We start from the raw sequence: 55,850 nt of genomic DNA on the forward strand, positions 1-55,850 counted from the left end.
AAAAAGCTAAGACTTGTAGCAAAAGTATTTAAATGTGTCTTCCAGAATGTAAATATATCCCTGCGTATAAGTTAAGTGTCTGGTCTTGAATCCTATAATTCAAATTTGCATTTATCTTTTAAGTATAGCATTAAGCTCCATCAAGTCTGTAACCTCATAAGTTGGCTTTATTTCAGTGTTGTTTACAGCCTTTTTAGGATTAAACCAACATGTGTCTATACCTGAGTTTATACCACCCTTTATATCAGAAGTTAGGCTGTCACCTACTATGAGGACTTTACTCTTATCAGTGTGATTTATATTACTTAAGGCAAGTTCAAAAATTTCAGGGTTTGGCTTTGATACCCTTACTTCCTCGGATACCACTATATCCTCGAAATATTTAGCTATGGTAGATTTTCTTATTCTTTTATCTTGAACATTCTTAAGGCCATTAGTTACTATAGAAAGTCTATAATCTTTATACAAACTTTCCACAAGAGGTATACTGTAATCATATAAAAAGGATGCATTAGCTAAATGCTTCATATATGATTTTGCAAATTCTACCTCGTCAAACCTTATATTTAACTGATATGATAGTCTTTTAAATCTCTCCACCTTTAATTTTTCCTGGGTAATAAGTCCTTGCTCGAATTCTTTCCATATAGCGGTATTTATGTCTTGATATATTTTTAAATGGTGATTTTCGTCATATTCTATATCAAATTCAAGTATGGCATTTTTAAAAGCATCTCTTTCAGATTTTTTAAAATCAAATAAAGTTTCATCTGCATCAAATATTATTACTTCGTATTTCATAATAACCCTCCCAATAATTTATCTTTTTAATTGTAACATATTAAGCAATAGATTCCTCCTCTGCTTTACATTGCTTAATAGATAAGTTACCATATTGATATGGGTTACGGATATGACATATGTCGTGTTAAGGAGGATTTATGGAAAGAATTTCGAATAAAGACCTTTTAAAGCATTATTTTGTTAAGTATAACATAGAAAATATATTTGATAAGGATATAATAAGCTATGCACAGCTTCATTTTTATCGAAAAGGAGAGTTTATATTGAAAGCAGAGTTTGAGCTTGAATATTACTATTTACTTGTTAATGGAAAAATTAAAATCTCTTATCTTTTTGAAAATGGTAAATCAATGCTCTTAAAATTTTATAGAGAATTTAATGTTATAGGAGATTTGGAATTTTTAAAAGATAAGCCTGTACGCTGCAATGTTGAAGCGATAGAAGATACTTATTTTATTGCAATACCTTCAGATATATTAAGAAAAAAGTATATGAACAACGTCAATTTTTTACAACACCTAGTAACCTTTTTAAGTGAAAAACTTGAAGCTACTATTAATAATACTTCATACAATTTCATATACCCACTCACTAATAGATTAGCCAGCTATTTAGTTGAACATATTACAGATAAGAATTATATAATTTTAGATTCATCCTTTAAGGAAATAGCCCAATTTTTAGGAACTACCTATAGGCACTTAAATAGAACCTTTAACGAGCTTGAAGCCGAAGAAATTATAAAATGTGAGAATACAACAATATATATTCTAGATGAGGATAGACTTCGAGAACTTTCTAAAAATTTGTATATGACATCTATATAGACACGAACGTCCGACATTTAACTTATGCTCCGGGATATGTTTCCAAACTTCAGCACTATAAAAATTTTTATATGTGCTTTCATTTTTGGAAACACATCCCTGCGTATAAGTTAAATGTCTGGTTTGGGTATCTATATAGACACTTAACTTATACTATGAGAATCATTGGTAGTGTTTAGAAGATATAAATATATTTTTAGAGGACAATTGACAGTTTTCTTCCACTGTCCTCTAATACCAATAAATATTTTTTGTAAGTTAACCTTTGGTCTTATTATTTAAGTTTCAAAAGTCTATTTTTTAATTGTTCTTCAATATTTTGCAATTCTGCTTCGGCCTCTTTACGTTTTTGACGTCCTTCTGTTTGAATACGAAGCACTTCATCAAGCGTTGAAATTAATGATTCATTTGTTTGGCGAAGAGTATCAATATCAACAATTCCACGTTCAGATTCTTTGGCTACTTCTATAGTTGACATTTTAAGTGTTTCTGCATTTTTACGTAGAAGTTCATTTGTCATATTGGTTACTTCACTTTGAACTTTGGCTGCATTACTGGAATGAGCAACTCCGAGAGCTAATAAAATCTGACTTTTCCAGAGCGGAATTGTATTCACAATAGTAGATTGTATTTTTTCGGACATTAAAGAATCATTATTTTGAACTAAACGAATCTGAGGAGCCATCTGGAGAGAAATCATTCTAGTTAGCTCCAAATCATGAATTTTTTTCTCAAAGCGGTTACAAAGAGCCACAAAATCATTTGTTGCCTGTGCGTCTTCAGGAAGTCCACTGGTTCTTGCTCTGTCTACTAAAATAGGAAGTTCTTCTTTTTCTAACTTTGAAAGTTTCTTCTTTCCGGCTAAGATATACATAGAAAGTTCTTTAAAATATACCTTATTTATTTCATACATTTTATCAAGCATAGCAATATCCTTTAAAAGTTGTATCTGATGCTTTTCAAGGGTAGTGCAAATTTTATTTATATTTCCCTCAACCTTATCATATTTTGTTCTCATATGGTCAATCTTTTGTGAGGTTTTCTTAAAAAAACCCAGAAACCCTTTTTTCTCTTCTGCAGCATCAAAATTCTTTAGTTCAACTACTACATTAGAGAGCATGTCGCCTACTTCTCCTAGATCCTTTGTTTTTACATTATTTAAAGCGGTTTCGGAGAAATCTGCAATTTTCTTTTGGGCACCGACTCCATATTGAAGAATTGAATTTGTGTTAGTTATATCAATTTTATCTACAAATTCATCTACCATTTTTTTTTCTTCTTCAGTTAAATAGCTTTCATCGAGAACTTCTTGCTGCTTCTTTTCCTCTTTTATTTTTGCAATGGGAAGCTCATCTTGAAAAGGTTCAAAGCTTAAGCTTGGGACCACATCAATATTTTCTTTAAATTCGTTATCCAATTTTAACTTACCCCCTTTGTACTTTGGCTGTGTTACTTTTTAAAATCTTCTTTAGTCAGTCCTTCTTGTGTAAATAGTGTTTCAAGCACAGAAATATCTGTGGAAATATCTAAAGCTACTTCACCGAATAAATCATCTAACAGCTTCTCAAAGGCAGCATTTATCATATCTATACTTCTTTCAATTTCATTTTTGGCATTTTTTATGTTATCACCTTGAACTGGCTGTTCATTTAACTCTTTATAGGAGTTAACTAGCTTTAATGTAATTGGAAGATAGTGATTAGTAAATTTATTAACCTCAGAAAGCTTTTTGGGATTATTTTCTAAATGATTAAATATTTGACTTACAACATTTTGAAGTCTGCATAATTTTATTGAAATTTCTTCTTTATTAATAACAGCATTTGCAATTTTTATCTGTTCAATGTAGTCTTCTCCTAATTCAATCACAGCTCTTAATTCTCTTTTTTCTGGATCATTCAATTCTTCTTGTCTTTTTAATTCAGCTTCATTACGGCGTTTAAGAGATTCCTGTGAATCTAAGTAATTCTCGTAAACTTCGTCATTTAACATAAAATAAGTCTGTTTATCATCGATGTGTGCTTGTGGAAACATGCCTAAATCAATCATTTTTCTTAGATCTTTAACAACAAATTTATTATTTTTCCTAGCAGTGGTGGCTAATTCTTCTATGGAACAGTAATTGAGACCATTAATGGTATTTACATAGCCTTTAAAACGCTTTACCCTTTTTCTTAAATTTAAACCTCTTAAGGTTAAAGCTATACTTGCCATAAAAAAAGAAAATAAAAGTCCCAAAGTAATGAAATTAGCTGTTGAAAGTATACTTAAAAAAGAAGTGAATATAGAGTATGCAATTAGCATAGCCCCTAATATACTACTACCAATAAAGCCAAAGATTGTATAAAGCATTCCAGATACACTTCCAACTGGTCTTTTTGCAATATATTTTTGTGTCTTATTTATATATTTAGGAATCATATTTTCAAGTTTCCCAGGATTATAATATTTTTTGTTTTTTACTTTTTCGTTAAGATATTGTGATTTGTTTTTTAACTTTGCTTTAACTTCATTTAAAGCATTTTCAGTCCTATCGTCAATATCATTTTTTAATCTGGCGAAGTCTATAGCTTCGAATGTAGTTTTCAACGTATCTCTGATTTGATCTTCAAAATCGAAAAAATCCTTTCTTCTCATCTTAATAGCCTCCAAATTATTCTCATATAACTCAATTAACTACAATAATATTTTGGATATATTATATATCATTCTTGTATAAATTACAATTTGTAACAACTTCCTAGTATGGATTTATAAATAGGACAATTTACTTCTTGTACTGGTATTTTACTATGTGTATAATAATAATGGTAACTTACTTTTTAATACAAGTCTATATGAAGCAAATGGATATTTTAAAGAAATAATTTAATTTTAGTGTAGGTGAGTTTATGAAACTAGGAGAAAAAATTAGGAAATTACGTAAGGAACAAAAAATTAGTATTGAAAAGCTTGCGCAAATGTCAGGTTTAAGCACAGGTTTAATTAGTCAAATGGAAAGGGATATAACAATTCCTTCTGTAGGATCTCTTTGGGATGTAGCAAAGGCATTAAATGTTCATATAAATTATTTCTTTGATGAATATGAGGATAAGAATCCTATTGTTCGGAAAAATGAAAGGAAAAAAATAATTATACCTAATTCAAATATTACCTATGAACTTTTAAGTCCTAATTTAAATAATAAAATGGAATTTTTAATGGTTGAAATTGAACCTGGAATGTGCAGTTCAGATGAACAAATCTGTCATGAAGGTGAAGAGTGTGGATATATGATACAAGGAAGTATGAAAGTAAAGTGGGGAAGTAAGGAATACATATTAAATGAAGGAGATAGTATTTATTTTGATAGTACAGTACCACATCGATTTGTTAATATAGGTGACAAGGTAGCGATTTCAATTTGGACTATGACACCTCCAAGTTTTTAGTGTTTTACAATAAATAACAAGTAAAAATAATTTATATTTAACATCTTATAAGCATTATGAATTTATGTGAATTGAACTCTGTGTGTTACGGAATACAATTCATGTAAACTCATAATGCTTTTTTAAAGTCTAAAATTTTGAGTTTTTAAAAAAGCTTAGTTCTGGATAAAGCTGTATTTCTATTATAAATGGAGGATAAAAAATGTTAAAAAATCAATTATTTGAAAAAAAAATATTAAATTTAGAAGGAATTTTAAAATAAATGAAGAAAATAAGTAATAAAGATAATTTTTTTCAATATAATGAAAAAATATAAAAAATATATTTCACTATATTGAAATGTATTGCTTGTTGAATATAGTAGGGAGGTGTGGAGTTTTTAATTTTAGAAATAAGAATAACAAATAAAATTTAATTGATTAGGAGAGGAAGAAGATGAGTAATAATAAGAAAAAACTAACTTTGATGCCATTAGCATTAATGGTTGTAACATCAGTATTTATGTTTCCAAACGTACCTAGAGCATTTTTACTTATGGGGTATGCTGCAATTCCATGGTATATAATAGCTGCAGTAACCTACCTTATTCCATTTGCATTTATGGTTGGAGAGTATGGTGCTGCCTTTAAAAAAGAGAAAGGAGGAATCTATTCATGGCTTGAAAGAATTCTTGGAAGTAAATACGCATTCATTTCTATATTTATGTGGTATGTTGGATGGCTAGTATGGATAATTCTAACTTGTAATTCTATATGGGTTCATTTTTCAACAATATTATTCGGTACAGATACAACTTCAACTTGGTCATTATTTGGTATAGGTTCGACTCATACATTGGGAATAATGTCTATAATATTTGCTGCAGGTTTGACAATTATAGCAAGTAAAGGCTTAGATAAAGTAACAAAAATAACTTCTGTAGGAGGTATTTCCGTCGCATTTATTAACATAGCCGCGTATATTGGTGCAATAGTTGTATTTATATTAAACCATGGACACATAGCCCAGCCGATTAATGTTCAAGCTCTCTTACAATCTCCTAATCCTGACTACACTTCAGGTATATCAATAATATCATTTATATCTTTTGCAATACTTGCTTACGCTGGTATTGAGGTGGTTGCTGGAGTTACAGACAGTACGGAAAACTCTGAAAAAACATTTCCAAAGGGCGTTTTAATGGGATCTATATTTATTGGAATTGGATATTCCTTAGGTATATTTGCCTGCGGTACATTTACTAATTGGCAAAGTGTGCTGTCTGCAAAGAATGTAAATATGGTTAATGTAACGATTATTATGATGAACAATTTAGGATATCAAATTGGACAAGGCCTATCATTAAGTCAAGGTGCCTGTATATCATTAGGTAATTGGATAGCTAGATTTGTTGGTTTATCATTGTTTTTAACTTATTTGGGTGCATTAATTTCATATTCATATTCACCATTAAAACAATTAATAGAGGGGACTCCAAAAGAATTATGGCCTGGAAAATTATCAGAAATTAAAGATGGAGTACCTAAAAATGCTATTTGGGTTCAATTTGCTTTTATAGCTTTCTTCATACTAGTTTTAAGTTTAGGCGGACAGGAAGCTTCCAAATTTTTTGATAAACTAGTGTTAATGACTAATGTTGCAACTACATTACCTTACATATTTATGGCAGGTGCTTTTGCTAAATTTAAAAAAGATACGACTATTGAAAAACCATTCGTTATATTTAAGACCTATAATAGTTCATTAATATGGACAATAATAGTTACATTTACTGTTATACTTGCTAACGTTACTGTAATACTTAAGCCTGCAGTAAATAAGGGGGACATAGCATCATCAATGTGGATGATAGCTGGACCAGTAATATTCTCAATAATTGCAATTGTAATGTATGGAAGATATGAAAAGATAATTGGGGAAAAACAAGGTTTAAAATTATAACATATAATTTACTTTATGATGAGGAGATGCGTTCAATGAAAACTTTTGATTGCCATTCCGATATATTAGTTGATATTACTAACAAAAGAATGCAGGGAGAAAAAAACATATTAAAGAAATATCATATAGAAAGACTTAGAAAAGGAAATGTGCAAGGTATATTATTGGCAGTTTGGGTTGATCCTCCATACACTAATGAACCAACTCAAAGAATGTTGGAAATTTTAGGAGCAGCTTGCGATGAGTTTCAAGAGATAAAAGAATATGCTGACATCGCATATAATGTTTCAGATATAAGAAATATACAAAAATCAGATAGACTTGCTATTATTTTAGGAATGGAAGGACTTAGCGGACTAAAAGGAAATGTTAGTTTTTTAAGTGCACTTTATCGTTTTGGCGTTAGACATGCAATGCTTACATGGAATGAAGAAAATGAATTTGCCACTGGTGTTGGAAGTACTAATAAAGAAAGAGGTGTTACTGAATTAGGAGTTAGAGCATTAAATAAAATGGAGGATTTAGGGATACTAGTAGATGTATCTCATGGAAATGAAAAAACATTTTGGGATATTTATGAAAATACGACAAAGCCATTTATTGCTTCTCATTCTGATGTATACAATATTTGTCCAGCTGCACGTAATTTAAAAGATGAGCAAATTAAAGCTATCGCAGAACGTAGAGGAGTAATTGGTATGAATGCATGGCCAGAGTTTATTGACAACAAAAAGCCTAGTGCTGAAAAATTAGCAGATCATATTGATTATATTGCTAACCTTGTAGGCATTGATTATATTAATTTTGGTTTCGACTTCTGCGATTATTTGCAAGCAGAATCATTATCTTTTAGTGAAAGTGCTTTGACTACCACAATTGGCATAGAAGATGCGTCTAAAATACCTAACCTTTTGGAGATTTTAACTACAAGGGGATATAAAACTGAAGATATAGAAAAAATAGCTTACAGAAATATAATGCGTGTTTTTGAAGAAGTTCTAGGAAATTAAGTAGATACCTCCATAGACTTGTCCGAATTAAATCTATGGAGGTTATAAGACTTTTACAGTCCAAGTATCTTGAAAAATAGTTAGTATGCTTAAATATTAAAGAGGTAATTGTATGAAAAAAGTTCTAAAATTAAAATTGGGGATTAAAAATAAGTTAATTGCATATTTTGTCTCATTAACTGTAATCTCATTACTTTTAATGGGGATAATTATTTATATAAAAGTAGTTATACAAACAAAAAATGATTATATGAATGCAGTAAATAAAGAACTCGCGCAAGTAAATACTGGAATAGAAAATTACATTTTATTAATTAAAGAAAATAGCAGAATGTTGTCTAGAAGCCCTCTTATCCAAGGAGTGAATTCAAGAATAACTTCATACATTGATAAAAGTGACCCTTCTGGTGAAGTTAAAATGACGCCGCTTCAAAATAATCCTTTCGAAGCAGAAGTATATAATAATTTTGCATATTTTAAAGATTCACATCCTGAGATAGAAGATGTTGCACTGGGGGTTGCTGAAAATGGAGGATATGTACAATATCCATCAATATCTCTAAAAAATGGTTATGATGCAAGAACAAGGCAGTGGTATAAGCTTGCACTTACAAGCCCAGATAAACCTATCTTAAGTGATGCATATATTACTTCAAACGGTAGTGTAGCTCTTACTTCGCTTTCTGTAATAAAAGACTTAAATAAAGCTATCAAAGGCGTGTTAGCTGTAGATATTAATCTCGATGCACTTACAGATATGATTAAGAATGTAAAAATTGGAAAAAACGGTTATATTATTTTAGTAGATAAAAATGGAACTATTTTAGCAGACCCTAAAGATAAAAGTTTAGTTTCAAAAAATATAAAGAGTTTAAACATAAGTAAGTTAAATAATTCTTATAACAGCAATACTTCATTTGAAATGAAAATGTCAGATGGAAAAAACTATTCCATAAGTGTTTCTAAACCATCGGGTTCAAATTCAGGTTTAGATTGGAGTTATATATGCTTTGTAGAAACAAGTGAATTTATGAGTAGTGCAAATAGTATAGGTCATATTGCTTTTGCTTTTGTTCTAGTTTTCGCTTTACTAAGTATACTTATAACAATTTTTGTATCTAAAAAAATTGCTAATCCTATAAGTAATATTACTGAGCATATTCAGTCAATGGGAAAAGGGGATTTTTCAAAAGATTTGGATTTAAAATATATGCAGCTTAATGATGAAGTTGGTGATATTGCAGAATCAACTTATAAGATGCAATTATCTTTAAGAGAAATGTTTTTTAAAGTTAAGGAGCATTCACTAGCAATTGAAGAAAAGGCTGAAAGTTTATACAATTCTGCGGAAACCGTAGATAGCTCATCGGGAGAGATTTCAAATGCAGTTCAAGAAGTCGCAAAGGGGACAGGAGAGCAGTCACAGCAACTTGTAGATATAACAAATATACTTGTAGATTTTGGAGATTCAATTCAGAAAATTACAAAAACATTAATTGAAATTCGTGAAAAGTCTAAGTCTATTAACGACATGGCAAGCGCTAGTGATGATAATATGCGCGGATTAATCAAATTGGTAGAAAATGTAGGAGGGACCTTCGAAGAATTTGAGAATAAGCTCAGGGTATTGGGAGAAAATGTTAACAAAATAAATGACATTATTAATTTAATCAACAGTATTGCAGAACAAACCAATCTTTTGGCGTTAAATGCAGCAATTGAAGCAGCAAGAGCAGGGGAAGCAGGTAAAGGTTTTGCAGTAGTTGCAGATGAGATAAGGAATCTTTCAGAACAAAGTAAAAGTTCTGCAGACGATATTGCTCAACTGTTAAGTAATATTTCTAAAGATACTAGAATTATTCTAAAAGATAGTGATGCTATGAATTCCGAGTTGTCTAATCAATTAACTGCAATAAATGAGGCAGTAGGATGCTTTAAAGGTATTGTATCTGAAATAGAAAACATACTACCTGAAATAGATGGAGTAAGTTCCGATGCTGAAAAGATAAATATTCATAAGGATAAGATCTTAGCTAGTGTGGAGAACACTACTGCAATTGCAGAAGAAACATCAGCTTCTTCTGAGGAAATAGCGGCTTCTTCTGAAGAAATGGGTGAAGTTGCCAAAGGCTTGTTCTCCACTGTTGATAACCTAAGAAATCTATCAAAGGACATGACAGAACAAGTAAATAAATTTAATTTATAGACAATGATAAAATGTAATAATTAAAACTTCAAAATAGTAAAATATATTTATCTATAATAAAAGTAGGAACATAAATTTTATATTGTAGATAGTTGATCAGAGTAGTAAAATATATTTATCAACAATATATGGATAACTAGGGCATTTTTACACATTGGGAAATTTAAAGATTATAAAGGGAGGCAATAATTATGAATGAAACAATTAACACTTTATTAAACAGGAGAAGTATACGAAAGTATAAACCTGAACAGATCAAAGATGAAGAATTGAATGTAGTTCTAGAAGCAGGTAAATATGCACCAAGTGGGGGAAATCAGCAGTCTGCATTATTTATAGTAGTTCAAAATAAGAAAGCTATTGAGAAGATATCAAAAATGAATGCAGCTGTTATTGGTAAGGATGATGTAGACCCTTATTACGGAGCACCAACCATAATTCTTGTACTTGCAGACAAAAGTAAAGCAACACCTGTTGAAGATGCAAGCATAGCTTTAGGTAATATGTATAATGCAGCATATTCAATTGGCCTTGGCTCATGTTGGATTCATCGAACAAAACAAATGTTTGAAAGTGAGGAAGGAAAAGCACTGCTTAAAGAATGGGGAGTTGAAGGTGACTATGTAGGAGTAGGTTCATGTATTTTAGGATATCCAGATTGTGAGCAGCCTAAAGCAGCACCAAGAAAAGATAACTTTGTAGTAATGGTAAAATAAATCTTACTTAGACGTTGTGATATGAAAAGATTATAGATGAGTTATAGAAAATCAATAATTTTAAGAGTCAGTAATTTATTTTGTTGACTCTTATTATATTTTATCTATTGCAGCTCAAAAGAAAAGCATTAATAGCAAATATTGATTACAATGTATTTTAATGATTAAGTATTAGAAAAATTCATAGTATCGTACAGGATACTATCTATCAATAAAGTGCATTCTTGTATATTAGTATAAAACTCACTATACTATAAATGGTGATTCTAATAAAAACACTAGTTACATAAAACAAATGTAACTTATAAGTAAATTGACCTTAAGAAAGCAGGTGGGATTAAACATGGAAAAATCAAAGGTATACTTTACTAATATGCATGCAACAGCAAAAGAAAATTTACTGCAGAAGCTCCATCGTCTCATTAAAACAGCAGGAATTGATCAAATTAATTTTGATAAAAAATATACAGCTATTAAAATTCATTTTGGTGAGCCAGGTAATTTAGCTTTTTTGCGTCCTAATTTCGCAAAAGTTACAGCGGATATTGTAAAAGAGCTAGGTGGAAATCCTTTTCTTACAGATTGTAATACTTTATATGTAGGGAACAGAAAGGATGCTCTTGAACATCTAAATTCTGCCTATCTTAATGGATTTTCTCCTTTTTCTACTGGTTGTCATGTACTTATTGCTGATGGTTTAAAGGGTACAGATGATATATTAGTTCCAGTTGAAGGCGGCGAATATGTAAAAGAAGCAAAGATTGGAAGAGCTATTATGGATGCAGATGTATTCATTACTTTAAGTCATTTTAAAGGTCATGAGTTAACTGGATTTGGAGGCGCACTAAAAAATATAGGTATGGGCTGCGGTTCCCGAGCAGGCAAGATGGAAATGCATAGTAGTGGAAAACCTAGAGTTTCTACTGAGGATTGTATTGGTTGTGGTATGTGTGCCAAAAATTGTGCTCATGGAGCAATTACATTGACAGAACACAAAGCTTCCATTAATCATAACATATGTGTTGGATGTGGAAGGTGTATTGGTGTTTGTGCAGTTGATGCTGTTCAACCTGCTTCGGATGAATCAAATGATATTTTAAATAAAAAAATTGCGGAATATTCTTTAGCGGTATTGAAAGGACGTCCAAACTTTCATATTAGTCTGGTTATTGATGTTTCTCCTTACTGTGACTGCCATGCAGAGAATGATATAGCTATTGTTCCGGATGTAGGTATGTTTGCTTCCTTTGACCCTGTTGCACTTGATGTTGCTTGTGCAGATGCAGTAAATCATCAGCCAGTTATGAAAGGAAGTCTTCTTGAAAAACATGGCTCAAAACATCATGATCATTTCACTGACGTTAGTCCAGAAACCAACTGGAAGGTATTAATTGATCATGCAGAAAAGTTAGGACTTGGAAGTAGAGAATATGAGTTAATAACAATTTAAAGGATAAACTTAAAAACCATGCATAAAGGAAAGTAAATTTCTTTTGCATGGTTTTTTTATTCATAATATACAGAAATTTCTTAAAATTCGACAAAAATGTTAGCTTTTTTAACAATGTTCGTTTTTTATACGTAATTATTTTTAAGACTCATATTTACATAAAATACATAATTATTATAAAATTTTTATTGAAACCATAATTTATTAGATATGGCTTCTTATGTTTTAAAGAAGTATATAGTGATTTCAAAGGAATTCTATGACTATATTGCTGAAGGCTTTAGCAATGCAGAGCTTAAAAAAGAAGTATTTGAAAAAATGAAGGCAAGAGGAGGCGAATAAATGTTAGAACCAATAGAGTTAACTAATTCCTCAGAAGAGGTGAAAATAAAATTAAAAAATAATAAAAAAAAATTAGAACAAAGAAAAGCATCATATTCTATGGCTATCATTGCAATTTTACCCATATTAGCTATTTTGATTTCTTTAGTTTTAGGGAGATATTCGATATCCTTACCAGAATTTTTTGATGCTATATTGTCAAAAGTTTTCGGGTTAAACACAGGAGTGCCTAATACTATTGAGACAGTTCTTTTTAATGTTAGAATTCCTAGAATTTTGTCAGCTTTAATGGTTGGAGCAGCTTTGGCCGTGGCTGGAGCAACATATCAGGGTTTATTTAAGAATCCAATGGTATCGCCAGATATACTTGGAGCTTCTGCTGGTGCGGGATTTGGTGCAGCCTTTGGAATTCTTTTATCCTTTAATGCTTTTGGCATACAGATTTCAGCATTTCTATTTGGACTCGCAGCTGTTACTGTAACTTATTTAATAAGCATGATTATAGGTAGAGGTAACAATGCCACATTAGTACTTGTGCTTACAGGAATGGTTGTTGCAGCTTTATTCTCATCCTTCATTTCGATAACAAAATATGTAGCTGATCCATATGAAAAGTTGCCGGCTATAACTTTTTATCTTATGGGGGGGCTGGATTCTGTTAGTATGAAAGATATTAAAATATTAATAATACCATTGATTGTAGGCGTTATACCGTTAATTTTATTACGATGGCAGCTTAATGTACTTTCCTTTGGTGATGAAGAATCAAAGTCTCTAGGTATTGATACATCAAAGCTAAGAGTAATTATTATACTTTGCTCAACTCTAATTACAGCCGGAGCCGTATCCGTTAGCGGTATGATTGGATGGATAGGACTTATTATACCTCACATAGCTAGAATGGTTGTAGGACCTAATTTTAAAGTACTATTGCCAGCTTCATTATTCATTGGCAGCACTTTTCTTCTGTTAGTTGATGATATAGCTCGTTGTGCCTTTTCAATAGAAATTCCTCTAGGAATTCTCACATCATTAATTGGAGCACCTTTTTTTATTTATCTTTTGATTAAAGGAAGGAGAGGATGGGTATGAGATTAGAGGTTAAAAATGCTGTTTGTGGTTATGGTACAAGAACTATAGTAAAAGATATATCTATGAGTGTAAGTTCGGGAGAAATACTCTGTTTATTAGGACCTAATGGTGTAGGAAAAACAACTTTTTTTAAGACCATATTGGGCTTTTTAAAGTTAAGAGGTGGAGAAATACTTTTAGATGGAGAAAATATACATAATTGGTCTAGAAAGCGATTGGCTAAGACCATTGGTTATGTACCTCAGGCACATACACCTCCATTTCCTTTTAAAGTCTTTGATGTGATATTGATGGGAAGGACTGCTCATCTCTCAATGTTTTCTTCTCCTACAAAAGAGGATGTAAGAATTGCAGAAGAGGCTGTAAACACGTTAAAAATATCATATTTAAAGGATAAGATATATACAGAAATAAGTGGTGGGGAAAGGCAAATGGTTTTAATTGCTAGAGCTCTTGCCCAGCAGCCTAAAATATTGATAATGGATGAACCAACTTCTAATTTGGATTTTGGAAATCAGATTAGAGTATTAGAACAGATAAATGAACTCTCTAAAAAAGGATTAGCAGTTATTATGACATCACATGTTCCAAATCATGCTTTCTTATGTTCAACGAAAGTGGCTTTTATGCAGAAAAACAATATGTTCACAGTGGGTAATGTAGATGAAGTTGTAACAGAGGGTATGCTTAAAGAAGCATACGGCATTAATGTGAAGATTGTTACTACGATTAACTCAGCTGGAGATAAGATGAAGGCCTGTATACCTATGATTAATTAAAAGGAGTGATTATGTTTATGAAAAAAAACTTTAAATGTACTATTATTGCTATTTTTGCAATTGTTTTTTTATTAGTTGGATGCGGCAATAATTCAAGTTCACAAAAAACTGATGAAAAGCAGACACAGACAAAAACAATTACTGATACTGCAGGAAAAAAAGTAGAAGTACCCTTAAATATCAAAAGAATAGGAGATTCTTGGCAAGCTCATAATGAGGTACTAGCTATGCTGGGAGCAGGAGATAAGGTAGTTGCAACTATTCTCACAGAAAAAATGAGGCCTTGGTTATATAAGGTAAATCCTCAGATGAATAAGGCAGTAACAGTATTTGGTACAGATACTGTGAATACAGAAGAGCTTGTAAAGACAAAGCCTGACATTGTATTTACGCCTTTAAATGATAAAAGTGCAAACAAAATATCAGAATTAGGTATTCCAACTGTACAGTTGAACTTCACTGATTTTAAAGGTTTAAAGGAATGTTTTAAGTTAACAGGAGATATTCTTGGAGATGAAAGTAAGAAAAGAGCTGATCAATATATATCTTATTTAGATAACAAACTTAATATGATAACTGATGTAACTTCTAAAATACCAAAGGAACAAAGACCTAAGGTACTTCATGTAACATCACTCTCACCACTAACTGTAGATGGTAGCGATACAATAATTAATGCATGGATAGAAACAGCTGGTGGAGTAAATGCGGCTTCAGAAGTAAAAGGAAACAATAAACAAATATCTATAGAACAGATGTTAAAGTGGAATCCGGATGTTGTAATATTGAGTAGTAATACTCTAATGAAGATAAACAATGGCAAAAAAATCAAAGACACATTATTACAGGATCCAAATTGGCAGCAAGTAAGTGCTGTTAAAGCAGGAAAAGTATATTTTAATCCAGATGGAGCTTTTTATTGGGATAGATACAGCGCAGAAGAAGCTTTACAAATACAATGGGCTGCAAAAACTTTAAATCCAGATAAATTTCCTAATATAGATATAATTAAAGAAACAAGGTATTTTTACAAGACCTTTTTAAATTATGATCTTTCAGAGGAAGAGGCTAATAAGATTATAAATGATGATCCGCCTGCTAAGTAAGCACAGTTTAGAATTTTTGAGATTGTATATATTGAAAATTCATAATGAAGGGAAACAAATATGGAACTTCAAGAAAAAATTAATGATTACTGGTCAAAACGGGCTGATGAGTTTGGTGAATGCCGTCTTAAGGATCTAGAAGGTTTTCAGCGTAAAATCTGGACGGATATTATTAGCGAGCTAGTTCCTAGTGGAAAAGGACTTCGTGCTTTAGATATAGGTACAGGTGCAGGTTTTTATGCCTTCTTGCTGTATGATTTAGGCTTTGAAGTAACAGCAGTAGATTATTCACAAAATATGATAGATAATGCAATTAAAAACTCAGAAAAGCTTGGTTACAAACACATAAAATTTATTAAAATGAATGCTCAAGATTTAAAGTTTCAGGATGAAAGTTTTGATTTGATTATATCCAGAAATGTTACATGGACTTTGCCAGATCCTAAAAAGGCTTATGAAGAATGGTGTAGGGTACTTGTGCCTGGTGGCAAAATCATGAACTTTGATGCTAATTATGGACAAGGATTCAAGTTGGCGGAAGAAACGGGTCAAAGCTATAAGGAAATGCAAAATTGGTCTCAAAGTACTTATAACCGTACTTTGCAGAGTGAAGAACTTATTCGGCAGCGTAACGATTTTGCAAAACAGCTTTATATATGTGACATTATAAGGCCACAATGGGATGTTGATATACTACTTCAAAATGGTATCAGTAAAATAATTATTGATACGGAAATTAGCAGCAGAGTATATGTGGATATGCAAGGTAGAGAAGTAGAAGCAAATAATAGCAATAATGGTAAAAGAAAATTTGGATCTGATTCAAATATGTTTATGGTATACGGTATTAAAGGGAGATGGAAGGAGTAGCTAACATGATGATACGTCACTTGAAAATATTTATAGCTGTACATGATGAACTGAACATGACTGCTGCTGCAAATAAATTGTTTATGACACAGCCTTCCGTAAGTCAAGCAATTAAAGAACTTGAAAATTACTATGGAGTTGTTCTTTTTGAGAGGTTATCCCGGAAATTATATGTTACTGAATCAGGAGAAAAATTATATCAATATGCTTCACATATCATCAAGCTTTTTGATGAAGTAGAAGATAGTCTTAAGGAAGATAAACTTCAGAAAAAGCTTAAGATAGGGGCAAATTATACCGTTGGCGTCTCCTTAATACACAAATATATTGAAAAATTTAAAAGGTTATATCCAAATTCAGATATCATGGTAAGTGTAAACAAATCCTCTATCCTTATGGAAATGCTAAGGAGAAACGAACTGGATATTGCACTTATTGAAGAGATAGAAAATAAACTTGACTTAATACAAGAGGTTTTCTATAGTGACCGTATTATAATTGTTGCACATCCAAAACATCACCTGTTTTCAAAAAAAGAAGTAACAGCATATGATATTGTTAATGAACACCTCTTATTACGTGAAAAAGGTGCTGGTGTAAGAGATTTATTTGAGATAAGAATGAATGAGATTGGATTATTCTTTAAACCCTATTGGGAAAGCACAAGTACGACAGCATTAATTAATGCTGCAAAAAATAAGATTGGAATTGCAGTACTGCCTTTTCAGCTAATCAAAGAGCATATTGCTTTAGGCTCTTTAAAAGAACTTAAAGTAAAAAATATAGATTTTAGTAGAAAATTAACTATTGTATATCATAAGAATAAGTTATTGACAAGTGCCATGCATGATTTTATAAAAATATGTCATGAAGTGTAAAATCCTTAATGATTTCCAGTATAATATTTTTATATTGGGAATCATTAAGGATTTTTTACTTGCTTTTGAAACAACTTAATGTAAGTATTATACAGCTATCATAACTTCTGTAGCTTTAATAATAGCCTTTGCTTTAACGCCAGGTGCGAGTCCAAGTTCCTTCACTGCAGCTAATGAAATAGTAGAAGTAACTGCGTTTTCAGCATCAATCTTTAAAGTTACGCTTGCATTTACGGCACCTTCTGTAACATTTATAATCTCACCAGTAAGCTGATTTCTTGCACTGAGTTTCATGTCTCCTACACCAATCATTACTGATGTGGCTTTAATTACAGCAGTTGCATCTTTACCTGAAACAAGTTCAAGGTCCTTAACCGATGCCATAGAAATAGTAGAAGTAATCGTACTACCACCTTCTGTTTTTAAAGTAACAATTGCATTTACGGCACCTTCTTGAACAGATTCAATTTTACCTTTTATTTGATTTCTTGCACTAATACCCATTTTTTCCTCCATTTCTGCTGCTATCAGCAACACAAAGTATAATATGATCTTGTATTTACATAATAGCACTTAATTTCCTATAGGTACAATTGTAAAATATTATATTCATCATAGGTAAATTCATATACATATAATTGGTGTAAAAGTAATAGTTAAGTTGAATAATTTAAAATTCAAGCTATTGTTTTAAAAAGTGAAGTTCAAAATTTAGGACTATTTTATCTTCATATCTTCTTTATAATTAAGGATTATAATCTAATAAAATACATTTAAGTGGGGGATCATAAATGAAAATATTTAAAGACTTAAAAATTGCACCAAAACTTATAAGCTGCTTCTTACTTATATCAATTCTTATGGCAGCAGTAGGCACTATAGGAATATTACAAATAAAAAAGATAAATACAAATTCAACTTCAATGTATGAAGATAACCTATTACATATAAGAAAAGTAGGGGCTTTGAAAGAAAACTTTCTACAGATACACTCTGATTTAGTATATCTTCTAACCATAAAAGACTCTTTAAAAAAGCAGCAAATTATAGACGAAATAAATAAATTAACGGAAGAGGATATGTCAATATCAGAAGAAATTAAAGATACTAATACAACAGTTGAAGAGAAAGACTTATTGGATAGGTTTAACAAAAATCATAATGCTTACATGATGGCACGTGAAGATTTTATGAAATTAATAGATTCAAATAAATATGATGAAGCTCAGACGGCTTTTGATATGGTATCGCAAGCAAGACAAAAGACTTTTGATAGTATAAATGAACTTATAAATTTAAATTTAAAAGAAGCACAGGAGGCTAATAAAACTAATAATTCAACATATAAGACAGCATTTAATATCATGATTTCCATTGTAATGATTGGCTTTATTATTGCAATACTTCTTGGAATTTTAATATCAGCATCCTTATCAAAGAGAATAAATAAGGTTCTTACATTTGCAGATGCCCTAGGAAATGGTGATTTAACTAAAAGAATTGATATTTATGCAAAGGATGAAGTTGGTAAGCTTTCTGAAGCTTTAAATAAAGCGGTTGAAAATACTCGCAGTTTAATATCTACAATAATTTCAAGTTCTACTGATATGACTAGTTCAAGTGAAGAAATTTCTGTAACTATAGAAGAAATTTCTGCAAAAATGACTAATATTAATGAAGCTACTAAAGAAATATCAGATGGAACAGAGGATTTAAGCGCAACTTCTGAGGAAGTAAATGCTTCAATTCAAGAGATAACATCAAATACCACTGAACTTTCAAATAAAGCTAAAGATGGTGACAGAGCATCAGATGAGGTACAAGCTCGTGCAACTGAAATAAAGAATAAGGGACTAAAGGCTATGGATATCTCTCAAAAAATATATAAAGAAAAGCAGATTAATATAATTAAGGCTATAGAAGATGGAAAGGTTGTTGAGGAGATCAAGGTTATGGCAGATTCCATAGCAGATATAGCCTCTCAAACTAATCTTCTAGCACTTAATGCTGCCATCGAATCTGCAAGGGCAGGAGAAATGGGGAGGGGATTCGCAGTGGTTGCAGATGAAATACGTAAGCTTGCAGAGCAGTCAGCGAGTAATGTTTCAAGCATCCAAAATGTTATAATTCAGGTAAATGAAGCTTTTAATAACTTATCTAATAATACACAGGATATACTAGCGTTTATTGATAATAATGTAAATCCTGATTATGAGTTGTTTTTAGAAACTGCAGAAAAGTATGAGAAAGATGCTGCTTTTATAAAGGTTATGTCAAAAGAAACAGCAAATGGCACGATACAAATATTAAACTCTATAGAACAAACTAGAACAGCTATTGAAAATGTGTCAAGAACAGCTGAACAATCTGCATCAAGTTCAGACGGTATATTAAATAGCGTTGATGAAACAAGTTATGCAATTGAAGAAGTAGCTAAATCAGCTCAAAGACAATCAAAATTAGCTGAGGAGTTGAATAGCTTAGTGCATAAGTTTAAGATATAAGTTTTTACTAATAAAAACAAGCTATTTTGGGGAATAGTTATAAACTTTAGATTACTCCATCCAAATTATTAGATATAAAAAAGAAGGTTAAGCTAGATGAAAAATAAATGTGGAAGAGTATAAGAAAATGAGAGATATAAATAAGTTAAGTGTAGGCTATGAGTATCTATAACATATAAAAATAAATAAAGTAATTAAGATAAGCCTAGTGATGGATCGCTAGGCTTTCGTTTAAAAAAATATTTACATTAAAGGTTTTTCAGAATCACTAGTTTTATTTGCTTTATTATTTCTTAAATCAAAAGTTTCAATTGGTTTTGGACCTCTTAATACTCTTCTTCTTATATGAAGATCGCCCGAAGAATCAGTTCTGATCCTCCATTCAATCAACATTATTTTTCCATCTATTATTTCAATACCTTGTATTCCACTTGCTCGGACACATGATCCATCATTGAAGTAAGGTAATTCATTAACTTTGGGAAAATGGGGTCTATGAGTATGGCCGCAGATGACCATAATTTTATTCATTTTAATCCAATCACTATAAATGCGCTCAATTTTATGAATTTTTCCAGAATTTTTTACAGGACTTGCAGGATTTATAAAACCTATTGAGTGAAGATATCTCCAAAAATATCTTACTGTAAGCATAGTAAAACCCCATAACTTATCATTCATTCTGTCTCCTTGATGACCGTGAACAGTTAATATTTCTTGTCCTGTGTTTCTATGTTTAAATACTACTGCCTCATAGGGTATAAGCCCAGGGAACAATTCTATTTCTTCCTCGTTATAATCATCATAAAATTTATAATAATTCTTCTGTACAAAGCTGTTATACTTTAGACATATATTGTGATTACCATATAACATAATCAATCTATTTGAATCGAAAAATTTTTTTAATAGAGAATATATCTCATCATGTGCAAGCCTTATATCTTTAAAATTAGAGTGTTCCCAAAGCTCATCGCCATCTCCAAGCTCCACATAAGTATATCCATTATTATAATAAAATTCTAATGCCCATAAAAATATATTCTGATTTTTAGCAAATTCATCAGATGGTGTACTATCTCCTCTATGACAGTCACTGAAAAAAATATATTTAGAATTGTTATCAAAGTATTCAATTTTGGCATTATTATAAGCTTCTGTTAATCTCTTTTCTGCTAATTTCTTTTCTGATATCATAGAGCAAGCACACCTCTTTTATGGTTACTAAGAGTAACTTTCGTATTAACATAAAGACAATTTGATTATATATAGTTAATCTACCCTTTTAAGTAAGAATATATTTAAACTAAAGAATTTATATACCAACGGCCGGCACTTAACTTATGTTCCGGGATATGTTCCGAAAACATTGGAGATAAAATGCAATTTCTTGTATACCAAAAGTTACAATGTCATAATCGCAATTATGAAGACACCAATCAAATATTATACCACGTGAAAATCTAAGAATACGCCAACTTATATCATGACTGCTTATATCTTTTCTAATTTCACCATCTAATTGAGCATCTTCCACTACCTTATTAAGCTGTTTAAAAAACTTACGATCTTCTGACAAAAAGTACTTGTTATCAGATTCTAACTGATAAGCATAAAGCTGTTTTATAGCATCTGATTTCAAATGAAAAATAAAGGATATAGATAGTTGTATTTTTATTAATTCTATTATCTTTTCAAAGACATCTAAGTCTTTCCTTTCACTAATTTGATTATATTCAAAAATATTATCAGCCTTATGATAAATATCATAAAGTATTTCATGCTTTGATTTAAAATGCAAATAGAAAGTTCCTAAAGCAACCTCTGCTTTTTTGCAAATTTCACGAATTGTCACTTTGTCAAAGCCTAGTTCATTAAATAGTTCAGTTGCTGTAGTGAAAATTTTATCTCTTGTCTGACTGGCCTGCAAGTGTCTATATTCATAAATATCTTTTTCTTTATTGTCCATTTAACATACTCCTTTTGTCACTGTTATAACTTTCTACATTATACTTTAATATCATATCCTTGAAAAGATATGTATTGATTATACGATTTCATAATGTTATAATATCGTCAAATGAACATGTTCATTCAGCAATATTATAATTGGAGGTGTCTTATGAATAAAAAATATAAAGCCTTATTTGAACCTTTCAAAATTAATAAGCTAGAGATTAAAAATAAATTTTTTATGGCGCCAATGGCTACACCTGCAACTTGCGATGTTAATGGTTCATATACATATGATTCAATGGAATATTATGTTGAAAGAGCCAAAGGCGGTGTTGGATTAATAATAACCGGTGCTAATTGGGTTGAAAGTGATATAGAAAAGCACATGGATGCATTCTTTCCTGAGCCAACTAAAGTGCCAAATGTATATCAAAAGGTTGCTGTTGAAATTACAGATAGAGTACATGCCTTTGACAGTAAGATTTTTCTACAGTTAACTGCTGGTCTTGGTCGTTCGGCTCTTCCTCATGCCCTCAAAGGAGAATGTGTGGCACCGTCACCAACAAAAAATAGATGGATTCCTGATATAGACTGTAGAGAACTTACTACTAAGGAAGTTGAGAAAATTGTAAGTCAATTTGCGAAATCTGCTAAAATAGCTAAGGATTCTGGATTTGACGGTGTGGAGATTCACGCAGTTCATGAAGGATATTTGCTTGATTGCTTCACTATGTCATTTTTCAATAAAAGAACAGACAAATATGGTGGAGATTTAAAAGGAAGACTTACCTTCCCAATAGAAGTTGTCCAAGCCATAAAGAGTGCTTGTGGAGCTGATTTCCCTGTAATACTACGTTTTAGTATAAAGAGTTATATTAAAGCTTTAAGACAGGGAGGACTTCCAGGAGAAGAGTTCGAAGAGCTTGGCCGTGATGTTTCAGAAGCTTTAGAAGCTGCAAAGATACTAGAAGAAGCAGGATACGATGCATTTGATGCAGATGCTGGAACATACGATTCATGGTACTGGGCACATCCACCAATGTATTTTGAAAAAGGTATGTACTTGCCGTTAACAGAGCAGCTTAAAAAGGTTGTTAAAGTTCCTGTTATGGTGGCAGGAAGAATGGAAAACCCTGATATGGCTATAAAAGCACTTGAGGATGGAAAGCTGGATGCAGTAGGTCTTGGAAGACAATTGCTTACTGACCCTGAATATCCAAATAAATTGAGGACTGATGATGCTAAGAATATCCGTCCATGTCTTGGATGTCATGATGGATGCTTCTCAAGGCTTATTTTTCAGGGGGGAAGAGGTTCCTGTGCTGTCAATCCTGAATGCGGCCGTGAGCTCATTGTAGGAATAACACCTGCAGTAAAAAGTAAAAAGGTTATTGTTGTTGGAGGCGGCCCAGCAGGTATGGAAGCTGCAAGAGTAAGTGCACTTAGAGGATATAAGGTAATTCTTTTTGAAGCATCTGACAGTCTTGGTGGACAGCTTGTTATAGGAGGTGTTCCAAGTTTTAAGGAAGATGATCGTGCATTAATTAGATGGTATGAGCATCAAATGAAAGCTCTATCTGTGGATGTAAAGTTAAATACCAGGGCAACAAAGGAAAGCATTAAGGCTTTAAATCCCGATATTGTTTATATTGCTGAAGGATCAGAACCAATCAAATTGAAATTACCGGGTATTGATAATGAAAAAGTAGTAAATGCTTCAGAGGTATTGTCAGGTAAAAAGAAGGTTGGACAAAAATCTGTAATAGTCGGTGGAGGACTTGTTGGATGTGAATTGGCACTTCATCTTAGAACTAATGGACATGAGGTTACTATCCTAGAGGCAATGGAGGATATTCTAAAGTCTGGTGCTCCAATGGCTCCTATGAATGAATGGATGTTAAGAGACCTTCTAACCTTTAACAAAATTGAGCTTATTACAGGTGCATGCCTTTCTGAAGTTACAGATAAAGGTGCAATTGTTACATTAAATGGAGAGAAAAAAGTTATCTCTGCTGATAATATAATTATTGCTGTAGGATTTAAAGCAAAAAATACTCTTTTTGAAGAATTGAAATATGAGTATGGCCAAATCTATAACCTTGGAGATGGCAAAAAAGTACGAAATATACGAGCAGCTATTTGGGATGCCTATGAAGTAGCACGTTCTATATAATATATAAACAAGAGGAATCGATTCCGTAATGGCTTTCGATTCCTTTTAAATATTGTTATAATAAAAGAAATTGAGATAAAATTTCCAGTCTGTCTCCTCATACAAGCTTATCTTAATTTTTCATATTAACTTTGAAAATAGAGGTGATGTGAATGTTCAAAATAGGTGAGTTTTCTAAATTGACACAAGTATCAATTCGAATGTTAAGGTATTATGATGAAACAGGTTTGTTAAAACCTGCAGAAATTGATAAATTTACGAATTATAGACTATATGCCACGGAGCAGATTCCTACTTTAAATAAGATCATATTTTTGAGGAATTTAGGCTTTAATAGTTCTGAAATTGCAGTTGCTCTTAAAAATTGGGATGACGAATTTATTACATATCAGCTTGAAAATAAACGTTTGGAAATTGAGAATATGATTAAGGCTGAACAAGATAAGCTATTTAAAATCGAACTGGCGAAAAAGGACATTCGACAAGGAAAGATAGCTATAAACTACAACGTTTCAATCAAATCTATTCCCAGTTATCAAGTGTTTTCTTTAAGACGGATAGTTCCTGATTATTATGCAGAAGGTCAGTTGTGGCAAGAAATGTCGGCTTTTGCGGATGAAAATAATATTCCTATTTCCAATAATACCTTCACTATATATCACGATACGGAGTATAAAGAAAAGGATGTTAATATTGAAATATGTGCACCTGTGGCTAGAATGGGAAAGGATATAGGTGAATTTACATATAGGAACACGGAGCCTGTGCCAATTATGGCATGTACTATGGTATATGGGCCCTTTGAAAACATTGCAAATGCATACCTTGCCTTTGCAAACTGGTTACAAGAACATAGTCAATATAAAATGACTGGGCAGAGCAGACAAATTGTCCACTATGGTCCGTGGAATGAGAAAAGTCCTGATAAATACTTGACTGAAATACAAATACCATTGGAAAGAACTTAATGGGGCTGTCGCACTTTGAAGTACAGCCGAAAATATACTTATCCTCCGAGAGATGTTCCCAATCTTCGCACTATAAAAAGTTTTTATATGTGTCCCAGTTTTGTGAACATCTCTCTGCGTATAAGTATATTTTCTGGTGTAGTTCTTAAAGTGCGACAGCCCTCGTGCTAAGGCTCCAACAAAAAGCATTTTGTGGATTTGAAAGACTCTTTTTTGCTATTGACTCTCACATGATGTGAGGGTCTACACTAATTTATAGATAAAATAATTTTATTGTGGAGGAATGGATTATGCAAAATTTTCAAGTAAACTCAATTGGTAAAATTAACGTAAACAAGGAAGGAGCGTTTATTGAACTTGAACCGAAGTATATTGCAGCTTTACAAGCCTTGGATGGATTTAGCCATATTAATGTTATATGGTGGTTTAGTGACTTTGATAATGAAGAAACGAGAAATATCCTTGAAGCATCCCAGCCTTATAAAAAAGCTCCAGCTGTGATAGGTATCTTCGCCACAAGATCCCCTGTTCGTCCCAATCCTATCGCCTTAACTGCAGTGGAAGTTATTCATATAGACTATGAAAAAGGCATTATTCAAATTGCCTATATTGATGCTAATGACGGTACGCCAATACTTGACATAAAGCCATATACACCCAGCCTTGACAGAGTTGAAACTCCTGGCGTGCCAGAATGGTGCAGTCATTGGCCCAAATGTTTAGAGCAATCTGGGGAATTCAATTGGGAGGATGAATTTAACTTTTAATATTTTTAGCTCTAGGAAGAACCTAGGGCTTTATTTTTTGCCTATTTTTACAAATATTGCAGGAAGAAAAGGGTTTGTGTTGAATTAAGTAACTAGAGTTAAAGTTATGGAAATGGCATGTGGTTTTTAATTAACTAATAAGTATATATAATGTTTATAATGGGAAGTTAAAAATAATATGATCTTTTATATAAAATAGACTTAAAAAATAGTAATAAATTTGTTTAATTTATATACTGTAAATTTTAAAATATGAGGTGATTTTCAGAGTGAAAAATAAGTATAATTTATGTTTTTTATGGATTTCAACTCCAGGATTTTTAAATAATATTGAATATAATTTTTTGTCAGATAGAAAGTTTCATGTTATAGAAATTGGATATAATGAATGGGAAGTAAAGGTGGAAGTACTGCAAGATAATTATATAGAAATTCCACGTGATTTTTTTGGAAATAAGATTTCTAACGTTACAGGTATTGTGGGGAAGAATGGAAGTGGGAAAACATCATTTATAAATTTCTTTGCAAATAATATATGTAATTTAACATTTAATTATGAAGGTCATATATCAGTGTGGATGGATGAGAATGGGCATTATAAGATAACACATAATTTAAAAAAGCTTAAATTTATGAAAGAAAATTACTTGTCTGATTGTTTTGATTCGAATTTTCCGGAAGTTATAGTGCTTTCTAATGTTTTTGATGGTAGGTATAGCCGAGAATATGGCAAAAAAAATAATAAAGATTACAAAAAATTATTAAGTGTTACTGATTATTCTTTAAATAGTTTTATTAACAGCAAATATAAATCATCTAAACAGAATTATACGGTAGCAGTAGATTTTATTGAAAAAAGTCTTATTGAAGATTGTATATCTTTTATGCGTGGTTCTGAAAATAAGTTTAAAAGAATGATGGAAATGAATATAGACTGCTTACCTAATGTTTTAACATTGACTATACAAAACAATTTGTATTTATCAGAAACAATGAAATCTGAATCTCATGAGATAGATGAATTTTTAAAACGGCTTAAAGAGACTTATGGAATAAATACAAATAGATTTAAAAAATTATGTGTTGATGAGTGCGGTTATATAGAGACTGGAAGGCAATGTTATGAATCTGTAATAAATAAGCTTGGGTTATACCTTTGGGCATTTACTCAAAAAATTTTAGAATGCAATGAAATAGATTCAAGAGAAAATATAGTTGGATTTCTAAACACTCTTGAACACAATGAGGATGTAGAAAAAAATGCTCTTAGCATACTGCTTGAAATTTATAAAAATAATAACAGTTGGGGTAAGTTGGAGCCAGTAAAAACATTCATAGAATTTATTAATAAAAATTTTGATTATGATAATAGTTATCATATCATTTCTACAGATAAACTTGCATGTAAATTTGATACATATAAAATAGATGATATTGCACTTAAATTTTATGAACTAGCTAATAAAGTTTTAGAGTTACTAAATACATGTATACAAATAGATGATTTTTTTGAATTAAAGCTAGAATACGCATATGATAAAAATAAAAAAATAGGATTTAGTACTGGGGAAATGATGAAATTTAGAACTTATATTGAATTGTATAAAGCATTTAGCAATATGGAGAGTGAATCAGCTATAATCATTATTGATGAGTGGGATGCATATTTACACCCTGCTATACAGCAAACTGGTATCAGAGACATTGTCAGATTTATAAACGAAGTATTTAAGAAAGAATCAGTTCATCTAATAATAACAAGTAACGCTCCGTTTATGATATCAGATTTACCACTAAACAATATTATTTTTCTTGATGATGGAAAACAAGTGGATAAAATAACCAATACATTTGCTCAAAATATTCATACGCTTCTAAAAGATAATTTCTTTATGCAACAAACAATTGGAGAATTTGCAAATCAAAATATAAAAGGTTCTTTGAAGATTATGGATAAGTACAAACAATTAATTGATAAAAAGATTAATAAAATGGAATTTAAAGAGGATTATATGCAATATATGAATTGCACTAAAGAAGTTGATATTGATAAAATGAAAAAAAAGATAAAATATATTATTGAAATCATTGGAGAGCCTCTAATTAAAAGAAAATTAGAAGAAAAATATAGGACAACCTTTTTTAAAGATATAAGGTGTTATGAAAAAGAGATTAAAAAGTTACAGTTAGAGCAGGAAAAGTTGAAAGATATTATTAAAAATAATGGGCTAGATAATGTAGATGGAATAATGGCTCTACTTGAGGATAAAATTAAGGAACTGCAAAACAAGGTTGAAAAGAGAATCTTTAAAAATGAAGGTGATATTATTGATAAAAATTAACGTTAATAATATTGAAAATTGGGACACTATTATAAAATATCATAATGTATTTTTTAAACAAGATATAAAAAAGCAAGTAGAAAATCAGTTGAGAAATGGAATATTAAATGATAAAAATTCAATGAAAAGTAAGATTTTCAAAACGTTATTTCTAGATGATAGTGATATAGTAGATGAAAATAAATTAATTAAGATAGCTACAGGAAAAAAATTTTATTTAGATAAGATTAAAGAAGATTACAAAAAAATAATATTTAATGGAGAAGAGAGTGAATATAAATACAAACTTATAAAAACATTTATAAATTCAAGATGTACAACAGTAAAAACAATTAAATTAAGTTTATATAAATCAAGTTTACCTAAATCTGAAGAACAAAAAAAATTTTATGATAAAGTTTTAGAAAATATTAAAGAAGCTGAAATAGAAACTAAAGAAGGTAAGGAAAGACATATATTTGCTATAGAAGGAACCAAGTTTTTTAAAGAAATAGTGGAAATTGAAAAGGTATTAAAGAAAATATTTAATTATGATAGTTGTTTTAGTGATAATGGTGTTAAATTGAACGTAGAATATGGGATACAGTGGAATAGACATACATTATTATCAATGATAGGTATTTCAGTATGTCCTTATTGTAACAGACAATACATTAACAATTATATTAATATTAAAAAAAAGAATAAGACTACAGCTGATTTAGACCATTTCTATCCAAAATCAGAATACCCATTTTTAGCGTTATCTTTATATAATTTTATACCAAGTTGTCAGATATGTAATTCAAGATTTAAGTTAGCTAGTGATAAGTCACTAATATATCCTTATGAAGAAGAGTTTGGCGAGTTTGCTACGTTTAAGACTAATTTTTATACATATGATGATGTGAAAAATAAAAATGTTAAGGATAAGGAAGATACATATGATGTCAAGTATCTAATGGGCATGTCAGATAATTTTAAAATAGAATTAAGTATTGATATGGAGAGAGTAAGAAACTACTTTTTATTAAAAAATGAAGAAAAACAAATGGATACAGATATTAATAAGATAACTTTAGAATTTATAGATAAGATAAGAAATTCAAAGGACATTTTTCATTTAGAAGAGCTATATAAATGTCATAAAGATTATGTGAGAGAACTTATTAAAAAAGCTATCATTTATAATGAAAGTAGAATAGATGAACTTTGTACTCAATATCCAGATATTTTCAGTAGTAGAGAAGAAGTGTTACAAATGATAGTTTCTAATTATATATGTGATGAAGATTTAGGAAAAAGACCATTAGCAAAGTTGACAAAGGATATACGCGAAGAATTAGGATTACAATAATAAAATGATTTTAATGTAACTGAATAACTCCCCATTAGGCTAAGTGTGTCCTGAAAGAACGACTGTGCAAAGAAAAAAATAGCGTTGCAGTCGGATGTGCTTTGTAAGAGATGGATGTGGGCCCTCCAGAATCGGCATACAGGTGCAGGTTTTAAACTACCATATTGGGTGCTGTAACCAAAAGTTGTGGTGATGAGCGCGTATGGAAAAGGCTGCGATAGCAGTCAAGTGTGCATCGTGAAGCTGAACGAAAGTGAACAGCCCGTGAAGCGTCGTTAATGGGTTTATTGCAGTCAAAACCAGATGATTTAGCCACAACTAGGACAAAATCCGGTGGGTGCCTGTTTATTGACCGGATGATTGTCGGCGTAAAGGCTGCAGGAGCACGATATAGGCTCTTATAAGGAACAGGAACTGAATCTTGATGACAAGTGAAAAATCCAAGCGCTGACACGACAAGGATGAAAGTAGCGATGCAAGGTTTAGTTGCGAAAGAATTCATAATAGTAATGAAACTGCTGTAATGGTAGTGGAGCGAAGGGATTCTGTTACCTGTACTTCGGAAAATAAACAACCAGAAATGGGAGGATTTAATGAAAGAAGGAAAGCGGTTTATGGGACTCCGCCCGTCGGTTGGATAACAAGAGCCGAATGAAAGGAGACTTTCGTGTTCGGTTCTATGAGAGGCTCAGAGTGAAATTCTCTGGGTTTACTCGACTAATGAGTAGTTGATATTGCTGTTATATTCAACAAAAATTAGATATTCAACTCTCAATTTTTGTTATATTAAGTAAGAATGAAAAAATAATTAATAGGGGGATGCCAATGAGAATAAAGCTACAATGGATAGAAAAAGCATTAACTAAGTATACGGAAGAATTAAATATTTCAGATAACCATCCTGAGAGACTTATTCTTTTATATAGGAAATTCAATATGGAAGGTAATAATTATTATAGTATACATAATGTTATAAAAGAATTGTCACAACAAATAGCTAAGATCCTTAGTAATGACGATATCAAGTTAATAAAAGATGAATTGGAGAACTTAATGGTACACCTTCTATACATCTATTATAAAGATAATATTGATACTAAAGATGCGTTACAAGCAATTCAATCTTTTTTAGCACCATTAAGACAAGCAGAACAAATAGAAGTAACTAACAAATCTGCTTTAACGAATAAGGAATTAGTAAGTCTGCTTAAGCTTGGTGCATGGTACCATAAGTTAACAAAAACAAGTAATGATAATTTTTATGAAAATTTCAAATTTATGAGGCCAGAGATGATAAGATATGCAAAAAATCTGGTAGAAGTGAAAAATTTGGTATCAGTTGCAGAAATAGAATACGGAAAAGTTGTGAACGAAGATGAGATTATTAATATTCTTTTTAATAGGGTAGAGGATCGGATTGTAAGATACGGTACAAAAGCTTTCATGGAAGAAGTAATCAAAAGGTATATAAATCATTATGATATTAGTGAGGGACTCATTAAAACCAATAGTGATGGACAAAAGTTTTTTTATTATATGGCTTTAAAGAAGGCAACGGATTCTAATATGAAAGAAGAAATAAAAAACAAGAGGGGGGCATTATCAATAAGAGTGATTGATAGAATAGCAGAAGCACTTTTGAATTTGTTCCCCTATAGAATAGATAATAAATTTAAGTTTATGTTTATGAATGGAGACCCAATTAAATATTTTCAAGAATTGATATTTCATGATGCATTATTTAAGGAATTACAGTATCCGGCTGAAAGTACACTATTGCTGTTAGAAAAGCTTCTAAAAAACCATGAAGAAAAGTTAATTGATTTAATGAATATGAATTTGACGCAGTTTTTGGTTATATCTAGAATTATTATTAAATATTGTAAAAAAGAAATGGAGTTAGGATCAAGCAAAGCTAATGGTACCATCACGCCTTTCAAGCTCATTAAACTTATTCCAAAAAAGTATATGAATATTGATATTAATGTAATTAATAGATATTTTGAAATAATGGCATCTACAGCACCATTAAATACAAAATTTAATCATCCAATGAATATGGAAAGCATTAATTCAGATTCAGCTTGGTTAATTCCGGTTACCAGAGATAATCCACTGGAATGCTATCTACCAATACCACCTATATCCAGTTTTGGGCTTTACGACCGTATAATGAGCTTATTGAACTTTCCTAATGTCGGAAATGAATTTGAAGATTGTATTCAGGAATGGTTTGAGCAAGCGCTTAGAACAAAAGTCTATAGAGGTAAATATATTTATAATGGTAAGATTTACGATTCAGATGGAATCATGCTTATAGATAATTTAATTATATTGACAGAGTGTAAAACCAAACCAATGCAAAGGGTCTCACGTTCTGGTGATATAGGGCAGGTAATCATAGATATAGGAAAGGCTTTTTTATATAGTACTATACAGGCCTATCGGTGTGAATCTGCCTTTAGATTTGGTAAGATAGAATTATACCATTCAGATTCAAGTAATAAGGATATTAATATGAGAAAAGTAGCCCCTTCTTATATATTGCAATTACCAGATAACCCTCAATTTATAAGAATATCTTGTACTACATTCAATTTTGGAACCCTTATTGAGAAAGCAATAGTACAAAATCTACTGTTAGGCTTAATGTACTATAACTATGGATCAGAAGATATATCTGTAAACTCTTCATTAAAAAAGATTGGACAATATCAAAGAGAACTTCATGAGATATGGAATAGTTTAAAACCATACTATGTTGTTAATACTCATGATAATTTATTTGAAAAAATAACTCATTTTACCACTCTAATGCCATTTGGCCTCATATATTTGCTAACAAATAGTGCTACATCAAGGGAGGATGCAGTGAGTAGATTAAAAACATATTTCAGTATTCAAATAAACAATTACAATATTTATGAATCAACTAAACATTTAATTAGAATTAATGAAGAAAAAAAAGTAATGAATCATTATTAAGTTACTGCTTTTTCTTAGTTTATTTTAGATATTAGTAACATTTATTTAGGGTAATTATTATCAACATGACAATTTGGCTAATAATTGGTAGTTCAATGCCTTGAAGGTCCCATTTTAATAAAATTTAGCAAGTGACACAATAGTAATAAGATACGGTGCGACAAGAAGTCGCTAGTTAGTAGTGTTTTATTAGAAGCTACAGCAGTTACTAGGTGTATCCCCGCTTGAAACTTCACTTCGAGTAATTGGTTTGCAGGTTGCATGAGAGTTAAGTACCTAATGTTATTGCTTTACGCAGGAGTAATACTGGGTTAGGAAAAAAATGGAAAGTATAAACTTAGGTTGAACTTTTGTAATCTTTGTTAAAGAAAATAAGCGTACTGTGGTGTAATAATACAGTTATAATGGAAAGGTTATTAAATAAATATATATTGTAAACTAAAACGTATTATTTGAAATTTTGGTATTTATGCTAAAAAAGAAGCATCTACTTTGATCCTGGGTGGATGCTGGAACTATCTTAGCCTGGAATTAATATTCATAATTTAACAGTATTTACACCTATTTAAGAAATGAAAAACAACATTTATCACTATAACCAGCTAATAAACATACTATATATAATCTAAAGGTTATAAGTTTTCAGTATGAAAATTTAAGTGTTGATAAATAATAGGAGTGGGGGTTTACTGAAATGCCTATATCAGGTGATTACGAGTACTCAGTGATCGGTAGTAATGCTACAATTACGAAATATAATGGCCCAGGTGGCAGTGTTACAATTCCTGCAACAATTAATGATGGCGTTAATACGTATGCTGTAACCATAATTGGTACTGATGCGTTTGCTAACTACTCTAGCTTAACAAGCTTAACTATTCCAAACAGTGTAACCAGCATTGAAAAAGGCACGTTTTCTTTCTGTATCAACTTAGCAAGCGTAACTATAACTGAACCAAGTCAATTGACTAGTATTGGTAACTATTCGTTTACTGGTTGCTATATCCTACCAAGTTTCACTATCCCTAATAGAGTGACCAGTATTGGATATGGTGCGTTTTTGTATTGCTACGGACTAACAAGTGTCACTATACCTAACAGTGTAAACATTATTAACAATTCTGCATTTCAGTACTGTTACAACCTAGTTGCAACCTATTTCTTTGGGAATGCACCGACTATGGGCAATAATGTATTCAGATATGTAGCTTATGGTTTCACAGTTTATTACCTTTATGGAACAACAGGATTTTCTACTCCTACTTGGCAACCACCTAATACACTTGATAATTATAATGCAGAACCTTTTTATATTGTAACCTATGATGGCAACGGAAACACAAGCGGTACAGTACCAATTGACAGCAACACATATTCACAAACGCTTGGATTAACTGTAACAGTATTGGACAATACTGGATCTCTTGCAAAAATAGGTTATACATTTGTAGGGTGGAATACACAAGCTGACGGAACTGGAACAGACTATGCGGCAGGAGCAAACTTTACAATGGGAACAGCAAATGTGACATTATATGCGAAGTGGCAAGAGCAACTGGGACAATGGATAATATACAGTAGACTATCAGCGACATCCTTGATCTATAATGATGGAGATATTTCTAATAATGAAAAAATGATAATAAAAGGTGGTTATCCTAATTTAACTACAATTCTTTCAACTGCTAAAGCAGGTGATACTTTTACCGTTAGCTACCTTACTTTAAATACTTCTTTCTTAATCAATCAATATATTAAATTTGATTTTGCGAGTAATATAACTACTATAAATGTTGGTGGGACTGTAAGCTTTCAAGTGTTTAAGATTTATAATTATAACAAGCTATCAGTACCTGTTGGGCCTGTATGGACTTTCTCAACTGCAATGTCAGTATCTACAACATTCTCCTTTTCTGTTTATGATTTAGTTTCGTTTAATGATGGAAATTTCATATATACAGTAGTAGCAACTATACAGTAGTTTCTACTACTGGTACTCTTAGTATTAAAAAATACAGGTAAAAGTTATGATTTATGGATACTGTATTGTAAACATAAATCATAACTTTTACCTATATTTTTCTTATTAATTTAATGTGAATTTGACGGAAATTTATATTATAAGCCCTGTAAAATCAATATTTATGTTATTCTGTGTTATTTTCAACGTTGGTATGGATAGTTTAATAATAACCTGTAATATAGATAACTTTCCATATCGAAAAAATTGCGAGATGGTTTGTGTTAAACTTAAAAACATTGTAGATTGTATATATGAGTGGATTTCAAAATAGTAATTGCTTCGGAGTATTCGTAAATTATGACATAACTCCTAATTATTTATATAATTGGGAGTGCTATTATCATTCTCATAAGGCTAATAACTAGAAGTTAAGAATATTAGAGAAAATTAATTAAGTGCCTAATAAATTTAGCATGTGATATGCCGCGATATATAACATAGGCTTCCTTAAGGATAGTCATATACAAGCTTTGAGGGTAGTTGAGGTTTGCAGAATAAATATATCTATAAAACCATAGCGAAACACATATTTTTTAGATTTAAACTATTATGTATATAAATTAGGAGATAATATATGATTAAATGGCTTATAGAAAATCCAAAGAATATGGAGTTAGATTATATTCGAGACATATTAAAAGAAATTGAAGTAAAGCTTGCTTATTCGGATATATACGAAAATTCGCAACTAGAAGTTTCCTATAACTTTGATTATTTTGAAAGACGAGCTGAGAGAAAAATTAACATTTAAAATAGCAAAAAGTATTTAATTAACTTGCCATTATTAATATAATATCTGCTATCATAATCATATAGCAGATATTAAAAAAGTCAATTAAACATCATAGTTAATGGGTTAGAGTTCACTGCAGATTGTAATTGATGTTCATCAATATGAGTATAGATTTCGGTTGTAGCAACACTTTCATGACCAAGGATCTGCTGCAAAGAACGAATATCTAATCTACCATACTTATACATAAGTGTTGCTGTTGTATGGAGAAGTTTGTGAGTTGATATAGATTTTGGGTCAAGACCAGAAGAAATAACATATTTTTTTTTACAATGTTTTGGATAGCTCTAGCAGTAATGCGATTATTGTTTCTAGATATAAACAAAGCATTATCAGAAATTTTAATTGAATTTCTAATATGCAGCCAATTATTAATAGCTTTTTTAGCAGCAGGTGTTAGAAAGATTTTACGTTCTTTATTACCTTTACCGACTACAGATAAAATATCATTATTTACTTGATCTATGTTTAGACTAGCCAACTCAGATAATCTCAATGCACAATTAAGAAAAATAGTTATTATACAATGATCTCTAGGAGAGTTTCTATATTCAAGCAATAAGCGAACGGATTCTTCTAAGGATAATAATGTGAATTTAATGAATGATGTATCAAACAGCTCACGGACTTCAAAAGTTAAATAGTAATTTGTATGGGGGTATATAATGAAATATTTTGGAGAAGGATTAAGTGAGAAGCACAAAGAATTAAGTAAAATTATTCGCAATAAAGATAAAATATCACAAGCGAAACTTTTGTTTTTAGATATTCATGCAAATCTACATCTGTCAGAAACAGAAGGAACTATTCAAAATGAAGTTGATAATCTTATAAGAGATTTAAAAGAAAATGAATATGCAATTATGCCTAAAACTAAAGATGAGACAATAGCATGGGTTATATGGCATATTGCAAGAATTGAAGATTTAACAATGAACATGCTAGTTGCAGAGAAGAATCAGTTATTTAATGAAGAATGGAAATCAAGAATGAATATTTCAATTACAGATACAGGAAATACACTAACTGATGATGAAATCATGTACTTTAGTCATAGTATAAATATCAAAGAAATGTTATGTTACTGGAATGCGGTTGGAGAGAGCACAAAAGAAATTATTAATAATCTGCAAGCTGAGGATATGAAACGAAAAGTTTTAACAATTGACTTAGAAAGAATACTTGATAGTGGTGGTGTAACTAAGCAAAAAGATTCAATTTGGCTTCTGGATTTTTGGGGTAAAAAAGATGTTGCAGGGATTTTACTCATGCCGCCAACAAGACATGTTATAATGCACCTAAATGACTGTTGTAAATGGAAAGAACATATTAGGGCAGATAAGAAGATATATAGATGCTAAATTCCAATTTAAAGGGAAATATTATAAATACTAATTTTTGGAGATGATTTGATGGAAAAAGTATATGAAACTGAAAGACTTATATTAAATGTATTAAACAAGTCCTATGTGGAATTGGTTATAGATTATTATTTAAGAAATAAGTCTTTTTTAGAAGATTGGGAAGCAGTGAAGAGTGAAGAATTTTATACAAAGCAATACCAACAAGAACAATTAGACAATGAGTTATCAAATATTGAAAATAAAAGGTCTTTCAGGTTATGGGTTTTCAAAAAGGAAGACAGTAGTAGAATAATAGGTTCTGTTGGCTTTAATAACATTGTATGGGGAGCATTTCTATCTTGTCATCTTGGTTACAAATTAGACAAAGATGAAATCAATAAAGGTTATATAACCGAGGCAATTCAAAAGGGAATTGAAGTTATGTTTAATGAATTTGGATTACATAGAATTGAAGCTAATATTATGCCTAAAAATAAACGCTCATTAAGAGTAGTTGAAAAGTTAGGATTTTATAACGAAGGGTTAGCATATAAATATTTAAAAATAAATGATAAATGGGAAGACCATATACACATGGTTTTATTAAACGATAATGTATAACAAAGATTCTTCGAATTAGTAAATAATCACTTACCAAGGATAATTTATATGTTGTGTATATAAAATAGTAATTTGTTTGCTTGAATAAAATGGAGGTATTATCAGGGGAAATGAAAATTTACAATCAGAAAGATTAATTCTAAAACCATTATCTTTTACCGAACTATCATATATTAATAACAATGAGCTTGGTAATATTGAAATTATCAATGAGAAAAAGCAGGTATTAAAGCAATTGGCTGAGACACTATAAACTCAACCAATTGCTTTAATACCTGCAAATCTATGATGTACAACATTTTTGATTATTTTTGAGATTGCCTGAATAATTAAATAGTGGAGAACTTAAATTGAATTCAAAAGATTCTCTATCAACTATCCCGACTACCTTAGTACTATCATATAATTGGAGTAAAAAATCAGCCATTTGTTTACTAGTATGATAATTAGCAAAGGATTTGTCATAGTCATATTTTTCCACATTATTAGCTGTATTTCCAAAGTTTGTTTTAGTAGCTGCAGGTGCCAATACTTTTGCTTGCAGTTTTGCGTTACATTCTTTTAACTCTCTTGCTAAGCCTTCAGTAAATGTACTTACGAAAAATTTACTTGCGCAGTAGGTAATGGCATTTGGTACAATAATGTATCCGCCATTAGATGAAATATTTATAAGCTGTGTGCCATCAACATCTTTATAATCACGTACAAATAGTGATGATAATACTACTAAAGCTTCTACATTTAATCGAAGCATTGTTCCAATTTTTTCTAAATTTTGATTAGCTACACTAGAATAATTACCAAAGCCTGCATTGTTAACTAATGTTTCAATATAATATGATTTTAAATCTTCATAGAATTGATATACATTTGATATTATAGACAAATCAACGGCTTTAACTATTACATCTAACGATGGGTTCTCATGTGAAATTTCTTCTTTTAATTTTTTTAAGTTTTCTTTACTACGTGCAGCAATAACTAAATTTTTACCACGTTTTGCAAATGCCTTTGCAGTTTCATATCCTATTCCTGAACTTGCTCCTGTAATAACCGTATATTTCTCTTTTCCATTCATTTGAATCACTCCTATTTTTATGGTATATTGGAATTATATAATATGGAGTTAACTCCAGGTCAAGTACTAATTTTAATATTTAAAAGGAGAATTTAAATATGAGTTATTCAATAGGGGAATTTGCAAAGACTACTAATTTAAGCATAGATACCTTACGTTACTACGAAAAAGAAGGTCTAATTGTTCCAAAACGTAAAGAAAATGGGAGACGCATTTATTGTGAAGAAGATATAACATGGATAGCATTTATAAAAAGATTAAAAGAGACTAAAATGCCTATCAAGGAAATTCAGAAATATGCCAAGCTAAGGTCTATTGGTGACTCTACTATGATTGAAAGAATGGAGATGCTTGTAAAACATAGAACTGATTTAGAAAAAGAAATTAACAAAGCAAATGAAAATCTCCAGAAATTAAACGATAAAATTGATTTTTATAAATCAGAAATAGATAAAAAAAGTGAATTTAAATTTGCTTGTATTTAGAGAGAATTTAATTGTAAGTAATGTAGTGATACAAATTAAACTAATAAACAAGTTAAAGTATAAAGAGTTTACTTAATGGGGGTAACAAAATGATAATAGAAACTGAACGATTGGAGCTTATTTTGTTAACGGCTAACCAATTAAAACTATGGACTGAAGATATTTCTGCACTTGAAAAAGAATTAAAATGTACCTATAAGGCTGAGCCAATGGAAGATATATTTCTTGAAATAGTAAAAGGTCAGTACGAAATAATTCAAAAAGATCCAAACAATTGTTTATGGCACAGCTTTTTTTTCTTAATTCGCAAGGAGGATAGGGTGGTAGTAGGTTCAGCGGATTTTGAGAATTTTTCTTCTCAAAATATTTTAAAGCGTTGTGGATTCAAAAAGTATAAACAAGGAGAAACCCTTTGGTGGATAGTTTAATTGAGGTACTAGTTCACGAGCGAGTATCATAAATAGTAATTTGTAGGGAAGATTATTTATATTAGATTGGTGGTGGTATAAATGAAGAACATTCCTAACGTAATTACAATCACAAGAATTTTAGGAACAGTGGTTCTGTTGTTTATAATACCATTTTCGGAACTATTCTTTATCATATATATTTTGTGTGGCATTAGTGACGTTTTGGATGGAATGATAGCACGAAAGATGAATTTAGTAAGTAAAAAAGGACAGATTCTTGACAGTATTGCAGACTTTTTAATGGTTATACTTTTGTTACTCGTATTTGTACTCAACTTAAATTTACCTTTATGGGGCGTATATTGGTTAGTTAGTATTGCCGTTATTCGCTTGACATCTTTGGGCGTTGGGTTTATGCGTTATAGACAGCTCGCATCTTTACACACTTATGCTAATAAGTTAACAGGGGCAGCTTTGTTTTGTTTTCCATTTCTGTATGTTGGTTTAGGACTATACACAACAACTATTTTGCTTTGTTTCATTGCAAGCATTTCGGCGATAGAAGAATTAATTATTAATGCTGTTTCTAAAAAACTGTGGAGAGATATCAAATCCATATTCTCATTATGAGTATACACAAAGTTTATAAACTTCAATTTGTAGTGCAGATAATTTAAAATTTGTACATTATCCGCATATTGAATGTAGGTAATGGGAATAATTATCAACTTATCGTTATCCATATAATTGGACGTGCTGAAGTTATTCTAATTAGGCTAATAATGAGTAGTTGTAATAAATTCTAATATATAAGACACAAAACACTTTATGAGGTTATATATATAAATAAATGGGGCAAATCAATGCGAAGAATAGCATTAATTTCTTGTACAAGTTCAAAAAAAGATTATGTTTGTCAGGTTAAAGAACTTTATTCTGAAAGTGATACATTTTGTTTAGAATATGAACTGGAATATTATATTGTGCTCAAAATAATAGAGATTATGTTTTTTATACAATGAATCAGAAAAACTACCCAAAAGGCAGAGAAACTTTTATTTTTATAAGTTAAATATGAATATGCTAATAATAAACCCATTATAAATCCATAAAAAACATATATATAACTATAGCTGTGTGAAATTCCAAATAATATTGCTGAAATTATTATAATTAAAATATTTTTTTCTCTTAAAATACTAATAGAACTTAAAAACTCAATAATTGCATATTGAAAAATGGCCGTTTCTAATATAGGTGATAATATTGAACCAAGTATAATTTTAGCTGTTAGAGTTGGCGTGTTTATGCTGAAAGGGCCGCCTATTGGGCCTACATATTTTTGATACAAATAAAATAATGGAATAAATGGAGTAATAATTAAATGCATTAATACTACCATAGTAATAATAAACTTTATAGTTGATAGTTCTTGTAAATAATTATTAATACCTTTAAAAACTCTCATAAAATTATATTTCTCCATATCTATAAAAACTCTGGCTATGTGAAAATTATACCATATTTCCTGTATAATTTAATTATTTATAAAAACAACATATCAATTTGGAACGAAATCTATCCCTGTGAGTTTTTTACAGAAGACATTGAAAATAATCTTCTTTATCTATTAGTGAAGGATCAGGATGATATAGTTAGCCATTGCATTATGTGAATCAAATGCTGGAGAAAGTTATGTTAAGTGGGAAAATATCCATGACAAGGCATTGTATCTTGACTGTTTTGGAGTCAATGTTAATTATTCAAGACAAGGAATTGGCAGTTTAATGCTTAAGCAGGCCAAATATTTAAGGCTTTTTGTTGTGGATATAAATAAACCAGCTATTAATGTATATTTAAAAAACGGATTTAAGCAGGTAGATGGAATTTATGAAGAAAAAATAGATGATGGCCTTATATTGCGTGAATATGGGTTTGAAATAGAAGCATTAAGGTAACAGAAAATCGAATTTGTGAAGGAGAAAAATGTAATGAATAAAAATAATATTTCTATACAAAAGGCCAAAATAGAAGAATATGATGATCTACGAAGGATTTTTTTAAATACAAGACAAGAAAGCTTTAACTGGATGAAGTATGATGGTATAAAATTAGAGGATTTTGATAGTAGTACAGAAGGAGAATTAATATTAACAGTAAGAATAAATAATAACATCGCTGGATTTATTTCAATTTGGGAAGAAGATAAATTTATTCACAACTTATTTATTTCATCAAATTTTAAAAGGCTTGGAGCAGGCAAAGCCTTGATAAATGAAGCTGTAAAAGCAGTAGGATTACCGTTAACATTAAAATGCGTAAAGGCAAATATAGATGCTTTCAAATTTTATTTATCTCAAGGGTGGACAATCGAAGAGGAAGTTACAAAAAATGAAGCTTATTATTTAATGAAATATGAAGGATAGAGTTGATTCAATATTTAAGACGTATAATATCATAAGTTAGAAAATAAATACATATGAGTAAAAATATGAGTTGTATTAAATTATGAGGGAGACTAAATAATGTTTGAAGAAATAGTATTAGAAAGCAAAAAAGCATGGGAAAAGAATGCAGATTTTTGGGATGAAAGGATGGGGGATAACTCTAATCGTTTTCATTGTCGTATTGTAAGATCAAGTGTTGAAGAGTTACTCGAAGTAAATAAGATTGTAAGGGCAAGAAAGGTATAAATTTCAATATAGTAATCAAGGGTTTTAAATTAATGCATAACATTTATAGTCTACATCATTAAAGAGGTAGACTATAAATGTTATAGTGTAGGCTTATTCCTTTTCATATTTTATATCTCCGCATACAGGGCAAGACGGAAGAGTGTCATTTTCATCATTAATAACTATTTTTTCGCCACATGTAGTGCAAATATAAGTTCCTTTACCAGGCTTATCTCCAGCCTTATATATCATAGATAACACCTCCTTGTTATCTATGATATTCTCTGTTTTTCTGAAAATTCCTTCAATTACGCAAAGGATTTTTAAAATTTATGTAGAAAATATATTTATGGTAATAATTTTTGAAATTAAAGGAGGAATTTTAGTTATGAGAGGAATAGCTGGTTTGTTAGGATGGATCGGGGTTTGGGGTTATGGAATTGCATTGCTTAATTTTTTTATGAAATACATAAATAAAAAGTATATAAATAACCTTCCTAAAAATAGAAAAGGATTTATAAATTTCTATAGAACTATAATGAGATATGTAGTGAGATATCATAAAATTGCTGGAATAATAGCCTCAATAGCTATAGTTGGACATCTTTATTTGATGTATAATTTTAAGGGATTATCAATACCTGGTCTTATAGCAGCTATAGTAATGTGGTCTGTTTTTACATTAGGCATATATGGATTTGCTATTAATAAAAATCTAAGAGGTCCATGGGTGAAAGTTCATAGAATTTTATCTTTTATTTTAATACTATTAATAGGTTTTCATGTAATGTTTTCAAGATTTTTATTGATTCGCAAATAGCAGAATATGAAAGTATTGGTTAGTTCTTGTGTTATGGGATGTAACTGCAAATATAATGGTGGCAACAGCTTAAATTCAAGAGTGGTAGATTTTTTAAAAGACAAAGAAGTTATTAAAATTTGTCCAGAGATGTTAGTTGGTATGAGTATTCCAAGAGCTTCTGCTGAAATAGTAAATGGATGTGTTACTGAAGTTAATGGCAAAAATGTTGATAAGGAATATCGAAAAGGAGTTGAATTGGCATTAGAAAAAATAAAAAATGAAGATATTGATCTAGTAATTCTTCAGTCACGTAGTCCAACTTGTGGAGTTAATAGAATTTATGATGGGAGCTTTACAGGAAAATTGATTGAAGGTCAAGGACTATTTGCTAAGGCTCTTATTAATGCTGGATATAGAGTAATTGATTCTGAAGATGTTTAATAAATAGTAATTTTGTCAGGAGGCTTGAAAATGGAAATGGGATGTATAGTACGTTCCTGGAGAATGAAAGATGCAAACGATCTTGCAAAGGCTTTGAATAACAAAAAAATTCTTGATAACTTAAGAGATGGATTGCCATATCCATACACAGTAAGAGATGCAAAAAAATTTATTTCAGCAATGCTTGATGCTGATAAGAATTCAACATATGCGTTTGCAATTACTATTGATGATAAGGTAATAGGAAGTATTGGGGTGTTCCGCAAAGATAATATCCATTTCAAAACTGCGGAAATAGGTTACTATGTTGCAGAGGAATATTGGGGACAAGGAATTGGAACAAGTGCAGTTAAACAAGTATGTAAATATATTTTTGAAAATACTGATATTATCAGAATTTTTGCGGAACCTTTCGATTATAACTTTGGATCATGTCGTATACTTGAAAAATCAGGATTTTTGTATGAAGGTACTTTAAGGAAAAATGCAGTGAAAAATGGAGTTGTTCTTGATATGAAATTGTATTCAATAGTCAAGGAGTAGAAGGTACGAAGTCCTGCATTGTGTAACATAATTTTAGATTGAGTTCTGTCATATAATTGAAAAATTGCTTTTAGCAAAATAGGTCAAGTAAAAATTCATAAGGGTATGTTATGCTTTATCAAAGAGGTGAGAACATGGAAAATTGGGAAAAGATAAATGCGGTATATCGTATGCAAATTTACATTGAGAATCATATAACCGAATCAATAAATCTTTGTATGCTTGCAGAGGCAGCAGGATATTCACCATGGCATTCTACAAGGATTTTCAAGGAATTAACAGGTAAAACACCATTTGAATACATTCGAGCACTTCGTTTGTCTAGGGCGGCTGTTAAATTGAGAGATGAGAATGTTAAAATAATTGATGTTGCACTTGATTTCGTATTTGACTCACACGAAGGTTTTACAAGGGCATTTTCTAAGCAATTTGCTATGACTCCTAAGTACTACTGCAAAAATACTCCTCCACTGAAACTTTTTATGCCCAGCCATATCCGTGATTATTACCTCATGCTACAAAAAGGAGAGGATAACATGTCTGAAAGTTCTAATGTCAAAACAATTTTTGTGCAAGTGATTGACCGTCCTGCAAGAAAGTTAATTTTAAAACGTGGAATTAAAGCTACACATTATTTTGAATATTGTGAGGAATTAGGCTGTGATGTATGGGGTGTGCTTTCTAGTATCAAAGAAGCCATATATGAACCTATTGGAATGTGGATGCCCGAAAACTTACGCAAATCAGGTACGTCAGTATATACTCAAGGAGTAGAAGTTCCATCTAATTATGCAGGAGAAGTCCCAGAAGGGTTTGATTTAATTGATCTTCAGCCTTGTAAAATGATGGTATTTCAAGGGCAGCCTTATGATGATGAAAAATTTGATGAAGAGATAAAGGGGCTATGGGACATTATGAAAAATTACAATCCTGAGGTTTATGGATTTAGATGGGCAGATGAAGATGGACCAAGATTTCAATTAGCACCTATTGGATACAGAGGATATATTGAAGCAAGACCAGTAAAACAGTTAAATATAAAATAAGTCATATAGCTTTTATTAATGTTCACAATTATTAAAAACTGAATAATTTATTAAAACACCGTATTATTAAGCTTTACGGTGTTTTTTATTTTGCACTTCAATAACTATGTAACTAAGTTTAATAGTGTACTATCTATGAACTATGTTATAATTTACTAAAAGGTGTGTTATTATTCTCCAGCAAATATAATATTATATTTTGTATGTCAGTAAATCCCGACTATAGAAGAAAACATATTGTTAGTGAAATATTTTCGTTGATGTTTAATATAGAAGATGAAATAAGGAATATAACACAGATAAAGTTCAATTTAAAGTTGAGTATCATAAATAGTAAATTTGACGAGAAAAGAATATATCATTAAGTGAATATAAAAAAGAAATTTTTAGTAAAGATTATTAATATTTTGTGAGGTGTAGTAAATGAACATCATTTTTGAAAAAATGAGCAGCGAGCATAAAAAAGAAATTATGGAAATTTTTAATTTTTATATTAAAAGTGGAACAGCTGCCTTTCCAAACAATACATTGCCTGAACAGTTTTATGCAATGCTTATGAAAAAATCAGAGGGATACCCTGCCTATGCTCTTAAAAGTGTAGATAATAATTGTGTGGTTGGTTTTTGTCAGTTAAGTCCATATAATCCATTTCCAACATTCAAATCAACTGCATGCATTACTTATTTCATTGCAAATGAATATACAGGAAAGGGATTAGGTGAAAAATGCTTATTAAAATTGCAGGAAGATGCTTCAGAAATGGGAATTACTGATTTGGTTGCAGAAATATCATCAGAAAATTATGGCAGTATAGAATTTCATAAAAAACATGATTTCTATGTTGCTGGAGAATTGAAAAATATAGGTATTAAGTTTAATAGAAAGTTTGGCGTTGTGTATATGCAAAAAAATATTTGATTTTTAGTATAATACTTTTAGGCCAATTAACTACCGTTTAAATAAAGATAAACCAGAATTTGTTGAGAAGATAGTCATAGTAAAAAGTACAAAAAATTGGTTCTTTAAAAAGGCAGCTGCACTTGATTATGATGTGAGTGTAATATTTCTATTATAAAGTGAGTTGCTTTATTATAAATAGTAAATTTATTTGCTAGTTAATTAGCGTATTAATTTTAATAGAATAAGAGAGGGAAAATAATGATTCAATAAATTGTTCATATTGCGTTAGTAGTAAAAGATTATGATGAAGCAATTGAGTTTTACACAAAAAAGCTTCATTTTACATTGATAGAAGATACATATCAGCTAGAGCAAGAAAAAAGATGGGTAGTAGTGGCTCCACCAGGTTCAAATGGGACAACAATATTACTTGCAAGAGCATCTAAGTTAGAACAAGAATCTTTTATAGGAAACCAAGCAGGAGGAAGAGTTTTTCTATTCTTAGGAACCGATGATTTTTGGCGTGATTATAATGAAATGATAAAAGCAGGAATAGAATTTGTTAGAGAACCTAAAAGACAAGATTATGGAACGGTTGCGGTATTTAAAGATTTATATGGCAACCTATGGGACTTAGTTGAGTTCAATGAAAATCATCCAATGTTTAAAAGAGTTAAAATATAGTAATTTGACAAATTTAAAAAATATGACATGTTAAATTAAAAAATATTAAGTAGTTCGGGTGAATACCTACCACAGACAAAGGTTTTTTGTTTGTGGTTTTTTTAGTATATGTTGAATTTAGTCTAAAAAACATTCGATTTTTATTTGGAATTAAGAGGAAAGAATATGGTTGAAACTAATTTATTATTGAGACAACGTATGTTATTGCGTCTGTTAAATGAACAAAAGGGTTATGTTACTGGAGAAACTTTAGGTAAGCAAATGCGTGTTTCTGATAGGACTATTAGAAAAGATGTTTTAGAACTTAATAGGATATTGAAAAATTTAGATATATGCATACAATCCATAAGAGGAAAAGGGCACGAATTACAAGTTAAAGACAAAAAAGTATTAGATGAATTGCTTCGTGTAGGTGAAAACTTTTTATCAAGAGAGGATAGAGTACGATATCTAACAATGAAACTGATATCTTCTAATGGAGCTGTTAACTTAAGCGATTTTGAAGATGAAATGTTTATTAGTAGAACTACGCTTGAAAGGGATTTGCAGGAGTTTAAGTCTAAGTATGTAACTGAAAAACCGTATTTGGCATTGTTTCAGGATAATGGTATGATATGGCTTGAAGATAATGAAATAAAAAAAAGAATTGTGATTAATAATATGTTAGTTGCTGATTGGAATTATAGTTCTAAAGGAAATATTTTTTATAGAAATCAATATCTAGATACAGAAGCTTTTGATATTATTTCAACTAATGTGAATAAGTATTTAAGAATTTATAATATTAGAATGGATGACCCCAGCTTGGTTTATTTTATTTTTATGATTAATTGCACATATGAGAATTCAAAATGGACATGAATTAGATAAATATGAATATGAATATGTATTTGATGTAACTATTGACACAGCAATAAATGGGCTTTTAGATTTACTAGAAAATTTGTTAAATTGTTCATTTTGCTATGAAGAGCGATGTGCTATAATTCATCAGTTAACTAAAGTAAGAATATTAGATTTAGAAAAGTTAAGAAAAGATAATGTTCATTTGTTTGTAGATAAAAGATATATTTATATGATAAATGATTTAATAACAAGGATTAAAGAATTATATAATTTAGACTTTTCTAAGGATGAAGATTTTTTTATTACTTTAGTTTTTCATATACGGTTGTTAGAAAATAGAGTATTTCATGAAAAATCTAAGCCAGATGAACTTTTGAATATAATAAAGAGGGAATGTTTGTTCGAATATGAATTAGCATTGTTATTTAAAGACATTTCTATTGAAAGGCTAGGGGTTGATCTAGATGAAAAGGAACTTATATATTTAGCCTCTTGCTTAGCTGGTGCAATAGAAAAAGTAAAAAATGACACTTGGAGTAGTGGGATATCTGTAATAATTGTTAGTCATGTAAATCATAGCATATCATGGTTAATGAAAAGAAAACTAGAAGCTTTTTACGGTAGTATGATTAATGTCGTTGCTTTGAATTCAATATATGAGAAACACAAAATCAACACGCAAGATGCTAATTTAGTTTTGTGTACTGTCGAAAAAGAAATTACAAAAAGAAATGATGTAACAACAATATATGTTTCAGCAACTTTAAATGATAAAGATTTTGAAAAGATTAATAAGTTTATAGATAAATTGAAAGAGGATACCGTCTTTCCTTGTGTTCCTAAACTATTTTTCTCAAGAGAGAAATTCCATTCAAGTGTTGAGTTACACAACAAAGAAGATATATTAAAGCTTTTAGTAGAGGATTTAGTAAAAGATGAGTGTGTATCACCAGAATATTATGATTCAATTATTATGCGTGACAAGCAATCTTCTTTAGCAATTGGAGAAGGAATAGTTTTGGCTTATGCAATGCATCCATGTAAAAAAACTGGAGTTTCAGTTGCGACTATAAAAAATTCAGTTATGTGGGGGAAGTGTAAAATCAAAGTAGTAGTTGCATTATCAATGGCAGCTAAAGATTTTAAGCTTCTTTTTAAAATTTTCAAGATGGTATATAAAGATTTTAATTATGATAAGAAATTATATCAGGTTAAGACATTTGAAGAATTTGAAAAATATATATTTGAATGATTTTAGCATAGATAAGGTGGCATTCCTAAAAAGGGAGGCCACTTTTTTGTATGAATCTCTTGCAGCATTGCAATAGAATTGTAAAATTGCAATGATTATTATATTCTTAAAGAATTAAAAGTGCTTCATAAAAGATGTTTTAAAATAAGTTAGACAAATAGATAAAGATAAAAATGAAGGGTCAACATTTTGGTATATAAATTGCTTGATATAGACAACAGTGAGATTTATAGCAATTAACTATAGAGATATATAAGTGAATATTTTTAAGATAAACAATTTTATAAATTAGATTTAGAAGAAGAATATTTATTATATAGTATTAAACAAGCTAGTTATTCTGAGGAGGAGTTAGAGTGAAAAAAACAAATAGTCTATTCATGAAAATTTTTATGATGTCGGTTATATGTATGATTGTACCTATGTTAATAAGCTTAATTTATGTAAGTTTTTCAGCATCAAGTTCAATGCAAGAAAAAGTAAAAAATTCTTTATCAAGTTCAGTCCTAGAAAAGTCTAATCAAATTTCACTGGCCTATGAGGATATTTCTAAAATGACTGAGGCAATTGCAACACAGCCATATGTTATTGAATATTTTAAAGAATTAAATAAAAATAAGCAAGTAGATATTTCAAAAACAAAATATATTGAGAATTATATAAAAGTTTTATTTAATAATTCCAGTGGAATATATGAAAATATTTTTTTTGGATATGACCGGAAAACATTAATTGATGGAATTGGAGGAATGTCAGTCGGTCACGAGTACAATGATAATCAAGAACCGTGGTATAAAATAGTTATGAGTAATCCTAAGGCTTATATAGGAAATACTCAGCTTTCTCCAGTATCTGGAAGGCCTAATACAATTTTAGCCTATCCAGTAATTGATCCTGATTCAAAACAAATATTGGCTACCTTTGCATGTGCCATTGAGCTTGAGAAAGTAACTAAAACTTTAGTTAAGAGCAATTCAATTGAGAATAGCAAAACCCTTTTAATTAATTCTTTTGGTCAAGTCCTTGGAGCAGAAGATCCATCTCAGATTCTTAAATTGGACTTTAGCAGGGAAAAGGGAGATGTTCAAGAATTTTATAAACAAGTTAAGGAAAATAGTTCTGGATTTGGCTTTTTTACTTTAAATGGGGTTAAGAACATTGCTGCATACAAAAAAGTTGAAAAGTTTGATATGTATGTCATAAACTTTATGCCAATAACTCAATTCACAGTAGAGGTAAATAAATTACAAAAGGGAATTACTTTGGTAATTGCTGTTAGTGTAGTTATTTTCGCTTTTATGATTTTCTTTTTTTCAAGGAGTATTGTTAAACCTATAAAGTTAGCTACAGAGTATATGAAGGTCATTGCTTCAGGAGATTTCTCCCAAGAAGTGCCAGTAAAAGCAATGAAAAATAAGGATGAAACAGGAATATTAATGAAATCAATTGATTCAATGCAAAAGGCTATAAGAGATATTGTTAGTACTGTAGTACAAGAATCTAAAAATTCTAAGGAATCGGCTATATCAACCAATCTAGTGGCACATATTCTAAATAATGAAATAGAGGAGGTTACTGCTACTATTGAGGAAATGTCCGCAGCTATGGAAGAAACTGCAGCGACAGTTGAAGAAATAACAACTACCTCAAATGAACTTGGAGTGGCTGTAAAATCAATTACAGATAAATCTAAGTCAGGAGCTGATACTTCTAGTCTAATAAGTAAAAGAGCACAAGAACTGAAACAAAGTGCTGTTGTTTCACAAAAAACGGCCAAAGAGATTAGTGAATATATAAATGTTAATATGAGAAAGGCAATTGAACAATCTAAAGCTGTAGATAAAATAGATGAATTAACTGAGGTTATTTTGAAAATATCAGCTCAAACAAATTTATTGGCTTTAAACGCTGCAATAGAGGCGGCAAGAGCAGGTGAAGCAGGAAAAGGATTTGCCGTAGTCGCTGATGAAGTTAGAAAATTAGCAGAAAACTCAAAAAATACTGTTACTGAAATTCAACAAGTCATAAAGCTGGTTGTGGCAGTTGTAGATAACTTGCAAGAGAATTCTGAAAAAGCACTAGAATTTATAGATTCAAAAGTTGTAAAGGATTACGATTTTATGGTTCAAAGCGGAGAACAGTATTATAAAGATGCTAAATTCGTTGAAAACTTGGTTAGTGACTTAAGCAGTGATGCACAAAAATTAAATAATTCAATGAATGATATGGTTAATTCGATAAATCAAATATTAATTTTAAATACTGAATCTGCTGAAGGTGCTCAGAGTATTGCAGAGAGAATAACTACTACTTTACAAAAATCAACTAATGTAATAGAAATTTCAAACAGAACTGAAGAAAGCTCTAAAAAGCTGAAAGATATTGTTTCAAAATTCCAAGTATAAAAATATGCTAAATACTATGATTAATATGACATAGGAGATAAGAAGCAAAGTGTTAATTTTAAAATCCAATACTATATTGCAGTATTGCAATGTAGTTGTAATACTGCAATGTAGCGTTGAGAAAACTAAGTAATTTTATAATCAATGATTTTAAGAAACAAGATGAATAGGGAGTTAAGGTCTATATGGAAATAAAGTGATTTTTGGCACGTAAATTGCTAAAGTATATAATTGTTATGAAAATAGTTCATGTGATTGTTTTTCTTATCAGTAAGTTGTTTTTACATTAGCAGAACATTTTTTTTTCTTAGTTATTTCTAAGAGATTCTTGGAATCAAGAAAAATAGATGCCATGAAACTGTAAAGGTTTAAATAAAAATGTTTGTTATCCTCCTGAATTTATTAGTTCATATTGGAGGAAAATATAAAAGCTTAATGGATAAAAAGTTAGGCTAACCAATGCTTAGGGAATTCCGTAAGCTACTAATAATGATGTGAAGGGAGGAATTAATAAAAAATTACATAAAGTGTGATTAAATGTTAAAAGACATAATTAGAAATAGGAGGGAAATCTAATGAATAATAATGTTGTTAATAGTGCTAAAAATATAAGCACAATGAATTTAGTGGCTATTCTTGCAGTTCCGCTGATCTGGTTTTTTGAAGCAGCAGCACTTGGACCAGCTCTAGCAGTAATATTAGAGGCGTTTCCAGGTACATCAAAATTGATATCTCAATTAGTCATGACAGCGCCTTTTCTTACTACTACTCTTTTCAGCTTAGTGGCAGGACGACTAGCAAAAACTTATAATAAACGCAATATAATTATTTTTGGACTTTTAATTTATGGTGTTACAGGAATGGCTCCTGCTTTTGCTACTAGTATAAATACTATTTTGATTTTAAGGGTACTTACAGGTATAGGAGCTGGACTCTGTTTACCGCTGCCAAGTGCTATAATATCAGAACATTTCACAGGGGAAAAAAGAGAAAAATTGACTGGTATGACTACATCTGTTGCAAATATTGCTAATTTGTCTATTAGTGCAATTGTTGGATTTCTATTGGCTTTTGGATGGCAGTGGAGTTTTTATTCATTCGCAGTTATATTTGTTGTTTTAATTATTGCAATATTCTTTCTACCAAGTTCGCCACCTATTAAAGAAACAGAACAGGTGGCAAAAGAAAATGTTGAAGTATCACCTAAAAGCAAATCAGTTCCACCAGTTGTATATGCTCTTGGATTGTTTATGCTGTTTGGATGGGTTTTTACAGGGTTCACTACATTGAACATTGCATTCCGTTTTGTAGAGCTAAAGTATTCAACTGGGATGATTGGAATTGGTCTTGTATTCCCGGGTCTTGGAGCAATGTTTGCTGGTTTCGTGTTTTCTCAATTGAGCAGATCTCTTAAAAGTTTTTATGTGCCTGTGGCAATATTTATAACTGCAGCAGGTTATTTTGGAATGAGTACTATAGAAAGTTTTATTCCGCTACTTGGTGCTATTTTATTGGTTGGTTTTGGAACTGGATCTATAGTGTCCTTCATACTAAATATGACTGCACTTAAAACAAGTTTGGAGCAAAGAGATGCTTCTTATGGTATAGTAAACAGTTGTATGCATTTGGGGTTGTTGGTAATGCCTTTTATCCAACTAGCAGTGGGAATGGTTTTTAATAACAACTCATTAATCTTCTTATATCATGTTTCTTCAATCTTTTTGGTAATTGCCGGTGTAATATTTATAATAGCAAGAAAAAAAGTAAGTTCAGAATCTATTGAATTAGGTTTAGATAGTCAAGGGTAAAAAACTTAATATAATTATCTACTTGATATTTGTATTACATATTAATAATATGATGCTGTTCTAAAATAGAGATGAAAGTTCTGTTTTAGGACAGCATCTTATTTTACAAGATTTATAACAATAAATAGCTGTAATATGGATAAATATAAAAAAGGTAAATAGAATAATGAAATGAAAACAACAAAAAATTGCACTTAAATTTATGAAGATAAGGAGTGGATTGCAATGAAAAATAACCTTGGGGATGAAGAAAAGTTATTAATAAGTGATGAAGTGAAAGAAGCAGAAATGATGTTATATGGGTTAGATGATACATTACCAATACAAAAAAATATAGTATATGGATTTCAGCACGTAATTTATTTTGTGGTATCTGCAGTAGTAATGCCAGTTGTAGTTGGTGCATTGCTTGGACTATCACATCATGAAATAGCAAGTATGCTGCAGAGGACCTTTGTTTTGTGTGGTATTATATCAATTCTGCAGGCAAAGTTTGGACATACATATCCCATTATTGACGGTCCAGCAGGCCTTTGGACGGGAGTTATTACACTAATGGCAGGGTTGACTCCAACTTTAGGAAAAGATTTGTCAGTTCTAATAACTGACCTAGAGAGCGGAATGATCATCGCGGGGGCCGTTGTTATGATTTTGATGATTTTGGGACTAATACCATATATTTCGAAATTATTTACCCCCGTTATTAATGGCGTACTGATTATATTAATGGTATTACAAATAAGTCCAAGCATTATAAAGGGGATGCTTGGAATCACCGAACAGAATAAGGTGATTGACATTAGGTGTACAGCAGTTTTTTTTGTCACAGTTATTCTTATTTTAGTAATTAGCCTATTTACAAAAGGATTTTTGCAAAGTATTTCAACCTTGGTGGGAGTCATCGTGGGATGGATTATGGCATTGCTGCTTGGCATCGCCAATCTCACTAGTTTGACAAGTGAAGGTTTTGTTTCTTTACCACAAGCATTTGCATGGGGAAAACCAACTTTTGATGTAGGTATTACCATTACATGCATAATAGCATCGCTGGTGATATTATCTATGACATTTACCAGTGTAAACAGTATGGCTGAAGTTCTGGGTGAAAGCGTATCAAATAAGCAGATGAGTCATGCGATTTTCATTCATGGTTTGTCGGCTTCTTTTGCTGGTGCGTTTCCTACAATAGCATTTATGCCATATCTATCATCCACTGGAATAACTGCGATGACGAGAGTTGCAGCCAGAAGGCCATTTGTTTTAAGTGGTGTTATGATGATTGCATTAGGAATTGTTACTCCAATCGGAATGCTGTTTGCTTCCATACCGTCACCAGTTGGCTGTGGTGCACTCATCATGGTTTTCGCATTAATCACAGGGCAAGGATTAAAAGAATTTCAAAAAATAAAAATCACAAATAGGGAAAGTTTTATTATTGGTATTTCTGTTCTTATTGGAATCGGAGCGATGTTTTTACCCAATACAGCATTTCAAGGTTTGCCAAGTGTCGCAAGGTCTATTCTGCCTAATGGGATGGTAGATGGAATTATTATTGCTTTTTTAATGGAAAATTTGTTATCAAAAAAGTTCTAGGAGAATTGAAGTTGTGAGATGGCAGGGGAGCTTGCTTAAAATATTAATCTATTAAGCATATCTTAAGTGTTAAATGATATTATGCAGTCTTGCAATGGAATTGTAAAGTTGCAACGCTGTATTTAGTTCTTGCAAAGAACTAAAATAAATGATTGATGCTTAATGCCTTTAAAATAAGGCAAACAGACAAATTGTAGTTCAAAAAAAGTGGTTTAATGTTTTTGGCATATAATTTGCTATGTTATATATTGTAATAAAAAATTTAAATAAAAAAGGAGAGATAACATTATGTCAGAAATCGCAGTTAGACACACACGGGAAGAGTGTTTTGAACACACAAATGATTGGAAAAAACCATACGATGGAAGCATCTTCGATATGTTCAAGGGAGGTTCTTTCGAATTAATCGATCTTTCAAATCCATTCGGAAGAGGAAATCCACTTTGGCCATCAAATGGGGATTTTCATATTGACAGAGTTCAGCATATGCCTATGCATTACAGACTTCTCCAGACATTTAATTCATTCCATATGCACAATTCTACACATGCAGATTCACCATCTCATGTTATCCCAGAAAGTCCATTTACACATGAGCTTCCAATCGAAAACTACTTTGGAGAGGCTGTATGTCTTGATATTCCAAAGGGAAAATGGGAGTTAATTACAGTAGAAGAGATTGAAGAAGCAGCTAAAAAGGTTCCAGGCGGAATCAAAGAAGGAGACTGGGTACTTCTTAACACAGGTACACACAGACGTTGGGGCGAGAATGATGATTATTTCGCATACAGCCCAGGACTTTCTATCGAAGGTGCAAAATGGTTCGTTGAACATCATGTAAGAGGTGTTGGTTTCGATATGCAGGCAATCGATCACATTCTTTACACATATGCTGCAAATCACGGCCCTGGCCCATATGTTCCAAGAATTTGTGAAGAGTACGAAGAGATGCACGGACATCCAGCACTTGACGATTTCCCAGAATGGGAGCCATGTCATGATATTCTTATGGCTAACAACGTAATGGGTATTGAAAATCTTGGTGGAGACCTTGATAAAGTTAAGAATCAGAGATTCTTATTCGGTGCTTTCCCTCTTCGCTGGTACATGGGAGATGGTACTATCGTTCGTGCGGTTGCTTTTGTTCCTTCAGACAGAATTGACAGAAGTGTTCCAGATAAACAGTATCCATACGGTGTATACTAAGAGTTGAAGCAAAAAAGAAATGTGCGTAAGAGAAGCTATTCATAATCGTGGGGAAATGATTATAGTTAAGGGGAAAAATATTAATAAAGTATGAAATTACATATTAATAGAGTGACTATGAAAATGGTACAGAGGTGACGGATCAATTGTAAGAATGGTTGCATTTATTGATGAAGACGAAATCAATAAAGATGTTGAGCCTAGAGAATATAAGTGGGGCGTATATTAATAGTTGAAATCATAAGGGCTGTAGCACAATAGAGAAGCACGACCGACACTTAACTTATGCGACCGGATATATTTACATTCTTCCAGCACGATAAATACTTTTGACAAGTCTCAAGCCCATATTTTTAAAAAAGCTAAGAATCTAAGCTTTTTCCAAAATATGAGCTAAGACTTGTAGCAAAAGT

At 30.8% G+C, this 55,850-nt stretch carries 52 protein-coding genes; 41 read left to right on the forward strand and 11 right to left on the reverse strand.

The window, feature by feature from the left end; genetic code table 11:
- Nucleotides 1-111 precede the first annotated feature (111 nt).
- Nucleotides 112-801, reverse strand: coding sequence for a YjjG family noncanonical pyrimidine nucleotidase (locus tag I6U48_RS22140; protein ID WP_218322660.1), 690 nt, complete (start codon nt 799-801; stop codon nt 112-114).
- A 140-nt stretch (nt 802-941) separates the two neighbouring features.
- Between I6U48_RS22140 and I6U48_RS22145 the strand changes: the two genes are divergently transcribed.
- Entirely contained in the window at nt 942-1,631 is a 690-nt protein-coding gene (locus tag I6U48_RS22145) for a Crp/Fnr family transcriptional regulator (protein WP_218322661.1), read from the forward strand.
- 274 nt (nt 1,632-1,905) lie between these two features.
- On the opposite strand, the gene I6U48_RS22150 is transcribed toward I6U48_RS22145, so the two are convergent.
- Both I6U48_RS22150 and I6U48_RS22155 read right to left on the reverse strand, forming a co-directional pair.
- On the reverse strand, nt 1,906-3,048 hold the full coding sequence (locus I6U48_RS22150) for a toxic anion resistance protein (RefSeq protein WP_218322662.1): 1,143 nt from the start codon (nt 3,046-3,048) through the stop codon (nt 1,906-1,908).
- 32 nt (nt 3,049-3,080) lie between these two features.
- Nucleotides 3,081-4,268, reverse strand: coding sequence for a 5-bromo-4-chloroindolyl phosphate hydrolysis family protein (locus I6U48_RS22155; protein WP_218322663.1), 1,188 nt, complete (start codon nt 4,266-4,268; stop codon nt 3,081-3,083).
- A 254-nt stretch (nt 4,269-4,522) separates the two neighbouring features.
- On the opposite strand from I6U48_RS22155, the gene I6U48_RS22160 reads away from it, so the two are divergent.
- From I6U48_RS22160 to I6U48_RS22210, 11 genes are all read left to right on the forward strand, one after another.
- On the forward strand, nt 4,523-5,062 hold the full coding sequence (locus I6U48_RS22160; protein ID WP_218322664.1) for a helix-turn-helix domain-containing protein: 540 nt from the start codon (nt 4,523-4,525) through the stop codon (nt 5,060-5,062).
- A gap of 435 nt (nt 5,063-5,497) precedes the next feature.
- On the forward strand, nt 5,498-7,003 hold the full coding sequence (gene yjeM, locus I6U48_RS22165; RefSeq protein ID WP_218322665.1) for a glutamate/gamma-aminobutyrate family transporter YjeM: 1,506 nt from the start codon (nt 5,498-5,500) through the stop codon (nt 7,001-7,003).
- Nucleotides 7,004-7,038: 35 nt separating this feature from the next.
- Nucleotides 7,039-8,013 (forward strand): dipeptidase, encoded by a 975-nt coding sequence (locus I6U48_RS22170; protein ID WP_218322666.1) that lies wholly within the window; start codon nt 7,039-7,041, stop codon nt 8,011-8,013.
- Nucleotides 8,014-8,125: 112 nt separating this feature from the next.
- Entirely contained in the window at nt 8,126-10,219 is a 2,094-nt protein-coding gene (locus tag I6U48_RS22175) for a methyl-accepting chemotaxis protein (protein WP_218322667.1), read from the forward strand.
- Between the two features lie 191 nt (nt 10,220-10,410).
- Nucleotides 10,411-10,935 carry a nitroreductase family protein gene (locus tag I6U48_RS22180; RefSeq protein WP_218322668.1) on the forward strand — a complete coding sequence of 175 codons (525 nt, stop codon included), beginning with the start codon at nt 10,411-10,413 and terminating at the stop codon, nt 10,933-10,935.
- A gap of 343 nt (nt 10,936-11,278) precedes the next feature.
- The gene (locus I6U48_RS22185; protein ID WP_218322669.1) at nt 11,279-12,385 is read left to right on the forward strand and encodes a DUF362 domain-containing protein; all 1,107 of its coding nucleotides are present in this window, start codon (nt 11,279-11,281) and stop codon (nt 12,383-12,385) included.
- A 342-nt stretch (nt 12,386-12,727) separates the two neighbouring features.
- Nucleotides 12,728-13,819, forward strand: coding sequence for a FecCD family ABC transporter permease (locus tag I6U48_RS22190; protein ID WP_218322670.1), 1,092 nt, complete (start codon nt 12,728-12,730; stop codon nt 13,817-13,819).
- Nucleotides 13,816-14,598 carry an ABC transporter ATP-binding protein gene (locus I6U48_RS22195; RefSeq protein ID WP_218322671.1) on the forward strand — a complete coding sequence of 261 codons (783 nt, stop codon included), beginning with the start codon at nt 13,816-13,818 and terminating at the stop codon, nt 14,596-14,598. The genes I6U48_RS22190 and I6U48_RS22195 overlap by 4 nt, the downstream gene beginning before the upstream one ends.
- Before the next feature lie 17 nt (nt 14,599-14,615).
- Entirely contained in the window at nt 14,616-15,704 is a 1,089-nt protein-coding gene (locus I6U48_RS22200; RefSeq protein ID WP_218322672.1) for an ABC transporter substrate-binding protein, read from the forward strand.
- 60 nt (nt 15,705-15,764) lie between these two features.
- Complete coding sequence (locus I6U48_RS22205) at nt 15,765-16,574, forward strand: class I SAM-dependent methyltransferase (RefSeq protein ID WP_218322673.1); 810 nt, start codon at nt 15,765-15,767, stop codon at nt 16,572-16,574.
- Between the two features lie 5 nt (nt 16,575-16,579).
- Complete coding sequence (locus I6U48_RS22210; RefSeq protein ID WP_218322674.1) at nt 16,580-17,452, forward strand: LysR family transcriptional regulator; 873 nt, start codon at nt 16,580-16,582, stop codon at nt 17,450-17,452.
- An 87-nt stretch (nt 17,453-17,539) separates the two neighbouring features.
- Here the strand turns inward: I6U48_RS22210 and I6U48_RS22215 are convergent, their stop codons facing one another.
- Nucleotides 17,540-17,956 (reverse strand): TOBE domain-containing protein, encoded by a 417-nt coding sequence (locus I6U48_RS22215; protein ID WP_218322675.1) that lies wholly within the window; start codon nt 17,954-17,956, stop codon nt 17,540-17,542.
- A gap of 287 nt (nt 17,957-18,243) precedes the next feature.
- Between I6U48_RS22215 and I6U48_RS22220 the strand changes: the two genes are divergently transcribed.
- The gene (locus I6U48_RS22220; protein ID WP_218322676.1) at nt 18,244-19,956 is read left to right on the forward strand and encodes a methyl-accepting chemotaxis protein; all 1,713 of its coding nucleotides are present in this window, start codon (nt 18,244-18,246) and stop codon (nt 19,954-19,956) included.
- Between the two features lie 243 nt (nt 19,957-20,199).
- Here I6U48_RS22220 and I6U48_RS22225 read toward each other — a convergent pair whose 3' ends face one another.
- Both I6U48_RS22225 and I6U48_RS22230 read right to left on the reverse strand, forming a co-directional pair.
- Nucleotides 20,200-21,153, reverse strand: coding sequence for a metallophosphoesterase (locus tag I6U48_RS22225; protein ID WP_218322677.1), 954 nt, complete (start codon nt 21,151-21,153; stop codon nt 20,200-20,202).
- 139 nt (nt 21,154-21,292) lie between these two features.
- A complete protein-coding gene (locus tag I6U48_RS22230) occupies nt 21,293-21,925 on the reverse strand; it encodes a TetR/AcrR family transcriptional regulator (RefSeq protein ID WP_218322678.1) in 633 nt (210 codons plus the stop codon).
- Nucleotides 21,926-22,078: 153 nt separating this feature from the next.
- Here I6U48_RS22230 and I6U48_RS22235 point away from each other — a divergent pair, with 153 nt between their 5' ends.
- The 8 genes from I6U48_RS22235 to I6U48_RS22270 all read left to right on the forward strand — a co-directional run bounded on the left by I6U48_RS22235 (nt 22,079) and on the right by I6U48_RS22270 (nt 35,257).
- Nucleotides 22,079-24,085, forward strand: a complete 2,007-nt coding sequence (locus tag I6U48_RS22235) for an oxidoreductase (protein ID WP_218322679.1) — start codon at nt 22,079-22,081, stop codon at nt 24,083-24,085.
- A gap of 152 nt (nt 24,086-24,237) precedes the next feature.
- The gene (locus I6U48_RS22240; protein WP_218322680.1) at nt 24,238-25,053 is read left to right on the forward strand and encodes a MerR family transcriptional regulator; all 816 of its coding nucleotides are present in this window, start codon (nt 24,238-24,240) and stop codon (nt 25,051-25,053) included.
- Between the two features lie 290 nt (nt 25,054-25,343).
- Nucleotides 25,344-25,820 carry an SAM-dependent methyltransferase gene (locus tag I6U48_RS22245; protein ID WP_218322681.1) on the forward strand — a complete coding sequence of 159 codons (477 nt, stop codon included), beginning with the start codon at nt 25,344-25,346 and terminating at the stop codon, nt 25,818-25,820.
- A 269-nt stretch (nt 25,821-26,089) separates the two neighbouring features.
- The gene (locus tag I6U48_RS22250) at nt 26,090-28,162 is read left to right on the forward strand and encodes a hypothetical protein (RefSeq protein ID WP_218322682.1); all 2,073 of its coding nucleotides are present in this window, start codon (nt 26,090-26,092) and stop codon (nt 28,160-28,162) included.
- A complete protein-coding gene (locus I6U48_RS22255) occupies nt 28,149-29,498 on the forward strand; it encodes a hypothetical protein (RefSeq protein WP_218322683.1) in 1,350 nt (449 codons plus the stop codon). Before I6U48_RS22250 ends, I6U48_RS22255 begins: the two co-directional genes overlap by 14 nt.
- Nucleotides 29,499-30,323: 825 nt before the next feature.
- Nucleotides 30,324-32,483, forward strand: coding sequence for a hypothetical protein (locus I6U48_RS22260; protein ID WP_218322684.1), 2,160 nt, complete (start codon nt 30,324-30,326; stop codon nt 32,481-32,483).
- Between the two features lie 694 nt (nt 32,484-33,177).
- Nucleotides 33,178-34,464, forward strand: coding sequence for a leucine-rich repeat protein (locus I6U48_RS22265; protein WP_218322685.1), 1,287 nt, complete (start codon nt 33,178-33,180; stop codon nt 34,462-34,464).
- A 616-nt stretch (nt 34,465-35,080) separates the two neighbouring features.
- The gene (locus I6U48_RS22270; RefSeq protein WP_218322686.1) at nt 35,081-35,257 is read left to right on the forward strand and encodes a hypothetical protein; all 177 of its coding nucleotides are present in this window, start codon (nt 35,081-35,083) and stop codon (nt 35,255-35,257) included.
- Between the two features lie 80 nt (nt 35,258-35,337).
- Here I6U48_RS22270 and I6U48_RS29835 read toward each other — a convergent pair whose 3' ends face one another.
- A complete protein-coding gene (locus tag I6U48_RS29835) occupies nt 35,338-35,553 on the reverse strand; it encodes a tyrosine-type recombinase/integrase (RefSeq protein WP_312891115.1) in 216 nt (71 codons plus the stop codon).
- Nucleotides 35,466-36,026: a tyrosine-type recombinase/integrase gene (locus I6U48_RS22275; RefSeq protein WP_312891114.1), complete on the reverse strand. Its 561-nt coding sequence runs from the start codon at nt 36,024-36,026 to the stop codon at nt 35,466-35,468. The genes I6U48_RS29835 and I6U48_RS22275 overlap by 88 nt, the downstream gene beginning before the upstream one ends.
- Between I6U48_RS22275 and I6U48_RS22280 the strand changes: the two genes are divergently transcribed.
- Together I6U48_RS22280 and I6U48_RS22285 are read left to right on the forward strand one after the other, a co-directional pair.
- Nucleotides 35,965-36,660, forward strand: a complete 696-nt coding sequence (locus tag I6U48_RS22280) for a DinB family protein (RefSeq protein ID WP_218322687.1) — start codon at nt 35,965-35,967, stop codon at nt 36,658-36,660. The two genes, I6U48_RS22275 and I6U48_RS22280, sit on opposite strands and share 62 nt — an antisense overlap.
- Before the next feature lie 51 nt (nt 36,661-36,711).
- A complete protein-coding gene (locus I6U48_RS22285; RefSeq protein ID WP_218322688.1) occupies nt 36,712-37,263 on the forward strand; it encodes a GNAT family N-acetyltransferase in 552 nt (183 codons plus the stop codon).
- Between the two features lie 283 nt (nt 37,264-37,546).
- Here the strand turns inward: I6U48_RS22285 and I6U48_RS22290 are convergent, their stop codons facing one another.
- Nucleotides 37,547-38,341 (reverse strand): SDR family NAD(P)-dependent oxidoreductase, encoded by a 795-nt coding sequence (locus tag I6U48_RS22290; RefSeq protein ID WP_218322689.1) that lies wholly within the window; start codon nt 38,339-38,341, stop codon nt 37,547-37,549.
- Nucleotides 38,342-38,439: 98 nt separating this feature from the next.
- Between I6U48_RS22290 and I6U48_RS22295 the strand changes: the two genes are divergently transcribed.
- From I6U48_RS22295 to I6U48_RS22305, 3 genes are all read left to right on the forward strand, one after another.
- A complete protein-coding gene (locus I6U48_RS22295; protein ID WP_218322690.1) occupies nt 38,440-38,826 on the forward strand; it encodes a MerR family transcriptional regulator in 387 nt (128 codons plus the stop codon).
- A gap of 89 nt (nt 38,827-38,915) precedes the next feature.
- A complete protein-coding gene (locus I6U48_RS22300; protein WP_218322691.1) occupies nt 38,916-39,254 on the forward strand; it encodes a hypothetical protein in 339 nt (112 codons plus the stop codon).
- Between the two features lie 81 nt (nt 39,255-39,335).
- Nucleotides 39,336-39,866 carry a CDP-alcohol phosphatidyltransferase family protein gene (locus tag I6U48_RS22305; protein ID WP_218322692.1) on the forward strand — a complete coding sequence of 177 codons (531 nt, stop codon included), beginning with the start codon at nt 39,336-39,338 and terminating at the stop codon, nt 39,864-39,866.
- A 346-nt stretch (nt 39,867-40,212) separates the two neighbouring features.
- Here the strand turns inward: I6U48_RS22305 and I6U48_RS22310 are convergent, their stop codons facing one another.
- Nucleotides 40,213-40,704: a CPBP family glutamic-type intramembrane protease gene (locus I6U48_RS22310; RefSeq protein ID WP_218322693.1), complete on the reverse strand. Its 492-nt coding sequence runs from the start codon at nt 40,702-40,704 to the stop codon at nt 40,213-40,215.
- Nucleotides 40,705-40,963: 259 nt separating this feature from the next.
- Here I6U48_RS22310 and I6U48_RS29840 point away from each other — a divergent pair, with 259 nt between their 5' ends.
- From I6U48_RS29840 to I6U48_RS22325, 3 genes are all read left to right on the forward strand, one after another.
- Complete coding sequence (locus I6U48_RS29840) at nt 40,964-41,194, forward strand: GNAT family N-acetyltransferase (protein ID WP_376774592.1); 231 nt, start codon at nt 40,964-40,966, stop codon at nt 41,192-41,194.
- A gap of 33 nt (nt 41,195-41,227) precedes the next feature.
- Complete coding sequence (locus I6U48_RS22320; RefSeq protein ID WP_218322694.1) at nt 41,228-41,662, forward strand: GNAT family N-acetyltransferase; 435 nt, start codon at nt 41,228-41,230, stop codon at nt 41,660-41,662.
- Nucleotides 41,663-41,761: 99 nt separating this feature from the next.
- Nucleotides 41,762-41,929 carry a hypothetical protein gene (locus tag I6U48_RS22325; protein ID WP_218322695.1) on the forward strand — a complete coding sequence of 56 codons (168 nt, stop codon included), beginning with the start codon at nt 41,762-41,764 and terminating at the stop codon, nt 41,927-41,929.
- A gap of 93 nt (nt 41,930-42,022) precedes the next feature.
- Here the strand turns inward: I6U48_RS22325 and I6U48_RS22330 are convergent, their stop codons facing one another.
- On the reverse strand, nt 42,023-42,163 hold the full coding sequence (locus I6U48_RS22330; protein WP_218322696.1) for a zinc ribbon-containing protein: 141 nt from the start codon (nt 42,161-42,163) through the stop codon (nt 42,023-42,025).
- 136 nt (nt 42,164-42,299) lie between these two features.
- Here I6U48_RS22330 and I6U48_RS22335 point away from each other — a divergent pair, with 136 nt between their 5' ends.
- The 12 genes from I6U48_RS22335 (at nt 42,300) to I6U48_RS22390 (ending at nt 55,437) form a co-directional block, all read left to right on the forward strand.
- Nucleotides 42,300-42,731: a hypothetical protein gene (locus I6U48_RS22335; protein ID WP_218322697.1), complete on the forward strand. Its 432-nt coding sequence runs from the start codon at nt 42,300-42,302 to the stop codon at nt 42,729-42,731.
- A 6-nt stretch (nt 42,732-42,737) separates the two neighbouring features.
- Entirely contained in the window at nt 42,738-43,154 is a 417-nt protein-coding gene (locus tag I6U48_RS22340) for a 2-thiouracil desulfurase family protein (RefSeq protein ID WP_218322698.1), read from the forward strand.
- 36 nt (nt 43,155-43,190) lie between these two features.
- Nucleotides 43,191-43,697: a GNAT family N-acetyltransferase gene (locus I6U48_RS22345; protein WP_218322707.1), complete on the forward strand. Its 507-nt coding sequence runs from the start codon at nt 43,191-43,193 to the stop codon at nt 43,695-43,697.
- Nucleotides 43,698-43,831: 134 nt separating this feature from the next.
- Nucleotides 43,832-44,743, forward strand: a complete 912-nt coding sequence (locus I6U48_RS22350; RefSeq protein WP_218322699.1) for a helix-turn-helix domain-containing protein — start codon at nt 43,832-43,834, stop codon at nt 44,741-44,743.
- 423 nt (nt 44,744-45,166) lie between these two features.
- Complete coding sequence (locus I6U48_RS22355; RefSeq protein WP_218322700.1) at nt 45,167-45,661, forward strand: GNAT family N-acetyltransferase; 495 nt, start codon at nt 45,167-45,169, stop codon at nt 45,659-45,661.
- Nucleotides 45,662-45,913: 252 nt separating this feature from the next.
- Entirely contained in the window at nt 45,914-46,327 is a 414-nt protein-coding gene (locus I6U48_RS22360; protein ID WP_312891116.1) for a VOC family protein, read from the forward strand.
- Nucleotides 46,328-46,492: 165 nt separating this feature from the next.
- Nucleotides 46,493-47,188: an HTH domain-containing protein gene (locus I6U48_RS22365; protein WP_218322701.1), complete on the forward strand. Its 696-nt coding sequence runs from the start codon at nt 46,493-46,495 to the stop codon at nt 47,186-47,188.
- Entirely contained in the window at nt 47,166-48,425 is a 1,260-nt protein-coding gene (locus tag I6U48_RS22370) for a PTS sugar transporter subunit IIA (RefSeq protein WP_218322702.1), read from the forward strand. Before I6U48_RS22365 ends, I6U48_RS22370 begins: the two co-directional genes overlap by 23 nt.
- A 356-nt stretch (nt 48,426-48,781) precedes the next feature.
- Nucleotides 48,782-50,830, forward strand: a complete 2,049-nt coding sequence (locus I6U48_RS22375; RefSeq protein WP_218322703.1) for a methyl-accepting chemotaxis protein — start codon at nt 48,782-48,784, stop codon at nt 50,828-50,830.
- Between the two features lie 575 nt (nt 50,831-51,405).
- Nucleotides 51,406-52,638 (forward strand): MFS transporter, encoded by a 1,233-nt coding sequence (locus tag I6U48_RS22380; protein WP_218322704.1) that lies wholly within the window; start codon nt 51,406-51,408, stop codon nt 52,636-52,638.
- Between the two features lie 225 nt (nt 52,639-52,863).
- Complete coding sequence (locus tag I6U48_RS22385) at nt 52,864-54,231, forward strand: uracil-xanthine permease family protein (protein ID WP_218322705.1); 1,368 nt, start codon at nt 52,864-52,866, stop codon at nt 54,229-54,231.
- 288 nt (nt 54,232-54,519) lie between these two features.
- The gene (locus I6U48_RS22390; protein ID WP_218322706.1) at nt 54,520-55,437 is read left to right on the forward strand and encodes a cyclase family protein; all 918 of its coding nucleotides are present in this window, start codon (nt 54,520-54,522) and stop codon (nt 55,435-55,437) included.
- The last annotated feature ends 413 nt before the right edge of the window (nt 55,438-55,850 follow it).

Origin of the sequence: Clostridium thailandense, from assembly GCF_019207025.1 — a bacterium.
Lineage (GTDB): Bacteria > Bacillota > Clostridia > Clostridiales > Clostridiaceae > Clostridium_AM > Clostridium_AM thailandense.

Coding starts and splice junctions, on each gene's coding strand:
- I6U48_RS22355 (WP_218322700.1), top strand. CDS start 45,167: ATGAACATCATTTTTGAAAAAATGAGCAGCGAGCATAAAAAAGAAATT.
- I6U48_RS22220 (WP_218322676.1), top strand. CDS start 18,244: ATGAAAATATTTAAAGACTTAAAAATTGCACCAAAACTTATAAGCTGC.
- I6U48_RS22210 (WP_218322674.1), top strand. CDS start 16,580: ATGATGATACGTCACTTGAAAATATTTATAGCTGTACATGATGAACTG.
- I6U48_RS22175 (WP_218322667.1), top strand. CDS start 8,126: ATGAAAAAAGTTCTAAAATTAAAATTGGGGATTAAAAATAAGTTAATT.
- I6U48_RS22320 (WP_218322694.1), top strand. CDS start 41,228: ATGAATAAAAATAATATTTCTATACAAAAGGCCAAAATAGAAGAATAT.
- I6U48_RS22390 (WP_218322706.1), top strand. CDS start 54,520: ATGTCAGAAATCGCAGTTAGACACACACGGGAAGAGTGTTTTGAACAC.
- I6U48_RS22305 (WP_218322692.1), top strand. CDS start 39,336: ATGAAGAACATTCCTAACGTAATTACAATCACAAGAATTTTAGGAACA.
- I6U48_RS22260 (WP_218322684.1), top strand. CDS start 30,324: ATGAGAATAAAGCTACAATGGATAGAAAAAGCATTAACTAAGTATACG.
- I6U48_RS22290 (WP_218322689.1), bottom strand. CDS start 38,341: ATGAATGGAAAAGAGAAATATACGGTTATTACAGGAGCAAGTTCAGGA.
- yjeM (WP_218322665.1), top strand. CDS start 5,498: ATGAGTAATAATAAGAAAAAACTAACTTTGATGCCATTAGCATTAATG.
- I6U48_RS22335 (WP_218322697.1), top strand. CDS start 42,300: ATGAGAGGAATAGCTGGTTTGTTAGGATGGATCGGGGTTTGGGGTTAT.
- I6U48_RS22140 (WP_218322660.1), bottom strand. CDS start 801: ATGAAATACGAAGTAATAATATTTGATGCAGATGAAACTTTATTTGAT.
- I6U48_RS22345 (WP_218322707.1), top strand. CDS start 43,191: ATGGGATGTATAGTACGTTCCTGGAGAATGAAAGATGCAAACGATCTT.
- I6U48_RS22285 (WP_218322688.1), top strand. CDS start 36,712: ATGGAAAAAGTATATGAAACTGAAAGACTTATATTAAATGTATTAAAC.
- I6U48_RS22180 (WP_218322668.1), top strand. CDS start 10,411: ATGAATGAAACAATTAACACTTTATTAAACAGGAGAAGTATACGAAAG.
- I6U48_RS22170 (WP_218322666.1), top strand. CDS start 7,039: ATGAAAACTTTTGATTGCCATTCCGATATATTAGTTGATATTACTAAC.
- I6U48_RS22240 (WP_218322680.1), top strand. CDS start 24,238: ATGTTCAAAATAGGTGAGTTTTCTAAATTGACACAAGTATCAATTCGA.
- I6U48_RS22300 (WP_218322691.1), top strand. CDS start 38,916: ATGATAATAGAAACTGAACGATTGGAGCTTATTTTGTTAACGGCTAAC.
- I6U48_RS22155 (WP_218322663.1), bottom strand. CDS start 4,268: ATGAGAAGAAAGGATTTTTTCGATTTTGAAGATCAAATCAGAGATACG.
- I6U48_RS22325 (WP_218322695.1), top strand. CDS start 41,762: ATGTTTGAAGAAATAGTATTAGAAAGCAAAAAAGCATGGGAAAAGAAT.
- I6U48_RS22280 (WP_218322687.1), top strand. CDS start 35,965: ATGAAATATTTTGGAGAAGGATTAAGTGAGAAGCACAAAGAATTAAGT.
- I6U48_RS22350 (WP_218322699.1), top strand. CDS start 43,832: ATGGAAAATTGGGAAAAGATAAATGCGGTATATCGTATGCAAATTTAC.
- I6U48_RS22295 (WP_218322690.1), top strand. CDS start 38,440: ATGAGTTATTCAATAGGGGAATTTGCAAAGACTACTAATTTAAGCATA.
- I6U48_RS22265 (WP_218322685.1), top strand. CDS start 33,178: ATGCCTATATCAGGTGATTACGAGTACTCAGTGATCGGTAGTAATGCT.
- I6U48_RS22270 (WP_218322686.1), top strand. CDS start 35,081: ATGATTAAATGGCTTATAGAAAATCCAAAGAATATGGAGTTAGATTAT.
- I6U48_RS22245 (WP_218322681.1), top strand. CDS start 25,344: ATGCAAAATTTTCAAGTAAACTCAATTGGTAAAATTAACGTAAACAAG.
- I6U48_RS22145 (WP_218322661.1), top strand. CDS start 942: ATGGAAAGAATTTCGAATAAAGACCTTTTAAAGCATTATTTTGTTAAG.
- I6U48_RS22190 (WP_218322670.1), top strand. CDS start 12,728: ATGTTAGAACCAATAGAGTTAACTAATTCCTCAGAAGAGGTGAAAATA.
- I6U48_RS22215 (WP_218322675.1), bottom strand. CDS start 17,956: ATGGGTATTAGTGCAAGAAATCAAATAAAAGGTAAAATTGAATCTGTT.
- I6U48_RS22235 (WP_218322679.1), top strand. CDS start 22,079: ATGAATAAAAAATATAAAGCCTTATTTGAACCTTTCAAAATTAATAAG.
- I6U48_RS22385 (WP_218322705.1), top strand. CDS start 52,864: ATGAAAAATAACCTTGGGGATGAAGAAAAGTTATTAATAAGTGATGAA.
- I6U48_RS22340 (WP_218322698.1), top strand. CDS start 42,738: ATGAAAGTATTGGTTAGTTCTTGTGTTATGGGATGTAACTGCAAATAT.
- I6U48_RS22370 (WP_218322702.1), top strand. CDS start 47,166: ATGAGAATTCAAAATGGACATGAATTAGATAAATATGAATATGAATAT.
- I6U48_RS22380 (WP_218322704.1), top strand. CDS start 51,406: ATGAATAATAATGTTGTTAATAGTGCTAAAAATATAAGCACAATGAAT.
- I6U48_RS22310 (WP_218322693.1), bottom strand. CDS start 40,704: ATGAGAGTTTTTAAAGGTATTAATAATTATTTACAAGAACTATCAACT.
- I6U48_RS22200 (WP_218322672.1), top strand. CDS start 14,616: ATGAAAAAAAACTTTAAATGTACTATTATTGCTATTTTTGCAATTGTT.
- I6U48_RS22185 (WP_218322669.1), top strand. CDS start 11,279: ATGGAAAAATCAAAGGTATACTTTACTAATATGCATGCAACAGCAAAA.
- I6U48_RS22330 (WP_218322696.1), bottom strand. CDS start 42,163: ATGATATATAAGGCTGGAGATAAGCCTGGTAAAGGAACTTATATTTGC.
- I6U48_RS22160 (WP_218322664.1), top strand. CDS start 4,523: ATGAAACTAGGAGAAAAAATTAGGAAATTACGTAAGGAACAAAAAATT.
- I6U48_RS22205 (WP_218322673.1), top strand. CDS start 15,765: ATGGAACTTCAAGAAAAAATTAATGATTACTGGTCAAAACGGGCTGAT.
- I6U48_RS22230 (WP_218322678.1), bottom strand. CDS start 21,925: ATGGACAATAAAGAAAAAGATATTTATGAATATAGACACTTGCAGGCC.
- I6U48_RS22365 (WP_218322701.1), top strand. CDS start 46,493: ATGGTTGAAACTAATTTATTATTGAGACAACGTATGTTATTGCGTCTG.
- I6U48_RS22225 (WP_218322677.1), bottom strand. CDS start 21,153: ATGATATCAGAAAAGAAATTAGCAGAAAAGAGATTAACAGAAGCTTAT.
- I6U48_RS22195 (WP_218322671.1), top strand. CDS start 13,816: ATGAGATTAGAGGTTAAAAATGCTGTTTGTGGTTATGGTACAAGAACT.